The sequence below is a fragment of the Sinomonas sp. T428B genome, from assembly GCF_056780155.1.
This window is the reverse complement of sequence record NZ_JBRAZR010000001.1, coordinates 111,623-165,916: the sequence shown is the minus strand read 5'-3', so window position 1 is coordinate 165,916 and position 54,294 is coordinate 111,623. Positions and strand designations below refer to the sequence as shown.

General features: G+C 70.6%; 52 protein-coding genes and 1 pseudogene (2 of these 53 only partly in view). 26 read left to right on the top strand and 27 right to left on the bottom strand.

Translation table 11 applies throughout. The annotated features are described in order from the left end of the window. Nucleotides 1-468: the 5' portion of a DUF72 domain-containing protein gene (locus tag ACUYMY_RS00795; RefSeq protein ID WP_481701744.1), read on the bottom strand. The gene continues 258 nt to the left of window position 1, outside the view; only the first 468 of its 726 coding nucleotides appear in the window; it begins with the start codon at nucleotides 466-468; its stop codon lies off the left edge, out of view. An 85-nt stretch (nucleotides 469-553) separates the two neighbouring features. On the opposite strand from ACUYMY_RS00795, the gene ACUYMY_RS00790 reads away from it, so the two are divergent. Next, nucleotides 554-1,234 carry an HAD family hydrolase gene (locus ACUYMY_RS00790; RefSeq protein WP_481701743.1) on the top strand — a complete coding sequence of 227 codons (681 nt, stop codon included), beginning with the start codon at nucleotides 554-556 and terminating at the stop codon, nucleotides 1,232-1,234. Between the two features lie 144 nt (nucleotides 1,235-1,378). Next, complete coding sequence (locus tag ACUYMY_RS00785) at nucleotides 1,379-1,615, top strand: hypothetical protein (protein WP_481701742.1); 237 nt, start codon at nucleotides 1,379-1,381, stop codon at nucleotides 1,613-1,615. Between the two features lie 21 nt (nucleotides 1,616-1,636). On the opposite strand, the gene ACUYMY_RS00780 is transcribed toward ACUYMY_RS00785, so the two are convergent. Beyond that, nucleotides 1,637-2,671 carry an FUSC family protein gene (locus ACUYMY_RS00780; RefSeq protein WP_481701741.1) on the bottom strand — a complete coding sequence of 345 codons (1,035 nt, stop codon included), beginning with the start codon at nucleotides 2,669-2,671 and terminating at the stop codon, nucleotides 1,637-1,639. Between the two features lie 197 nt (nucleotides 2,672-2,868). Beyond that, nucleotides 2,869-4,200, bottom strand: a complete 1,332-nt coding sequence (locus ACUYMY_RS00775; protein WP_481701740.1) for an MFS transporter — start codon at nucleotides 4,198-4,200, stop codon at nucleotides 2,869-2,871. A 68-nt stretch (nucleotides 4,201-4,268) separates the two neighbouring features. On the opposite strand from ACUYMY_RS00775, the gene ACUYMY_RS00770 reads away from it, so the two are divergent. The 3 genes from ACUYMY_RS00770 to ACUYMY_RS00760 are packed head-to-tail and all read left to right on the top strand — an operon-like array spanning nucleotide 4,269 to nucleotide 6,414. Further along, nucleotides 4,269-4,853, top strand: a complete 585-nt coding sequence (locus tag ACUYMY_RS00770; protein WP_481701739.1) for a TetR/AcrR family transcriptional regulator — start codon at nucleotides 4,269-4,271, stop codon at nucleotides 4,851-4,853. Between the two features lie 29 nt (nucleotides 4,854-4,882). Beyond that, entirely contained in the window at nucleotides 4,883-5,827 is a 945-nt protein-coding gene (locus tag ACUYMY_RS00765; protein WP_481701738.1) for a 5'-3' exonuclease, read from the top strand. Beyond that, nucleotides 5,827-6,414, top strand: a complete 588-nt coding sequence (locus ACUYMY_RS00760) for a dihydrofolate reductase family protein (protein WP_481701737.1) — start codon at nucleotides 5,827-5,829, stop codon at nucleotides 6,412-6,414. The genes ACUYMY_RS00765 and ACUYMY_RS00760 overlap by 1 nt, the downstream gene beginning before the upstream one ends. Before the next feature lie 27 nt (nucleotides 6,415-6,441). On the opposite strand, the pseudogene ACUYMY_RS00755 reads toward ACUYMY_RS00760, so the two are convergent. Then, a pseudogene (locus tag ACUYMY_RS00755) lies at nucleotides 6,442-6,768 on the bottom strand (HNH endonuclease); the annotation flags it as partial. A gap of 565 nt (nucleotides 6,769-7,333) precedes the next feature. Between ACUYMY_RS00755 and ACUYMY_RS00750 the strand changes: the two are divergent. The 4 genes from ACUYMY_RS00750 (at nucleotide 7,334) to ACUYMY_RS00735 (ending at nucleotide 9,948) form a co-directional block, all read left to right on the top strand. Next, nucleotides 7,334-7,864 (top strand): hypothetical protein, encoded by a 531-nt coding sequence (locus ACUYMY_RS00750; protein ID WP_481701736.1) that lies wholly within the window; start codon nucleotides 7,334-7,336, stop codon nucleotides 7,862-7,864. 45 nt (nucleotides 7,865-7,909) lie between these two features. Next, nucleotides 7,910-8,890, top strand: a complete 981-nt coding sequence (locus ACUYMY_RS00745) for a threonine/serine dehydratase (RefSeq protein WP_481701735.1) — start codon at nucleotides 7,910-7,912, stop codon at nucleotides 8,888-8,890. 144 nt (nucleotides 8,891-9,034) lie between these two features. After that, entirely contained in the window at nucleotides 9,035-9,580 is a 546-nt protein-coding gene (locus tag ACUYMY_RS00740; protein ID WP_481701734.1) for a GAF domain-containing protein, read from the top strand. A 53-nt stretch (nucleotides 9,581-9,633) separates the two neighbouring features. After that, entirely contained in the window at nucleotides 9,634-9,948 is a 315-nt protein-coding gene (locus ACUYMY_RS00735) for a hypothetical protein (protein ID WP_481701733.1), read from the top strand. A 22-nt stretch (nucleotides 9,949-9,970) separates the two neighbouring features. Here ACUYMY_RS00735 and ACUYMY_RS00730 read toward each other — a convergent pair whose 3' ends face one another. The 4 genes from ACUYMY_RS00730 to ACUYMY_RS00715 all read right to left on the bottom strand — a co-directional run bounded on the left by ACUYMY_RS00730 (nucleotide 9,971) and on the right by ACUYMY_RS00715 (nucleotide 13,823). Continuing rightward, nucleotides 9,971-10,273, bottom strand: coding sequence for a hypothetical protein (locus tag ACUYMY_RS00730; protein WP_481701732.1), 303 nt, complete (start codon nucleotides 10,271-10,273; stop codon nucleotides 9,971-9,973). Between the two features lie 8 nt (nucleotides 10,274-10,281). Beyond that, nucleotides 10,282-10,998: a GAF and ANTAR domain-containing protein gene (locus ACUYMY_RS00725; RefSeq protein ID WP_481701731.1), complete on the bottom strand. Its 717-nt coding sequence runs from the start codon at nucleotides 10,996-10,998 to the stop codon at nucleotides 10,282-10,284. A 202-nt stretch (nucleotides 10,999-11,200) separates the two neighbouring features. Further along, entirely contained in the window at nucleotides 11,201-12,253 is a 1,053-nt protein-coding gene (locus ACUYMY_RS00720) for an asparaginase (RefSeq protein ID WP_481701730.1), read from the bottom strand. 82 nt (nucleotides 12,254-12,335) lie between these two features. After that, nucleotides 12,336-13,823, bottom strand: a complete 1,488-nt coding sequence (locus ACUYMY_RS00715) for an amino acid permease (protein WP_481701729.1) — start codon at nucleotides 13,821-13,823, stop codon at nucleotides 12,336-12,338. A 145-nt stretch (nucleotides 13,824-13,968) separates the two neighbouring features. On the opposite strand from ACUYMY_RS00715, the gene aspA reads away from it, so the two are divergent. The 3 genes from aspA to ACUYMY_RS00700 all read left to right on the top strand — a co-directional run bounded on the left by aspA (nucleotide 13,969) and on the right by ACUYMY_RS00700 (nucleotide 16,891). After that, nucleotides 13,969-15,450 (top strand): aspartate ammonia-lyase, encoded by a 1,482-nt coding sequence (gene aspA, locus ACUYMY_RS00710; protein ID WP_481701728.1) that lies wholly within the window; start codon nucleotides 13,969-13,971, stop codon nucleotides 15,448-15,450. Further along, a complete protein-coding gene (gene cuyB, locus ACUYMY_RS00705; RefSeq protein ID WP_481701727.1) occupies nucleotides 15,450-16,184 on the top strand; it encodes a cysteate racemase in 735 nt (244 codons plus the stop codon). Before aspA ends, cuyB begins: the two co-directional genes overlap by 1 nt. 65 nt (nucleotides 16,185-16,249) lie before the next feature. Then, nucleotides 16,250-16,891 carry a GntR family transcriptional regulator gene (locus ACUYMY_RS00700; protein WP_481701726.1) on the top strand — a complete coding sequence of 214 codons (642 nt, stop codon included), beginning with the start codon at nucleotides 16,250-16,252 and terminating at the stop codon, nucleotides 16,889-16,891. A 30-nt stretch (nucleotides 16,892-16,921) separates the two neighbouring features. Here ACUYMY_RS00700 and ACUYMY_RS00695 read toward each other — a convergent pair whose 3' ends face one another. The 3 genes from ACUYMY_RS00695 to hisC all read right to left on the bottom strand — a co-directional run bounded on the left by ACUYMY_RS00695 (nucleotide 16,922) and on the right by hisC (nucleotide 21,397). Continuing rightward, complete coding sequence (locus tag ACUYMY_RS00695) at nucleotides 16,922-18,436, bottom strand: SulP family inorganic anion transporter (protein ID WP_481701725.1); 1,515 nt, start codon at nucleotides 18,434-18,436, stop codon at nucleotides 16,922-16,924. Between the two features lie 169 nt (nucleotides 18,437-18,605). Continuing rightward, on the bottom strand, nucleotides 18,606-20,285 hold the full coding sequence (locus ACUYMY_RS00690) for a thiamine pyrophosphate-binding protein (protein WP_481701724.1): 1,680 nt from the start codon (nucleotides 20,283-20,285) through the stop codon (nucleotides 18,606-18,608). Between the two features lie 50 nt (nucleotides 20,286-20,335). Beyond that, on the bottom strand, nucleotides 20,336-21,397 hold the full coding sequence (hisC, locus tag ACUYMY_RS00685; RefSeq protein WP_481701723.1) for a histidinol-phosphate transaminase: 1,062 nt from the start codon (nucleotides 21,395-21,397) through the stop codon (nucleotides 20,336-20,338). Between the two features lie 146 nt (nucleotides 21,398-21,543). Between hisC and ACUYMY_RS00680 the strand changes: the two genes are divergently transcribed. Together ACUYMY_RS00680 and ACUYMY_RS00675 are read left to right on the top strand one after the other, a co-directional pair. Further along, entirely contained in the window at nucleotides 21,544-22,041 is a 498-nt protein-coding gene (locus tag ACUYMY_RS00680) for an Lrp/AsnC family transcriptional regulator (RefSeq protein ID WP_481701722.1), read from the top strand. A 206-nt stretch (nucleotides 22,042-22,247) separates the two neighbouring features. Then, on the top strand, nucleotides 22,248-23,651 hold the full coding sequence (locus ACUYMY_RS00675) for an amino acid permease (RefSeq protein ID WP_481701721.1): 1,404 nt from the start codon (nucleotides 22,248-22,250) through the stop codon (nucleotides 23,649-23,651). Between the two features lie 72 nt (nucleotides 23,652-23,723). Here ACUYMY_RS00675 and ACUYMY_RS00670 read toward each other — a convergent pair whose 3' ends face one another. Genes ACUYMY_RS00670 through ACUYMY_RS00655 form a run of 4 tightly spaced genes read right to left on the bottom strand, consistent with a single transcriptional unit; the run spans nucleotide 23,724 to nucleotide 27,782 of the window. Beyond that, entirely contained in the window at nucleotides 23,724-24,596 is an 873-nt protein-coding gene (locus tag ACUYMY_RS00670) for a MoaF C-terminal domain-containing protein (RefSeq protein ID WP_481701720.1), read from the bottom strand. Then, on the bottom strand, nucleotides 24,593-26,071 hold the full coding sequence (locus ACUYMY_RS00665; protein ID WP_481701719.1) for an APC family permease: 1,479 nt from the start codon (nucleotides 26,069-26,071) through the stop codon (nucleotides 24,593-24,595). The genes ACUYMY_RS00670 and ACUYMY_RS00665 overlap by 4 nt, the downstream gene beginning before the upstream one ends. A 60-nt stretch (nucleotides 26,072-26,131) precedes the next feature. Continuing rightward, nucleotides 26,132-27,433, bottom strand: a complete 1,302-nt coding sequence (locus tag ACUYMY_RS00660) for a flavin monoamine oxidase family protein (RefSeq protein WP_481701718.1) — start codon at nucleotides 27,431-27,433, stop codon at nucleotides 26,132-26,134. Nucleotides 27,434-27,446: 13 nt separating this feature from the next. Further along, the gene (locus tag ACUYMY_RS00655; protein WP_481701717.1) at nucleotides 27,447-27,782 is read right to left on the bottom strand and encodes a cupin domain-containing protein; all 336 of its coding nucleotides are present in this window, start codon (nucleotides 27,780-27,782) and stop codon (nucleotides 27,447-27,449) included. Between the two features lie 138 nt (nucleotides 27,783-27,920). Between ACUYMY_RS00655 and ACUYMY_RS00650 the strand changes: the two genes are divergently transcribed. Both ACUYMY_RS00650 and ACUYMY_RS00645 read left to right on the top strand, forming a co-directional pair. Further along, nucleotides 27,921-28,514 (top strand): TetR/AcrR family transcriptional regulator, encoded by a 594-nt coding sequence (locus tag ACUYMY_RS00650; RefSeq protein ID WP_481701716.1) that lies wholly within the window; start codon nucleotides 27,921-27,923, stop codon nucleotides 28,512-28,514. 88 nt (nucleotides 28,515-28,602) lie between these two features. Next, entirely contained in the window at nucleotides 28,603-30,018 is a 1,416-nt protein-coding gene (locus ACUYMY_RS00645) for an aldehyde dehydrogenase family protein (protein WP_481701715.1), read from the top strand. On the opposite strand, the gene ACUYMY_RS00640 is transcribed toward ACUYMY_RS00645, so the two are convergent. Beyond that, nucleotides 30,008-30,883, bottom strand: a complete 876-nt coding sequence (locus ACUYMY_RS00640) for an SDR family NAD(P)-dependent oxidoreductase (protein WP_481701714.1) — start codon at nucleotides 30,881-30,883, stop codon at nucleotides 30,008-30,010. The two genes, ACUYMY_RS00645 and ACUYMY_RS00640, sit on opposite strands and share 11 nt — an antisense overlap. A 277-nt stretch (nucleotides 30,884-31,160) precedes the next feature. Here ACUYMY_RS00640 and ACUYMY_RS00635 point away from each other — a divergent pair, with 277 nt between their 5' ends. After that, nucleotides 31,161-32,276 (top strand): LCP family protein, encoded by a 1,116-nt coding sequence (locus ACUYMY_RS00635; RefSeq protein ID WP_481701713.1) that lies wholly within the window; start codon nucleotides 31,161-31,163, stop codon nucleotides 32,274-32,276. A 277-nt stretch (nucleotides 32,277-32,553) separates the two neighbouring features. Here ACUYMY_RS00635 and dctA read toward each other — a convergent pair whose 3' ends face one another. Then, nucleotides 32,554-33,864, bottom strand: a complete 1,311-nt coding sequence (dctA, locus tag ACUYMY_RS00630; RefSeq protein WP_481701712.1) for a C4-dicarboxylate transporter DctA — start codon at nucleotides 33,862-33,864, stop codon at nucleotides 32,554-32,556. Between the two features lie 110 nt (nucleotides 33,865-33,974). Further along, nucleotides 33,975-34,604, bottom strand: coding sequence for a PrpF domain-containing protein (locus ACUYMY_RS00625; RefSeq protein ID WP_481701711.1), 630 nt, complete (start codon nucleotides 34,602-34,604; stop codon nucleotides 33,975-33,977). A gap of 127 nt (nucleotides 34,605-34,731) precedes the next feature. Between ACUYMY_RS00625 and ACUYMY_RS00620 the strand changes: the two genes are divergently transcribed. After that, nucleotides 34,732-35,691 carry a LysR family transcriptional regulator gene (locus tag ACUYMY_RS00620; protein ID WP_481701710.1) on the top strand — a complete coding sequence of 320 codons (960 nt, stop codon included), beginning with the start codon at nucleotides 34,732-34,734 and terminating at the stop codon, nucleotides 35,689-35,691. 304 nt (nucleotides 35,692-35,995) lie between these two features. Further along, nucleotides 35,996-36,232, top strand: a complete 237-nt coding sequence (locus ACUYMY_RS00615; RefSeq protein WP_481701709.1) for a hypothetical protein — start codon at nucleotides 35,996-35,998, stop codon at nucleotides 36,230-36,232. A 269-nt stretch (nucleotides 36,233-36,501) separates the two neighbouring features. On the opposite strand, the gene hxlA is transcribed toward ACUYMY_RS00615, so the two are convergent. Both hxlA and hxlB read right to left on the bottom strand, forming a co-directional pair. Further along, entirely contained in the window at nucleotides 36,502-37,125 is a 624-nt protein-coding gene (hxlA, locus tag ACUYMY_RS00610; protein ID WP_481701708.1) for a 3-hexulose-6-phosphate synthase, read from the bottom strand. 61 nt (nucleotides 37,126-37,186) lie between these two features. Beyond that, entirely contained in the window at nucleotides 37,187-37,798 is a 612-nt protein-coding gene (gene hxlB / locus ACUYMY_RS00605; protein WP_481704921.1) for a 6-phospho-3-hexuloisomerase, read from the bottom strand. Nucleotides 37,799-37,966: 168 nt separating this feature from the next. On the opposite strand from hxlB, the gene ACUYMY_RS00600 reads away from it, so the two are divergent. The 4 genes from ACUYMY_RS00600 to ACUYMY_RS00585 all read left to right on the top strand — a co-directional run bounded on the left by ACUYMY_RS00600 (nucleotide 37,967) and on the right by ACUYMY_RS00585 (nucleotide 43,141). Continuing rightward, nucleotides 37,967-39,322, top strand: a complete 1,356-nt coding sequence (locus ACUYMY_RS00600; protein ID WP_481701707.1) for a helix-turn-helix transcriptional regulator — start codon at nucleotides 37,967-37,969, stop codon at nucleotides 39,320-39,322. Next, complete coding sequence (locus tag ACUYMY_RS00595) at nucleotides 39,322-40,212, top strand: LysR family transcriptional regulator (RefSeq protein WP_481701706.1); 891 nt, start codon at nucleotides 39,322-39,324, stop codon at nucleotides 40,210-40,212. Before ACUYMY_RS00600 ends, ACUYMY_RS00595 begins: the two co-directional genes overlap by 1 nt. A gap of 143 nt (nucleotides 40,213-40,355) precedes the next feature. Beyond that, a complete protein-coding gene (locus ACUYMY_RS00590) occupies nucleotides 40,356-41,657 on the top strand; it encodes an aminotransferase family protein (protein WP_481701705.1) in 1,302 nt (433 codons plus the stop codon). Beyond that, nucleotides 41,654-43,141, top strand: a complete 1,488-nt coding sequence (locus tag ACUYMY_RS00585; RefSeq protein WP_481701704.1) for an NAD-dependent succinate-semialdehyde dehydrogenase — start codon at nucleotides 41,654-41,656, stop codon at nucleotides 43,139-43,141. Before ACUYMY_RS00590 ends, ACUYMY_RS00585 begins: the two co-directional genes overlap by 4 nt. An 85-nt stretch (nucleotides 43,142-43,226) precedes the next feature. On the opposite strand, the gene ACUYMY_RS00580 is transcribed toward ACUYMY_RS00585, so the two are convergent. From ACUYMY_RS00580 to ACUYMY_RS00565, 4 genes are all read right to left on the bottom strand, one after another. Then, complete coding sequence (locus ACUYMY_RS00580; RefSeq protein ID WP_481701703.1) at nucleotides 43,227-43,433, bottom strand: DUF4177 domain-containing protein; 207 nt, start codon at nucleotides 43,431-43,433, stop codon at nucleotides 43,227-43,229. Between the two features lie 115 nt (nucleotides 43,434-43,548). After that, entirely contained in the window at nucleotides 43,549-44,910 is a 1,362-nt protein-coding gene (locus ACUYMY_RS00575) for an amino acid permease (RefSeq protein ID WP_481704920.1), read from the bottom strand. 227 nt (nucleotides 44,911-45,137) lie between these two features. Next, nucleotides 45,138-45,908: an ABC transporter permease gene (locus tag ACUYMY_RS00570; protein WP_481701702.1), complete on the bottom strand. Its 771-nt coding sequence runs from the start codon at nucleotides 45,906-45,908 to the stop codon at nucleotides 45,138-45,140. Continuing rightward, nucleotides 45,905-46,663, bottom strand: coding sequence for an ABC transporter ATP-binding protein (locus ACUYMY_RS00565; RefSeq protein WP_481701701.1), 759 nt, complete (start codon nucleotides 46,661-46,663; stop codon nucleotides 45,905-45,907). The genes ACUYMY_RS00570 and ACUYMY_RS00565 overlap by 4 nt, the downstream gene beginning before the upstream one ends. Before the next feature lie 358 nt (nucleotides 46,664-47,021). Here ACUYMY_RS00565 and ACUYMY_RS00560 point away from each other — a divergent pair, with 358 nt between their 5' ends. Further along, nucleotides 47,022-47,816, top strand: a complete 795-nt coding sequence (locus ACUYMY_RS00560; RefSeq protein WP_481701700.1) for a nitrilase-related carbon-nitrogen hydrolase — start codon at nucleotides 47,022-47,024, stop codon at nucleotides 47,814-47,816. On the opposite strand, the gene ACUYMY_RS00555 is transcribed toward ACUYMY_RS00560, so the two are convergent. Both ACUYMY_RS00555 and alr read right to left on the bottom strand, forming a co-directional pair. Continuing rightward, nucleotides 47,795-49,399, bottom strand: coding sequence for a PucR family transcriptional regulator (locus ACUYMY_RS00555; protein ID WP_481701699.1), 1,605 nt, complete (start codon nucleotides 49,397-49,399; stop codon nucleotides 47,795-47,797). The two genes, ACUYMY_RS00560 and ACUYMY_RS00555, sit on opposite strands and share 22 nt — an antisense overlap. Next, nucleotides 49,389-50,591 carry an alanine racemase gene (gene alr, locus ACUYMY_RS00550; RefSeq protein WP_481701698.1) on the bottom strand — a complete coding sequence of 401 codons (1,203 nt, stop codon included), beginning with the start codon at nucleotides 50,589-50,591 and terminating at the stop codon, nucleotides 49,389-49,391. The genes ACUYMY_RS00555 and alr overlap by 11 nt, the downstream gene beginning before the upstream one ends. 90 nt (nucleotides 50,592-50,681) lie before the next feature. Between alr and ACUYMY_RS00545 the strand changes: the two genes are divergently transcribed. Then, on the top strand, nucleotides 50,682-52,208 hold the full coding sequence (locus tag ACUYMY_RS00545) for an APC family permease (protein ID WP_481701697.1): 1,527 nt from the start codon (nucleotides 50,682-50,684) through the stop codon (nucleotides 52,206-52,208). Next, nucleotides 52,205-53,902, top strand: coding sequence for a flavin monoamine oxidase family protein (locus ACUYMY_RS00540; RefSeq protein ID WP_481701696.1), 1,698 nt, complete (start codon nucleotides 52,205-52,207; stop codon nucleotides 53,900-53,902). The genes ACUYMY_RS00545 and ACUYMY_RS00540 overlap by 4 nt, the downstream gene beginning before the upstream one ends. 101 nt (nucleotides 53,903-54,003) lie before the next feature. Here the strand turns inward: ACUYMY_RS00540 and ACUYMY_RS00535 are convergent, their stop codons facing one another. Next, nucleotides 54,004-54,294 carry the 3' portion of a GlcG/HbpS family heme-binding protein gene (locus tag ACUYMY_RS00535; protein WP_481701695.1) on the bottom strand. It continues 111 nt past the right edge of the window, so the window shows 291 of its 402 coding nt (coding positions 112-402); the start codon falls outside the window, past its right edge; its stop codon occupies nucleotides 54,004-54,006.

Below are 54,294 nucleotides of genomic sequence, written 5' to 3'. Positions count from 1 at the left end.
GCCTTGCCGGTTCAGAATCCCGAAGACCTCGGGGACGTGCCAGCTCGGGTGGCGGAACTCGACGGCGGTCTGGATCCACGGCGGCAGGGAGCCGAGGAACCAGTCGAGCCGCGCGTCGTCCCGCTCGTGCAGGGGTGAGAGCTGGACGAGCAGGACGCCGCGGCGCGCGCCGAGCTCGTGCCACGAGTCCGCGATGCGCCCGGCCCAGGCCTCGGGGGCGTAGAGCCGCTTGGCGTGGGTGAGGCCGCGCGGGGCCTTGACGGACATGAGGAAGCCCTCGGGCAGGCGGCGCCGCCAGCTCGCGAACGCCGTGTTGCGCGGCCAGCGGTAGAAGCTCGCGTTGAGCTCGACCGTCCGGAAGGCCGCCGTGTAGTGGCCGAGCCGCTGCCACGGCGGCGTGCCCGGCGGGTACAGGACGTGCTCCCAGTGGTCGTAGCTCCAGCCCGACGTGCCGATGTGCCACCCCATGGCCTCAGGCTAGCGGCCACTGGCATAGGCTGGGCGGACCTCGACCCGATCCTGACCTGATCCGATCTTTGCAGGGAGGCGGCCCATGGCGGCGCTGCGCGGCATCCTCTTCGACGTGGACGGCACGCTCGTCGACTCGACCTACTTCCACACCCTCGCGTGGTGGCACGCCTTCCGCCGCTTCGGGCACGACGTGCGGATGAACTCGATCCACCGCTGCGTGGGCATGGGCGCGGACAAGCTCGTCGCGGAGCTCCTCGGGCCGGACCGCGACACCGACGAGGACGAGGGCATCGCCGACGCGCACGCCGCCGTCTTCTCGACCTACTGGCCGTATCTGCGCCGGTTCGATGGCGCGCGCGAGCTGCTCGTGGCGTGCAAGGAGGCGGGGCTCGCCGTCGTGCTCGCCTCGTCGGCGCGGGATCAGGACCTCGCCGTGCTGCGCGAGGCCGTCGGGGCGGACGACGCCGTCGACGCCGCCACGAGCGCGGCCGACGCCGAGGAGTCCAAGCCGGCCCCGGACATCCTCGTCGCGGCGCTCAAGGCCGGCGGGCTCGACGCCTCGGAGGTGCTCTACGTGGGCGACGCCGTCTGGGACGTCCAGGCCGCCACGGCCCTCGGCATCGACACCGTGGGCGTCACGACCGGCGGGTACAGCGGCGCCGAGCTCCTGGAGGCGGGCGTCGTCGAGGTCTACTCGACGCCGCGGGAGCTGCTCGACCGGCTCGACGAGAGCGCGATCGGCCGCCGCCTCGCCGACTCGTAGGGCTCACCCAGACGTGACCCCGCATCGTTGGGAGGTGACCCCGGATCGTTGGGAGGTGACCCCGCATCTTGGGCGGGGGCGGGGCGGGGCGGGGCGCGGGGCGCGTCGTCGTTTGCCGGGGGGCGCCGTGGGTAGTCAGCCGGCATGGCTACCTGTGACGTGTGCGGCAACGACTACGACAAAGCCTTCACCCTGACCCAGGGCGACCGCACCATGACCTTCGACAGCTTCGAATGCGCGATCCACGGCTTCGCCCCGAGCTGCGCCCACTGCGGCTGCAGGATCCTCGGGCACGGCGTCGAGTCGGGCCAGGGCATGTTCTGCTGCGCCCACTGCGCCGAGGCGACCGGCGTGAGCGGGCTCACCGACAGAGTGACCTGACCCTCCCCTGTGACCGGGGCGTCAGGGCGCCCCACGACGACGGCGGGAGGCCACTTCGAAGCCGATGCCGACGCCGAGCCCCACGAGCGCCCCGAGAACGGTCTGCACCCCACGGTCCACCGCCAGCTGGTGCCCGTCGCTGGCTGGATCGGCCAATGCCGTCATCGACAGGATGAGCGGGGTGAAGAACACGAGGGCCAGCGCGTAGTTCCTGCGCATGTAGGCCTCGGTGGGCAGCGCGAAGGCGACGACCGCCGCCAGCAGGAGCGCCGCCGGCTGCGGGACCGCGAGGAGCGGGACGGCCACGAGGACGCCCGCGCAGGTCCCGACAACACGGTGGATGCCGCGAACCCCCATGCCAGCGAGGCCGACGGCGGCAAGCGGCGTCACCGCCGAGGCCATGGCCCAGTAGGCATGCTCAGTTCCGGCGGACAGTCCCAGAAGGCCGGCCGCCGCCACCGCGGCAACGTGCCGCACGACGCCAGCCGCATGGGCCGGCCGCTCAACGGCGTGCGGGGATCCAGCTCCGTGGACCGCCTCCGGCGGAAGGGCCAGGCCGGCAAGGATCGCGACGGCCGCAGTCGCGGCGAAGGCGCCCAGCGCCACGGCGAGTCCGCCCTCGGGGTGCGCCGAGGCGCTTGCACCGAAGGCGAGGAGGGCGAAGAAGGGCCCCGGCGGCGTCGTGCGCGCCCATGCCGCGTAGAGGCATGCAAGAGCGCAGAAGGCAGCCTCCCACCCCACGAGCTGCCATGGATCCGTCCCCGCCGCCGCGAGCAGCGATCCCCCGAGCACGGCCGAGCCGACCAGGACGAGCGCGTGCGCCTCGGCGGCGGCGCGAGCGACGCGCCCGCCGGCGCCCCTGCCATACATGACGGGGAACGCGCCGAAAACGGCGAAGAGCGCGGCGTCCGGGCGCCCGGCGGCGGCGAGGGCCACCGCCGCAGCGGCCGTCGTCGCGCAGAAGCGCGCTCCCGCCGTGAGGTCGGACGGGTCCAGGCCCACGTGACCCAACGTCCGGATCACGTGCCCGAAGCGAGCGCGCACGCTGGCGGTCACGCGGCCCCTGACGGGCCGCACGTCAACGGGCAGCAACGGTCAATCTCTTGAGGCGGAGGCGCGCGTCATGGGAAGCCGTTCTGAAGGGGAAAGGGACCAGACTCAAATCTACAGGGACCGCCGCAGCGGAACCGCCGTCCTCGGCGCCCGGGTGAGGCGGACGACGACGGCGATCCGCCGCCGTCGTCCGCCTCACCTCAGTGCCCGTACCCCGCCGCCGTCTCGGTGAGGCTCTTGCCCTTCGTCTCGGGCGCGAGCCACTGGGACAGCGCGGCGCCCACGAAGGCCACCCCGGCGGCGATGAGCATCGTCGGGCCGGTGCCCAGGGCCTCCATCGATGCGGGCAGCAGGAACGTCCCCATCCCGGCCCCGACGCGGCTGACCGCGGCGGCGAAGCCCGTGCCGATGCCGCGGATCTCGGTCGGGAACACCTCGGTCGGGTAGACCCCGGTCAGCGTGTTGTACATGGTGTTGAAGTACGAGAAGACGAAGAACAGCACGAGCACGACGACGGGCGGCGCCCCCGCCCACAGCCCGATGACCGCGAGGATCACCGTGCAGAGCCACTGCGGCGGGACCGTCAGGATGCGGCGGCCGGCCTTGTCGATGAGCAGGACCGTGGTCACGGCACCCATGAGGGCCAGCGCCGAGAGCCCGACGCCGCCCGTGAGCCCGCCGCTGAGGCCGTAGCTGCCCAGCACGCTGTCCGCGAAGGTCGCGATCGCGAAGTACGGCGCGACGCCGCAGAACCAGAACATCGAGGTGAACAGCGTCGCCCGCCAGTACTGGTGCGAGAACAGCATCCGGAGCTTCCCTGGCTTGACGTCCTCGTGCTCGACGTCGGCGATGTCCGACTCGCTCTCGAAGTACCGGCGGGCCAGGATCCTCGCCTCGTCCCTCCGCCCGATGTTCCAGAGCCAGCGTGGCGACTCGGGCAGCCCGATCCGGCCAACGAGCAGGATGATGGCGATGATGGTGCTCGTGCCGAGGATGGTCCGCCAGCCCAGGTCGGTGAACTCGGTGAGCAGGTAGCCGACGATGAACGCGACCATGAAGCCCGTGTACCACGCGATGAGCGTCAGCCCGAGGAGCCTCCCGCGGAGGTGGGCGGGGGCGAATTCGGACATGAGCGGCCAGCCGACGGAGTATTCCGTGCCGATCGCGACGCCCATGAGGAACCGCACGAGGATCAGCTGGAGCGGGGAGTCGACGACGAACTGCAGCGCGGACGCGATGACGAACAGCGCCATGTCCGCCATGAACAGGGGCTTGCGGCCGAACTTGTCCCCGAGGTGCCCGCCGATGGGCGAGCCCAGGAGGATGCCGAGCAGGGCGGCCGCCGCCGTGAGGCCCTCCTCGAGCGGCGTGAGGCCCAGATCGTCGGTCAGCGTGGCCGTGACAGGGCCGATGATCCCGAGGATGTAGCCGTCCAGGAGCATCCCGCCGATCAGCACGGTGGTCAGCCTCACGAGGAAGCGCCGCTTGCCGCGCAGGGGCAGTTCGCCCTGCCGGACGTCCACGTGATCCATGTCACCTATGATGCGCCTCGGGCGGGGCAAGGTATCCTGCCCGTTCGACACCGCCCTAGGCTGTTGGGATGAGCACACCGACCACGGACTCCGGGGGCCGCGTCGACAGGCAGGGCCGCATCCTCGAGGCAGCGCTCGAGCTGCTCTCGCGGCACGGCATCTCGGGCGTCAACATCCGTGCGGTCGCGAAGGAGGCCGGCGTCTCCCTCGGGCTCGTCAACTACCACTACGAAGACAAGATGAGCCTCATCCGCGCGGCCCTGCACCGCATCGAGGAGGACGACCTTGCCCTCGTGGAGCCGGACATGTCGCTGGCCCCGGTGGCCCGCCTGCGCAAGGCCCTCCGGCGGATCGCCGATCCCGAGTTCCTCACTACGGAGTACCTGACCCTGCGCCTGCAGCTCTGGTCGCTCGCGCAGGCCAACGATGAGTTCCGGCAGATCAACGCGGCCGCCTGGGAGCGCTACCGGGACGGGCTCGCGGAGCTGATCAGCGCCGCGAGGCCCGCGCTGTCCTTCAACGAGTGCAGGAAGCGGGCGGCGGACATCATCGTCCTCCAGAACGGCCTGTGGCTCACGACGCTCCTCGGCCTCGACAAGGCGGCCATCCGGCGGAGCGTTGCCCGCAGCGAGGAGATCGCCCTAGCAGTGTAGGTTTCGGGAGCCGCGTGTCAGGATCGACTATGGCCGAGAGACTCATGCTGCTCGACACCGCCTCGCTGTACTTCCGCGCCTTCCACGGCGTGCCGGACTCGATCCGCCGGCCGGACGGGACGCCGGTCAACGCGGTCCGCGGCCTGCTCGACATGATCGCCCGGCTCACCGCCGAGTTCGGCGCAACCCAGCTCATCGCGTGCTGGGACGACGACTGGCGCCCGCGGTGGCGCGTCGACCTCCTCCCGACGTACAAGGCGCACCGGGTCGCGCGCGAGGTCCCCGCCGGGACCGACGTCGAGACCGTCCCGGACGCGCTCGAGGCGCAGGTCCCGCTCATCCGCCACGTGCTCGCGCTGGCGGGCATCGCTGTCGTCGGCGCGCCGCAGCACGAGGCCGATGACGTCGTCGGCACCTATGCGAGCCGCGCCGAGGTCCCCGTCGACGTCGTCACCGGCGACCGCGACCTCTTCCAGGTGGTCGACGACGCCCGCGGGGTCCGCGTCATCTACACCGCGCGCGGGATGAGGAACCTCGAGGTGGTGACCGACGCCGTCGTCGTGGGCAAGTACCGCGTGCTGCCCGAGCAGTACGCCGACTTCGCGACCCTGCGCGGCGACGCCTCCGACGGCCTGCCCGGCGTCGCCGGGATCGGCGAGAAGTCCGCCGCGACGCTGCTCGCGGAGCACGGCACGCTCGAGGGCCTGATCGAGGCGGCCGCTGACCCCGCCAGCGGGCTGCCCGGTCCCGTGCGCGCGAAGCTCGCCGCGGCGGCCGGCTACCTCGCGGTGGCACCCGCCGTCGTCAACGTGGTGCGGGACCTCGACCTGCCCACGCCCGAGGAGGCGGGCGCGCGGCTTGGCCCGGTCGACGGCGCGGCGCGGGCCGAGCTCGAGCGGCTCGCCACAGAGTGGAACCTGGGTGGCTCGGTGGGGCGGCTGCTCGCGGCGTTCGATGCGAAGGGAGAAAGCTGATGACGAAGATCATCGTGATGAACCACGTCACGCTCGACGGCGTGATGCAGGGACCCGGGACCCCGGATGAGGACACGCGGGACGGGTTCAGGGACGGCGGCTGGGCCGTGCCGCGCAGCGACGAGTCCATTCCCGCCGCGATGGGCGAGCGGATGGGCCGAGACCCCGCGTTCCTGTTCGGCCGGCGCACGTACGAGCAGCTGCTCGCGTCCTGGAACGCCCAGGGCGGCCCGTTCAAGCAGGCGCTCAACAGCACCCCGAAGTACGTCGCCTCCCGCGACGCCGGCGCGACCCTGAAGTGGCCGAACTCGACGCTCGTGCACGGCAACGGCGACGTCCCGGGCGCCGTGGCCGAGCTCAAGCGGGGCGCGGGCCGGAACCTCGTCATCATGGGCAGCGGCGAGCTGATCGGCTCCCTCCTCGCTGCGAACCTCATCGACGAGTACCTCCTGTTCATCCACCCGATCGTCCTGGGCCGCGGACGCCGGCTGTTCGCGGACGGTGCGCGGGCGTCGCTGCGGCTCCTCCGCAGCTCGGCGACGGACACCGGCGTGCTGATCACGGACTACGCGCGGGAGCGGGCGTAGGGCGCTAGGGCCCGGCGAGGCCGGGGCTCAGAACGGTGGCGGCGGGTCGGCGTGGGGGTAGGTGATGTAGCGCTTGCCCGAGGGGCCGGTCCATTCGAGGGTTCCGGGTGGGGCGCCTGGCTGATCGATTCCGGCCGGTTGGTCGTTCGTCCCGTCCGTCCCGGTCGAGGCTGCCTCGGTCTCGTCCTCGGTCCGGGTCTCCGCCGTTGCGCTCTCCCCGATGTGGCGGACGGTCCAGAGGCCGAGGGTCTTGAGGCGGTGGTGCTCGGGGCACAGGAGGGCGAGGTTGCCGACGTCGGTCTCCCCGCCCTGGGACCATTCGTGGGTGTGGTCGGCCTCGGTCGCGGCGGCTGGCTTGTCGCAGCCGGGGAAGCGGCAGGCGCGGCGAGCCGGCGGGCCGCCTCCGGGTCGATGGGCCCGTAGCCGAGGATCTCCCCCGGGGTGTCCGAGGCCCCGGCCAGGGTCGCGGCCGGCACGGTCACGACGAGCTCCATCCGCACGCCCCCGGCAGGGAGCCGCAGCGGGCCCAGGGCCTCGGGCGCATCGGCGCCATCGGTGGTCATGGTGTCAGGGCAGGGGTTCACCGCACCGGCGCCCGCGAGGGATTTGATGTCGGCGATGGTCCCGGTGCCGGTGAGGAGGTCGGTGAGGGCGTCGGCGCGGAGCTGGTTGACCTCCGCGCCTCGTCGGGGGTCGGCGGCGGCCGTGGCCTTCCGCAGGGCCAGGGGCTCGTCGGCGTAGTCCTCGGCCAGGCGCCGCAGCCGCCGCCCGAGGTTCGGGACGGTGGGGACCCGGTCGGGGTCCTGCGGGGCGGCGATCGGGGCCGCGGCGGCGACGAAGTCGGCCAGCCGGGACGCCGGGACCGGGATCGGCGTCGAGCACCACGGCGGCGCGGCGGCGGGTCAGCCGGCCGGCCTGCATGGCCTCGAACACCGGGGCGTACGCCGGGGCGGTCAGGGCCGGGGATTCCTCGACCATGGCCCGGGCGCTGCGCTGGGAGATCCTGAGCCGGGCGGCGATCTCGGACGCGGCCAGCCCCGGGGCCTCCAGCCGGGCGACGGCGGCCTCGGCCCCGGCGATGGAGTCGACCAGGGACGCCGCGTGCAGCACCCTGGCCCGCGGCATCGCGCCCAGGGCCGGGCTGGTCAGGGTGCACTCCATCAGGTCCGCGTCCGGGTCGAAGTCCGGCACGTCCCGGGCCAGGGCCGCCAGCCCCGCCTCGTCCCGGGCCTCCATCATCCGCTCGTACCCCGGCTCCCACGGGTCCATCCTGTCCGGGTCGACATACCGGGCCGGGTCCTCGTCCCACGGCGCCGGATCCGGCGGCACGGACGCCAGCCCCGCATCCGGATCCTCCCGGCCCGGCCCTTCGCCGAAGACGTCCTCCCCTCCCATGGACCAACCCTCGCACCCACCTCCGACAATTCTCGCCGGAGCAAAGGATGCTTGAATGCGTAGGAACGCCGCCGTCCCCTCAGCACATTCAGGAGCCCGCATGCATCCTCTGACCTACGCGGACGTCGAGGCCGCGACGGCGCGGATCGCCGGGCGGGTGCGCCCCGTCGTCGTCGTGCCGGGCGAGCCACCGACGGCGGAAACCGCGGCGGACGACGGCGAGCGCCAGTTCGCGCTCCATCTCGCCCTCGAGTTCATGCAGCACACGGGGACGTTCAAGGCCCGCGGCGCGCAGAACTTCATCCGGGCGCACCTCGACGCCGGCACCCTGCCCGAGGCGGGCATCACGATCGCCTCCGGCGGCAACGCGGGGCTCGCGTGCGCGTGGGCGGCCCGCGACCAGGGCATCACGGCCACGGTGTTCCTGCCGGCCAACGCCCCGCGGGTCAAGGTTGAGCGGCTCCGGAGGTACGGCGCGGACGTGCGGCTCACGGGGACGGAGTACGCCGAGGCGGTGGCCGCCTGCCAGGATTTCGCCGCGGCGACCGGCGCCCTGGCCTCCCACGCCTACGACCACCCGCTCGTCGCGGCGGGCGCCGGGACCCTGCTCGAGGAGGTCCGCGCCCAGGTGCCGGGACTCGACACGGTGATCGTCGCCGTCGGCGGCGGCGGGCTGTTCGCCGGCGTCGCCACGGCGGCACAGCAGCATGGGATCCGCACGATCGCCGTCGAGCCGGAGAACTGCCGGGCCCTCAATGCCGCCCTCGAGGCGGGCCGCACGGTGGACGTCGCCGTGGACTCCATCGCGGCGGACTCCCTCGGCGCCCGCCGCGCCTCGGAGATGGCGCTGCATGCCGCGCAGCACGGGCGGGTCCGCTCGGTCCTCGTCCCCGACGCCGAGATCGTCCGGGCGCGGCAGGCCCTGTGGGACGACCGCCGGCTCGCCGTCGAGCACGCCGCCGGCACGGCCCTGGCCGGGCTCCTGGGCCCCGGGGGCTATCGGCCCGAGCGCGGGGAGACCGTCTGCGTCGTCCTCTGCGGGGCGAACACGGACCCGAGCGACCTCGTGCAGGCGCCGTAGTCGGGCCAGAACCGAGAGGCCCGCCGCCACGTCCTCCGCCAAGCCGCCGGTTTCTGCTCCCGCCCCGCCGGGAAAAACCACCATGTAGTGGTGCTTGGGGCTACTCCACTCCCTGTCGGCGTGACGGACAAAGGCGGTACGGACGTGGACAAGCTGACGAGAACCCGGGCGGAGGGGTTCATGGATCTGATCCTGCAGAGCAAGGACCTGGCCGGATTCCTCCAACGGATCGCGGAGTACTGCGCGGGGGAGCTCTCGGGCCCGGACGAGGCGCACTGCAGCGTGACCGTGGAGCGCGAGCGCCGCAAGGCCACCTTGGCCAACAGCAGCGACGTCGCCGCCCGGATGGACGAAGTCCAGTACTCCTGCGGGGAGGGCCCCTGCCTGGACGCGCTCTTCACGGGGCAGGTCATCTACGTTCCCGACCTGCTCTCGGACCCGAGATACCCCCGGTACAAGAGGGCCATGGCCGAGACCGGGATCCGGTCCGTGCTCGGCGTCCCCATCCCGGTCGCCGTGGCCTCCCATGCCTGCGCGGCGCTGAACTGCTACGCCCCCGGCCCGGACGGCTTCCCCCCGGACCGCCGCGCCAAGGCCGAGGACTTGGCACGGCTCGCCGGGAGGTCCGTGCTCCTGGCCATCAGGGTCGCCAACCTGTCGGACCGGACGGCCCGGGAGCGGTCGGCCTAGGGCTTCCGGCCCGGCCCTTGTGCTCCCCTCCCGCGGGCTGCCAAGGTCTGGCCATGACCTTCTACATCGAGTACTCCGTCCCGGCCGAAGGCGGAGACGCGGACCTCCCGGTCAACGACGCCGAGCCCGGCGACTGGGTCCGGCTGACACAGGTGCCCGCCGAGCACGTGCACACCGCCGAGCTGCCGGTCAGGAGCGCCGTGTACGGCGCGAGCCTCGCCGAGGCCAAGGAGGCGGCCGAGGAGGTCATCTCCCACAGCCGCGCGACGCGGGCCGAGCTGTACGACGACGAGACAGACAGCCTCGACGCCGGCAGCGGCCGGCTCGTGGCGCGGTACTCGGAGGGCGGCGGCTGGTCGGATCAGTAGCGGCCGACGGCGCGCGGCCCGGTCAGACGTCGGGGTGATCGGGCCCCTCGGGGAGCTCCTCCCCCTCCATGGCATTGCTGTACGGCGCCCTCCGTGGCTGCGGCCGCTCGTCGATGAGCTCGTTCACCGCCTGGGCGATGAGGTCGCGCTGCATCGTCGGAAGGGGCAGGATGCCGTGGAGGTAGGCGTCGAGCTCGTACTCGCCAGCGGTGCCCGTCATGCTGAAGTACCGCAGCCACACGTCGCCGAGGCTCAGCCCGGACTCCTCGATGGCCTGGCGCGTGAGCTTCCACTGCCGGTGGGCGCCATTGGTGTGGGTGTCCATCCTGGCCCTCAGAGCACGGAACGCCCGGCGACGATGTCCTGGGCGACGGCGTGGAGGGCCCTCTGCTCAGCCCGCGAGAGGGAGACGATCCGGGCGAGGGCCTCCTCGGCCCCGACATGCTCCCGTTCCATCAGGATTCCCGTGGCCGTGTGGATCGCGTCGCGTTCCGCGAGGGCCTGGGACATCCGGGACGTGGCCCAGTGGGCGGCGTCCTTGGCCTGGGCGTTCGCGAGCATGATGCCCGCGGGCCGGGCCAGCATGGTCAGGAGACGGGCGCTGTGCTCGGTGAACGTCCGAGGCTCGCTTGAGTAGACCTTCATGGCCCCGATCGGCGTCCCGCCCACCCGCAGGGGCGTGCTGAGCGCCGAGCGCAGGCTCAGGCCAGAGACGGCCTGGGTCCAGTTGGGCCAGCGGCTCTCGCTCCCGATGTCCTCGATGACCTGCGTCCAGTTCTCGGCCCACGCGCTCAGGCACGGTCCCTGCCCCAGCTCGTACTGGAGCCGGTCGGCCTCGAGCACGACGTCGTCCGTCGCCCCCGCGCTGACCCTTCGCCCCCGCGCGTCGATCAGGGTCGCCCCGGCGCCGGACGATCCAGGGATGGCCTCCTTGGCCGCCTGCGCGAGGGACTGGACGGCGTCGTCGACCGACTCCTGCGTCAGCAGGAGGTCCGCGAGGCGCGCGGTCAGCCCCGCGAGCTCCTGCGCGAGCGGAAGATCTGGGGTCATCGCCGGCGCCTCCTTCCGGGGGTCGTGCAGGCCTGCCGGGTCACCCCCTACTCATGAAGCTACACCCGCTGCCCGCTGAAAGATCCGCGCCGTCGCGCGTCCTCAGCCCGCCTTCGCCGTGAGCAGCTCGTCCCAGTTCGTCGTCGCCCGCGGGGCCCTGCGGCCCGAGCCGGTGGCTCGGGCCGCAGGCTGCTGGCTTCTTCTATTCCGCGGTGGCCGTTCCGGCGGTCACCAACTGTCCCTCAGGCTCTTGTGGGGCGGTGGTGGAGATCTCGCCGGCAAGGTCGGTCAGGAGCCATTGTCCGATGTCAGCTCGATCGATGCCTTGGCTGAGGAGGAACAGGAGTTTCGTGTAGACGGCCTCCAGGGTCATGTCCGCGGTCCCGAGGGCCCCGGCCCTGTGGAGAAATGCTGCTGCGGCGTATTTGTCGAGGTCGACGCGGGCGTGGATGCATTGGCTCATGACGACGACCGGGGTGCCGTTCTCGGTCAGATTCCGGATGGCCTCTTCGAGCCCGGGCTCGTCGCCGGGGCCCTCACCGGCCCCGTATGCGCGGTAGATGACCGCATCTGGTGCGGGGCTGGTCATAGCACAGAACCGTTCGGCGCTCATGCCGGGGGCGGCGGTGATGACCACGACGTCATGGCGACTGTAGGGTTTGGGCCTGCTCCAGCCCCGGCCTGGGGTTCTGGCCAGTTCTTTCCGCCCGTCGGTCCAGCTCACTGCGGGGGTGTGGGGGCTGATGAAGCCGTGCATGTCGATGGCCGAGACCTTGGTTGCGCGCACTCCTGACATCAAATCCCCGTCGAAGAAGAGGGTCACTCCGGCGGAGAGGCCAGAGCTGGCGATGTCGAAGGCAGCCTGGATGTTGCCGGGGGCGTCGGTGCCGGGGATCCCGAAGGGGATCTGCGAGCCGGTGAACACCACAGGTTTGCCGAATCCCTCGAGGGCGTAGCTGACGGCGGCTGCAGAGTGCGCGAGAGTGTTGGTGCCGTGCAGCACGACGAAGCCGTCGAACTCGTCCCGGCGGGCGCGCAGGTGGTCGATGATCTGTTGCCAGTGCTCGGGGGTGATGTTGGATGAGTCGACCGGATCGAATGCGGCGAAGTCGAACTCGGGGTGCCTGCCATGGCGGGTGAGGGCCGCTGCCACGTGGGCTTCTACGTCCCCTCCGGTGTCGAAGCCGTGGGGGCCGGGGACCATTCCGAGGGTGCCGCCGGTGTAGATGAACTGGATTCTGGGTGGGGAGCTCATCGTTCTCCTAGTGTGCCTGGGGCCGGGTTCCGGCCCCGGAATCTGACGCTGTCGGGCGAGGCGGGGCTTTCGGCCCGGGGGTCTACAGTCCGGCCTCGTAAGGGTCCCCGACGGTCTTCCGGATGCGGCCGCGGATGCGGAACCAGTTGAGGGTGAGCAGGACGCAGATCCCGAGGAAGAGGAGTATAGTCGGCTGCCCGATGCCCTCGGCGAACCACATTCCGCCGATGACGGCGATGAGGAATGCCACGGTGATGAAGTTGACGTACGGTGCCCCGCGGAGCCGGTAGGCCGGGCGCTGGACCAGGCCCTGCTTGGCCCGCCGGACGAACATCCAGTGGCTGGCCATGATCGAGATCCAGGTGCCGACGATGCCGATGGCGGCCAAGTTCATAACGATGTCGAAGGCCCTTGTGGGCCACGCGTAGTTGATCAGAATGCCGATGAGGCCTAGGCCGGAGGTGAACAGGACACCGGCGTACGGGACGTTGTTCCGGTTCAGTCGGGTCGCGATCTTGGGCCCGCTGCCGGCCATGCCCATCGACCGCAGCGTGCGCCCGGTGGCGTAGAGGCCCCCGTTCATCGAGGACACGGCCGCCGTGATGACGACCAGGTTCATGATGGCGCCCGCGTTGGGGATGCCCAGCGCAGAGAAGAAGGTGACGAAGGGGGACTCGGAGCCGCTGTACGCGGTCCACGGCATGACCAGCGTCAGGAGGACCACGGAGCCGACGTAGAACAGGGCGATCCGCCAGAAGGTGGAGTTGACCGCCTTGGGGATGATCTTGTGCGCGTCCTTGGCCTCGCCAGCGGCGACTCCGACCATCTCCGTTCCGCCGAAGGCGAAGACGACGCCGAGGGTGAGGGTGATGGCAGGCAGCAGTCCGTTGGGGAAGAGACCGCCGTTGTCGGAGATCAGGGCTGGCCCCGGTGTGTGCCCGGCGATCTGCTGGCCGGTCAGGATGACCACGATGGCAACCACCATGAAAGTGACGATGGCGGCGATCTTGATCATCGCGAACCAGAACTCGGCCTCGCCGAAGAACTTAACGGCCAGCAGGTTCAGCGCGAGGACGAGCACGAGCGTGACGAGGGCGAGCAGCCACTGGGGCACGGACTGGAACACGGTCCAGTAGTGCAGGTACAGGGCTATGGCCGTCGTCTCGGCCATGATCGTGCAGCACCAGTCGATGAAGAACATCCATCCGGTGAAGTACGCGGCCTTCTCCCCGAGGAACTCCCGGGCATAGGAGACAAAGGCTCCCGATGAAGGTCGGTAGACGGCCATCTCGCCGAGGGCGCGCATCATGAAGAAGGTGATCAGGCCGCAGACCGCATAGACCAGGGCAAGGGACGGGCCGCCGATCTCAAGACGTCCGCCGGCCCCCAGGAACAGTCCGGTGCCGATCGAGCCGCCGATGGCGATCATGCGCACGTGTCGGGCCTTGAGGGAGCGCGAATAGCCCGCGTCGGCGGCGTCGATCATCTGGCCGGCGCCGCCGGCCCCATCCAATTCCGCTGCCACCGTGCCGGGGCCCGGCTCCACGGTCTTCTCAGAAGGAAGCTTCATCGCGACCTCCGCTTTTTTCCATCATCTTGCCTCCAGTATATTGCGTACTGCATGTGGAACACGGACAATCTAGGTGTGACGGACAGCACTGTCAAGCCGTGGGCGATTGACCTTGCGGGGGACAGTGGCGAAAGGGGACAGGAACATGAGCGGATTGATGGAGACGCGCATGGAGAAGGATCTGCTTGGCAGCCTTGCCGTGCCATCGGGGGCCTATTACGGGGTGCACACAGCCAGGGCCCACGAGAACTTCCGGGTCACGGACACCGCGATCTCGCAGTTCCCGGAACTGATCTCGGCGCTGGCCTGCGTCAAGCAGGCGGCCGCCCTGGCGAATGCCGACCTAGGGGTCCTGGACCCGGAGCTCGGCCGCGCCATCGTCCAGGCCTGTGTGGAGATCCGCCGCGGGGCCCTGCATGAGCAGTTCATCGTCGACCCCATCCAGGGCGGGGCGGGGACCTCAACGAACATGAACGCCAACGAGGTCGTCGCGAACCGGGCGCTGGAGATCCTCGGCCACCGCCGAGGCGACTACCGGATCCTGTCCCCTCTCGAGCATGTCAACCGGGGCCAGAGCACCAACGATGTCTATCCCACGGCCCTGCGGATCGCCACGGTCCTGGCGGCGGAGAGGCTTCTGGCGGACATGGACATCCTCCGGGCGTCGTTCGAGCGAAAGGCCGAGGAGTTCGGCTCGGTGGTCAAGATGGGCCGCACTCAGCTGCAGGACGCCGTCCCGATGATGCTGGGACAGGAGTTCTCCACCTATGCGGTCATGGTGGGCGAGGACCGGCAGCGGCTCCGGGACGCCATGGCGCTCCTGCATGAGATCAACCTCGGGGCCACCGCGATCGGCACCGGCATCACCGCGTCCCCCGGCTACGCGGAGGCGGCCTGCGCGCATCTGCGCCAGATCACCGGCCTGCCCCTCCAGACCGCACCCAACCTGATCGAGGCCACCCAGGACTGCGGCTCCTTCGTCCAGTTCTCCGGGGTCCTGAAGAGGATCGCGGTCAAGCTCTCCAAGGTCTGCAACGACCTGCGCCTGCTCTCGTCCGGGCCCCGCGCTGGCCTCTCCGAGATCAACCTGCCCCCGCGCCAGGCCGGGTCCAGCATCATGCCCGGCAAGGTGAACCCGGTCATCCCCGAGCTCGTGAACCAGGTCGCCTTCGAGGTCATCGGCAACGACCTCACCGTCACCATGGCGGCCGAAGCCGGACAGCTCCAGCTCAACGCCTTCGAACCCGTCATCGGCTACTCGATCCTCAAGACCTGCCGCCGACTCGGCGCGGCGGTGAAGACCCTCGCCGAGCTCTGCATCGACGGGATCACCGCCAACGAGGACTTCCTCCGCTCCCAGGTCGAGAACAGCATCGGAACGGTCACCGTCCTCAACCCCCACATCGGATATGAAGCCGCAACGGCCATCGCCAAAGAAGCGCTGACCACCGGGCGCACCGTTGCCTCCCTGGTCCTCGAGAAGGAGCTCCTCGACGCTGAGCAGCTGAAGGCGCTGCTGAGTCCGTCATCTCTGGCCGGCCCCCCGCGCGCCCTGGATCAGGACCCGGCGGGAGCAGACCACCAAGTGCCGCAGGCCGCGGCCGCCGCGGCTGGATCGGACAGTTGATGCACCAGCACGAACAGGTCATCGGCATCCTCGGCGGAATGGGCCCGGCCGCCACGGCGGACTTCTACACCAAGCTGGTCGGCCGCACGCGGGCCCGCCGGGACCAGGACCATCCCCGCACGGTCATCTGGTCCGACCCCACCATTCCTGACCGAACCCAGGCGCTCCTGGGCCGCGGCGAGGACCCCAGCCCGTGGATGATGCGCGGCCTCAGGCACTTGGAGGATGCCGGGGCCACCCTCATCGCCGTCCCCTGCAACACGGCGCATGCCTTCGTCCCAGCCCTCCAGGCCAGGATCAGCGTCCCGATCCTTCACATGATCGAGGAGACGGTCGAGCTCCTCGCGGTCCGGGGCATCTGCGCGGTTGGCCTGCTCGCCACAACGGGCACCTGCCGCACAGGCCTCTACCAGGGATTCGCCGATGCGCGAGGCCTGGACGTCCTCGTCCCCGATGTCGCCGCCCAGGAGAAGGTCATGGACGCGATCCTGCAGATCAAGGGCGGGAACACCTCACCGCAGGTCGGCCGCAGTCTGGCCCAAGCGGCGGCTGGGCTCCAGGCCCAGGGCGCGCAGGCAGTGATCGCCGGCTGCACCGAGATACCCCTGGCCCTCACCCAGCAGATGCTCCGGATGCCCCTCATCGATCCCACAGCGGTCCTGGCCGACGCCGCACTGCGGCAGGCCGGCTACCCCGTGGCTGCAGTCAGCCCGGAAACCATGGCAGCGCCGTGAGCGGAACCCAGTATCCAATGTATCGTGTGCACATGCCGCCCATCGATCGAGTAGACCGCCGCCTGATGAGCGACGAGGCATACGACCGGATCCGCGCCGCCATCATCACGGGCGATCTCGCCCCCGGGGAACGGGTCAAGGATGCGGAGCTGGCAGAGCGCATGGGCCTCAGCCGAACCCCGGTCCGCGAGGCGCTGTCCCGCCTCGCCGAGATGGGCCTGGTCGAGGCCAAGCCCGGGGTCTACACGCGCATCGCCACCCTGGACAAGGACGAGGTCGCCCGAACCCTGGCCGTCCTCAAGGCACTCGACGAGCTCGCCGTCCGCACCGGGACCCCCAACCTCACAGGCGACGACCTCACGCTCATGCGTCAGCTCAACGAGGAATTCGAGGCTGCCGTAGCCCGCAACGACGTCCAGGCGGCACTGGCCGCCGACGACCGATTCCACGGCATCCCCGTCGCAGCGGCCCGGAACCCTCTGATCGCACGCATCATGGACCAGCTCCACCCCCAGGTCCACCGCATCCTCTACCGGAAGTTCTCCACGCTCTACGGAGCGCAGAACACGGGGGGCCACCACCGCGAGCTCATCGAAATCCTCGCATCGGGTGACGCCGACGAGGCCGCGAGGCGTTCCGGCGCTCACTGGAGCGAGCTCGGGGGCCTCATCGACGAACTCTTCGCCAATGCCGAACTGACCGCCTGAGAAGACGCTGAGGCATGGGGCAAGAAGGCCTCAGGTGCCGGCGCCGAGCCTGCCCGCGAGCCGTTCGCGCATGGCGGTGCTGGCCTCGTTGAGGCCCACGATCTCCACGTGCTTGCTGTGGTGGCGGTACTTCTCGAGGATCGCGTCCACGGCGGCGATGGTCGAGGCGTCCCAGAGGTGGGAGGCGCTCAGGTCGATCACGACACTACGCGGATCGCGGGCGTACTCGAACTGCGTGTAGAGGTCGTTGGAGGAGGCGAAGAACAGCTCGCCCTCCACCGTGTAGGTCGCCGTCTCGCGCCCCTCGACCGTCGTGACGGCGCGTCGGACGGTGACGAAGTGGGCCACGCGGCGCGCGAAGAGGACCGTCGCGACGAGCACCCCGGCGCCGACGCCGGCGGCGAGATTGTGGGTGAGCACGACGACGATGACGGTCGCCGCCATGACGGTCGTCTCGCTCTTGGGCATGGCCCGAAGCGTCCTGGGGTGGATGCTGTGCCAGTCGAAGGTCGCGACGCAGACGAAGATCATCACGGCGACGAGGGCCGCCATCGGGATCACGGACACGAGCGGGCCGAGTGCGACGACGAGGAGGAGCAGGAAGACACCGGAGAGGAACGTCGAGAGCCGGGTCCGGGCGCCGGACGCCTTGACGTTGATCATCGTCTGGCCGATCATCGCGCAGCCCCCCATGCCGCCGAAGAAGCCCGTGACGATGTTCGCCACGCCCTGGCCCCAGGCCTCGCGGGACTTCTGCGAGCGCGTCTCGGTGATGTCGTCCACGAGCTTGGCCGTCATGAGCGACTCGAGCAGGCCGACGAACGCGACGGTCAGGGCGTAGGGGAAGATCACCTGCAGCGTCTCAAGGGTGAGGGGGACGTCCGGGACGAAAAGCTGTGGGAGGGAGTCGGGCAGCTCGCCCTTGCCGCCGACGGTCGGCACCGAGATGCCGGCCAGGACGGTGATGAGCGTGACGGCGACGATCGCCACGAGCGGTGCGGGCACCGCCGTCGTCAGCCTCGGGAGGCCGACGACGATGGCCAGCCCCAGCACGGTCAGCGGGTAGACGAGCCACGGGACGCCGATCAGCTCGGGCACCTGGGCCATGAAGACGAGGATCGCGAGGGCGTTGACGAAGCCGACCATGACCGAGCGCGGGATGAACCGCATGAGTCGCGCGACGCCCGCGAGGCCGAGGACGATCTGGAGAACGCCGGCGAGGATGATGGCCGCGATGAGGTAGTCGACGCCGTGGGACGTCACGAGCGGGGCGATCACGAGCGCGACGGCGCCGGTGGCGGCGGAGATCATCGCGGGACGGCCGCCCACGACGGCGATGGTCACGGCCATCGTGAACGAGGCGAACAGGCCGAGCCGCGGGTCGACGCCGGCGATGACCGAGAAGGCGATCGCCTCGGGGATCAGGGCCAGGCCCACCACGAGGCCGGCGAGCGCCTCGGTCTTGAGGCGCGACGGGGACCGGAATGCTCGCTGCAGCGACTGGGCCTCCTCGGGGCTTTCGGTCGTGGGGGCGGCGGAAGGCATGGGTCTCCAAGGGGTGCATCGAAAGGGGGATCCTTTAACTGTACGGGCCGCTAGCGGGACCTCCTGTGCTTGAGATGCCTCAGGTGATGGATGCAATAGGTGGCGACGCCCCAGATGACGAGCTCGGGGCGTCGCCCAGATGTCCCGGTATGCGCCCAGTCTCCCAGCGCTACCGGGAGGCTGGCTGCCCGGCGGCCGAGCGAGCCTTCGCCGCCGCCGCAAGGATCTCGGCCATGTAGGGGGCGCGGACGCTCTGGCTGATGCGGCAGTCGACGAGGTAGAGCCCCCTCGCGCCCCGGGCGATCCAGTCGGTGAGCGAGCTCAGGTCATCCAGCCTGCGGACTGTGCTCCCCTGGGCGCCCACGGCTGTCGCCAAGGCTGCGAAGTCGACCTCGCGGATCAGCATCGGGCCCCGGCTGAGGCCCTGGGAGCCGTACTGGTGGATTTCGGCGCCGTAGGCCGCATCGTTGAAGACGACGATGACGGCGCTGCGCGCCGTGCGGGCGATGGTCTCGAGATCGGCCATGCCCATGAGCAACCCCCCGTCCCCAGTGGTCAGCACGACGGTCCTGCCCTCGGGCGCTGCGGCGGAGGCTCCGACCACGCTGGCGAGCCCGAGGCCGATCGTCTGGTACGCGGTGCCGACCATGGCCAGGTCCTGGGGGCGCTGGATGTCCCAGTACATGGGGACCCAGCCGCTGAAGTGCCCGCCGTCCTGCACCACGATGCGGTCCGCCGGCAGCACCTCGTTCAAGGCCCGCGCGAGGGACCGCGGGTCGAGCCGGCCGTCCTCGGCGAGCTCGTCCCCGGCCTCGCGGGTCCGGGACTCTGCCAGGCGGGCCTCAGATGCGGAGCGCCACGTGGAACCGGGCTCCCGCTCGGGGACGAGGGCCGTCAGGGCGTTCGCCGCCTCGCTGGCATCGGCGCAGAGGAAGAGGTCGACGCGCGGATTCGTCGCCTCGGGCGCGATGTCGACCTGGATCAGTGTGGCCGAGTCGGCGACCAGATCCCCGAAGCGCATCGTGAACTGGTTGAGCCGCGCGCCCACGGCCAGAACGACGTCGGCGCCGGCCATTAGCTCTGCGGAGACCTCGGTCGCGAATCCCCCCGCGACCCCGAGATCACCGGCCTCGGTGGAGAACAGACCCTGGGCAAGGACCGTCCCCGCGGTGAGGGCCCCGATCCTCTCGGCTAGGACCTGCAGGGCCGACCCGGCGTCGGCAAGGTGGGCGCCGCGTCCGGCGAGGATCAGTGGACGCTCGGCGCCGGCGAGCAGCGCGGCGGCACGGCGGACGAGCCCGGCCTCGGGGGCTGTCCTGACGCGAGCCGGGAGGGGCGACGTGTCCACGCGCTCATCCGCGGCGTCCGCCGCCGCAAGGTCGTACGGGATCGAGAGCACGACGGCTGTGCGGTGCTCGACGGCGTGCTCGATTGCCCGGCGCGTGGTGGCGGCGGCCGAAGTGCGGGAGACGGTGAAGGTCGCCGCGCCCACAGCGGCAGCGACGCCCTCCTGGTCGATGTCCCAGGGGCGGGGTCCCGTGGTGGGGATGTCGCCCGCGACGAGGATCGCGGGGACCTCGGCCCGGTTCGCCTCGATCAGGCCGGTCAGGGCGTTGGTGTAGCCGGCGCCGTAGGTCGTGGTGGCGGCGGCGATCCGGCCGGACGTTCGGTAGTACGCATCGGCGGCAGCAACCGCGGCGCCCTCATGCCGGACGGCGGTGAACGGCAGGCCGAGACGCTCGGCCGCATCCAGGAAGTGGGCGTTTCCGTTGCCCATGACGCCGAAGACGTCCTGGACGTGCGGGAGAAGGGCCTGGACGACCCGTTCGGAGACTGTTGCTGAGACCACGTGGACTCCTCTGTGGTGGGGATGGCTGGGGAAGGGCTGTTGCGCGTGGATCAGGGCTGGGGGCGGAGCGTTTCGTCCGCGAGGACAGTGAGGACGCGGTCGTTGGACGCGGCGTCCGCGAGGGAGATCCTCACGCCGTCGCCGGGGTATCCGCGGACGAGGATGCCGGCCGCCGCGAAGGCTTCGACGAGGCGCTCCCGCGCTGGGTCCTCACTGCGCAGCCACAGGAAGTTGGCCTGGCTCTCGGGCACGTCCCATCCGGACCGCCGTAGGGCCGCGGTCAGGCGTTCCCGCTCCTGCACCACGTCTTTGGCCCGGGCGCGCATCTCGTGCTCGGCGTCGAGGGAGGAGATCGCCGCCTGCTGCGCCAGAGCGCTCACGGAGAAAGGGATGGCGGTCTTCCTCAGACCCTCGGCAAGGTGCGGCGCCGCCAGGGCGTAGCCGACCCGGAGGCCGGCGAGCCCGTAGGCCTTGCTGAACGTGCGAAGGACGCAGACGTTCGGATGCCTGCGGTAGAGGGCGAGGGAGTCGGGGCTGTCGGGGGCCGTGGCGTATTCGACGTAGGCCTCGTCGATCACGACCAGGACCTCGGGGGGAACCCCCTGGAGGAACTGCTCGAGCTCTGTGTGGGAGACCGGAACGCCGGTGGGATTGTTGGGCGTGCAGACGATGATGACACGGGTCCGTTCCGTGACGGCAGCGAGCATCGCGGGGAGGTCGTGGCCCTCGTCCTGGCGAAGCGGCACTGGCACAGCCCGTGCCCCCGCGAGTTTGACGAGGAGCGGGTAGGCCTCGAAGGAGCGCCACGCGAAGACCACCTCATCGTCCGGCCCGCAGAAGGCCGAGATGATCTGGCTCAGCACCCCCACGCTTCCCGGGCCCACCGCCACCTCGTCCGCCGAGGCGGACAGGTGGTCGGCCAGGCGCTCGCGCAGGGCGAGCGAACCCATGTCCGGGTAGCGGTTCAGCCGCTCGGCCGCCCCGACGACCTCGCGGAGGACGGAGGGCAGCGGATCATGGTGGCTCTCGTTGCTGGCCAGGGCAACCATGGCGTCGCCGGCTCCGCGGCGTCCCGGCACGTAGGCGGGGAGGGCGGAGACCGCAGGACGCATCGAGGGTCCTCGGGTGGAACGCGGCGTCGTCGGAGGCAGGGAGTCAACACTCATGCCAGCGATGCTCCCCACGAGGAGGACGTGAGCGCAAGACATGCGATTCAGCCTGGGATTTTTGCTGCAGACGAATTGCGTCTTGTGACAAAATGCCCAGCATGAACAAGCCCGTCATCGATGCCCTCGACGCAAGGATCCTCCTGGCCCTCGACGAGGACCCCACGGCCAGCGCCCTGGCCTTGGCGCGGACCCTCGGGGTCGCGCGGAACACCGTGCACGCGCGCCTCGGGCGGCTCGAGGGCGGCGGCATGCTCCAGCAGTTCAGCCGTCGCCTCGACCCGACCGCCCTCGGCTACACCCTCGTGGCGCTGGTCTCCATCTCGGTCACCCAGACCAAGGGCGACGCCGCCGACGCCGGCCTCTTCGCCATCCCCGAGGTCGTCGAGGTCCACTCGACCACCGGCGACGCCGATCTCGTCGCCAAGGTCCTCGCGAAGGACCCCGCCGACCTGCACCGGATCACGAGGGACATCCTGGCCGTTGAGGGCATCGAGCGCACGAGCACTGTCATCTCGCTCCTGGAGGTCATGCCCCTGCGCATGGAGGCCCTGCTCAAGAGGCTGGCGTCCGGGGAAGCGCAGCGCTGACTCAGCCGCGGGCCTCGCCATATCCGCGGGATCTGCCCCCAGAGCCCAGGGGGCAATCTGCGCAAGGTTCGGCGGATCCATTGGTCAGAAATTGGGCATACTGCCAGTCCCTGTGAGCTGCCTCACACTTCGCGCCGACCTTCCGTTATGGTCGCCAGCACCGCCCGCCGGACAGAGAGTGGGCCTGAAGGAAAACGAAGCTGGCAATGACATCTACACACACGCTTCTCCCCGCCGCGCCTCCTGCCGAGAGGCTCGAACGGGCCATGAAACCCCGGCAGCTCACGATGATGGCCCTCGGGAGCGCCATCGGCGCGGGGCTCTTCATCGGATCCGGCGCTGGCATCCAGGCCGCCGGGCCCGCCGTACTGATCTCGTACCTCGTGGCCGGGACGCTGGTCATCCTCGTGATGTGGGCCCTCGGAGAGATGGCCGCAGCCCAGCCGACCAGCGGGGCCTTCTCCGTCTACGCCGGCAAGGCCATGGGCCCCGTGGCCGGGGCCACCGTGGGCTGGCTGTGGTGGCTCCAGCTCGTCGTGGTCATCGCCGCGGAGGCCCTCGGTGCGGCAGGGCTGCTCGAGTCCCTCATCCCAGGGCTGCCCACGTGGCTCCTGGCGCTCGTGTTCATTGGAACGCTCGCCGCTGTGAACCTGACCCGGGTCCGGAACTTCGGCGCCTTCGAGTTCTGGTTCGCCCTGCTCAAGGTCGGCGCCATCGTTGCGTTCCTCGCGGTGGGGGCCGCGATCCTGAGCGGAGTCCTCCCCGGCGCGCCGCATCCCGCCCTCGCCAACTTCACCGAGTACGGCGGCTTCGCCCCCCAGGGGCTGGGCGGAATTGCCACCGGCCTGTTCGTCGTCGTCTTCGCCTTCGGCGGGACAGAGATCGTCGCAGTAGCCGCAGCCGAGACGGCGGACCCCCAGCGCAGCATCGCCGAGGCCGTGCGCACGGTCGTCTGGCGCATCCTCGTCTTCTACGTGGGCTCGCTGCTCGTGATCGCCGCCGTCGTCCCCTGGACCTCCCCCGCCCTGAAGAGCCCCTTCGCCGCGGTCCTCGACGCCGCGGGCATCCCCGGGGGCGCGGCCGTCATCACGCTCGTGGCGGTCGCTGCGCTCCTCTCGGCCCTGAACGCCAACCTCTACGGCGCCTCCCGGATGGTCTACTCCCTCGCCGAGAGGGGCGAGCCGCCGCGGTTCCTCCGATCGGTCTCGGGGCAGCAGGTGCCGGTCGCCGCAGTGGTCGCTTCGGTCGCCTTCGGACTCGTCGCCGTCGTCCTCGAGCTGTGCTTCCCGGGCCGCGTGCTCCCGAACCTGCTGAACTTCGTGGGATCGACATCCCTCGTCGTGTGGGGCTCGGCCCTGGTGTCGCAGCTCGTCCTGCGGCGCAGGGCGGACCACCGCGGCGAGAGCCAGCCGTTCCGTATGGCCGGATTCCCCTCCCTCACTGTCCTCGGGCTCGTGCTCCTGACCCTCACCGTCGGCGTCGGGCTCCTCGGCGACGAGAGCAGGCCCCAGATCCTCAGCACGTTCGCACTCGTCGTGCTCGTCGCCGCAGCGGCCTGGGCCGTGAGGCGCGCACGCGGCGAAAGTCGCCAGATCAGGTCCGGAGGGTGACGCACGACGGCGGCGGGCCGGGATCGCGTCCCGGCCCGCCGCCGTCGTGCGCTCGCCGCCCCAGGACACGCCCTAGGACAAGCTCCCCGGCCCTGGGCACGCCGCGTCGACGCCCGGCGCGAACCCGAGGTGCTGGGCGTAGGCCCCCATGGTGAGGTTGACGAGGTCGCCCGTGAGCTGGTCGAGGCCGAACTGGATGCCGACGGTCCGCATCGCCTCGAGGTCGATCAGCACCATCCCCTCGACGCCGACGTTCTTCTCGAGCCAGGAGAACAGGTACGTCTTCTCACGCAGCTTCCAGTAGGTGCAGGCGTCCGTGTCGCCGAGCCCGGCCTCGGCTCCGCCGACGCACAGCCAGGTGAAGAGGTGGCGGTTGAGGTAGAGGTGGTCGTAGACGTCGTCGCTGCTGTAGGCGTAGCGGAGGCGGTGGCCGATGAGCTCGTCGGTGGGCTCGTGCAGTGGACGGGCCCGCCCGCCGTCGGCCGTGGCGCCATCGGCCGCGACGCCGTCGAGCCGGCCCTGGAACCACTGCTGGCGGGCCCGGTGGGGGTTCGGCCCGAGCCCCAGCTCGCCGACGGCGCCCGTCGCGAGGCCGCTCATGAGGTCGAGGGCCATCGTCACGGCCGTGGGGTGGTCCGCCTCCTCGCGCAGGTAGTGCAGGAAGAACAGGCCGGGCCGCATTTCGAAGAGCTCGTACGAGGCCTCGCCCCGCTCCTCCCCCGCCGCTCCGGTGAGCGTCCAGACGAGCCGGTCCCCGGTGAAGGAGTGGGTCAGGACGCGCTCGCTGCCGGGGACGCCCACGGTGGCGCAGTGGAGGTCCAGCGTCTGCCCGGCCAGCGCGTCGCTGAGCGGCGGGCGGTACTCGTTGAAGCCCTCGACCATCTCGTTGAGGGACGTCCACGCGTCCTTGTCCCACGTGAAGGGGCGGTCGGCCTGGGTGGTCATGCGTGGTGTCCTTCCGGTGCGGTTGGGATGATCTCCGAGGCGCCGCGGCGCCGGGTCTCGAGGGCGATGCCCAGGATGAAGAAGAGGGGCACGACGGCGAGCAGGATCGCCGCCGCTGCCTGGTCCCCGCCGATGAGCTGGGTGAAGTTGGCGACGACCTGGGCGAGCAGGCCTGCCAGCAGCACCGCTGCCACGGCCGGCGCGACGAGCGTCTTCCACAGGCCACCCCCGCGGTGCCGGCGGAAGAAGACCACGACGGCGACCGAGGTGAGCACGTAGACCACGAGCAGCGCCGCGACCGAGAGCCCGGAGAACCAGGAGAACAGCGTGAGGACGGGATCGAGCCCGAGCGCCGCGAACGGCACCACGAGGACGACGGTCAGCGTGCTCTGCGCGATCGCCGCCCGCGAGGGGGCCAGGTGCCGGTTGGTCCGGGCCAGGACCGGCGGGAGCGAGCCGTGGAGCGCGAGCGAATGGAAGTAGCGGTTGACGCTGTTGTGCAGGGCCATGACGCTCGCGAGGATCGACGTCAGCAGCAGGACCTGTGCCGTGAGGCCGGCCCAGGGGCCGAGGGCAGCGACGAGGGCGCCGACGACGAACGACGTCGAGTCGCCCGACTCGAGCGACGCCACCGCCGCATCGGTGACCTGCCCCGCGCCGTAGAAGGTCACCACGGTCCACGAGATGAACGAGTACAGGACGGCGATGAGGCAGACGGAGAGGTACGTTGCGCGGGCAACCGTCTTCTTGGGGTTCTTGGCCTCCTGTGAGTAGATCGCTGTCGACTCGAAGCCGAACATCGAGGCGATGGCGAACATGAGCACCACGCCGGGGGCGCCGGCCGTGACGGCCGAGGGGCTGAAGCTCGCGGCGACGTCGAGCCCCTCGGGGCCGCCGCCGGAGGAGACGACCTTGAGGGCGAAGGCCAGCAGGATGGAGGTCTCGAGCGCGACGAGGACCGCGAGGACCTTCGCCCCGAGCTCGATGTTCCGCGTGCCCATGAAGTGCACGAATGCGACTGTGAGCAGGGTCGGGATCCACCACGGGATGTCGAGGCCGAGGCCCGCGAGCAGCGCGCTGCACGAGGCGCCGTACAGCCCGTACATCGCCGCCTGGATGGAGACGTAGGTGAGGATCGCGAGCCACGCCGCCGCTCCGCCGAGCCGGCGGCCGAAGCCTGCCCGGACGTAGGCGTAGAAGCCGCCGTGGGTCTCGACCCGGCGGCTCATCGCCACGAAGCCGACCGCGAAGAGCATGATGACGAGCCCGACGACGAGGTAGCCGCCCGGCGCCCCGGCACCGTTTCCGAGGGCGACGGCCAACGGCGTGGCCCCGACGACGCCGGTGAGCGGCGCCTGCGCGGAGAAGACGAAGAAGACGATGCCCAGGACGCCGATGGTCCCGGCGCGCAGGGCTGTGGGGTGCGTGGACGAGGCGTCGTTGCGCTCGTCGACGGCTTTCTCAAGACTGCTCATGGTGTGTCCTTGGTCCGGTGTTCGGTGATCCGGTGTGTTCCTTGATCGACACGGGCAGCGTCACTGCTGCCCGCGGAGCTGTTGGGTGATGGCGCGTGCGGCGGTGAAGCCGCTCTCGATCGCACCGTCGATGAAGCCGCCCCAGCCGTTGGCGTAGTCCGAGCCGGCCAGGTGGACGCGGCCCTCGGGCCGCTGGAGCTCCTCGAGGCTCTCGGTCAGGTAGCCGGTGCGGTGCATCGGCCAGGTCTGCCGGGCGAACTCGTCGGCGACCCAGTTGTGCCCCGTGACCTCGAGGACCTCGATGTCCGGGATCCAGCGGCGCAGGAGCTCCTGCGCCGCGGCGGCGTCCTCGACGTCGACGGCCTTGCCGTCCCGGCCGAAGGCGACGAGCGTGGTGCTGTCCTCGTCCAGGTACTCCGCCTGGACGAAGTTCAGGGCCCAGTCCTCGGGCCCCAGGGCGACGAAGCGCTCGTGGCGGCCCCTGACCCTGATCCACAGCTTCGCCCCGAGGCCGAGCTGGCCCTTGTCGGCGGCCTCGCGCTTGCCGGCCGAGAGCTCGGGCTCGAACCGGACGTCGTTGAGCACGTGGAGGGGCAACGTGACGACCACGGCCCGCGCGAGGTGCTCGGCGCCGTCGGCCGTCACGACGACGGCGCGCCCGCTCTCCTGCCGGATCTCGACGACGGCGGCGTTCAGCACGAGCTCGGCGCCCGAGTCCGCGAGCATCGCCGCGGCGAGGGCCGCCGTGCCGCCCTGGACTTTGTAGGTGGCGCAGGCCTCGAACATGAGCGGCCAGTCGTGGCACGCGGCCGAGGCCCAGCGGAGGGCCTGTGTCCACGCCGCGTCGTCGATCCGGCCGTTGAAATTGAGGGACCAGAAGCTGCGCATGAGCGTGCGCGAGCGGGAGTCGAGGCCGAGCTCGTCGATCTTGTCGGCGAGCGTCAGCTGGTCCGCGGCCTTGACCGCGGGGTTGCTCAGCGGCGCGTACGGGAGCGGGATGAGCTCCCGGGACGGCGCGAGGAGCTCGCGGTTGGGGGCGTCGAGGAAGCCCATGAGCTCGTCCGGTGAGCCCTCGAAGGAGGTGCCGCCGTCGTGCCAGTAGGCCTTCTCGAACTCCGCGCCGGCAACGACGCCGATCCCGTAGCGGGTGAGCTCGGCCCACACGTGCGGCTGGACCCAGTGGACCCACGTGCCGCCGAGCTCGAGGTTGCGGCCGAGGCCGGGCTCGAACCAGGTGCGGCCGGCGATGCGGCCGCGGGCCTCGAGGATCTTCACGGAGTGGCCGGCGCGGCTCAGCTCGCGCGCGGCCGTGAGGCCGGCGAATCCGGCGCCGACCACGAGGACGTCGGTCATGGTGGACATGGCGGGACCGCCCTCAGCTGTAGACGAAGAACTCGGTGGTGGGCTTCACGACGGTCCACCGCGTCTTCGCGCCCTTCGTGAAGGAGGCCATGCTGCCGTCGGTGAGGTCGAACGACTCCCCGCCGATGACCTCGATGCGCAGGTGGCCGCTGACGATGTAGAGCGTCTCGTCCTCGTGGATGACGAGGTCGAAGGTCTCGGGCGCCTCCTCGGGCGTGACGGTCCAGATGCCGGCCGCGAGGGCGGGCCGGCCGCCGTCGCCGTTCCGGCGGAGCCACTGCACGTGCCCCACCTCGAACGGCTCGGACAGGGAGGGGTCGGTCTGGGCGTGGAAGACGGGTGCGGACATGATGGTTCCTTCGCTGGGGATCGGGGGTCCGGCGCTGTGGCCGGCGTCACGTGGTTAAGACTCTGCACTTGCTTAGTCCTGCTGTCAATACTCTGCAGATGCAGAGATTTCAGGAGCGGCGGCGGTACGATCGCTTGCATGAGCGTGGGAGCAGTGAAGTACGGGGCAGGCCGGGAGGCGCTGATCAGGGCGGCCATCGACGTCGTGGCCGAGGAAGGCCTGGATGGCTTCAGCTACCGGAAGGTGGCGCAGCGGGCGGGGGTGAACAACACCCTGATCTCGCACCACTTCGGCTCGAAGGACCAGCTGCTCGAGGAGGCGACGATCTGGGCCGTCCAGCGCTCCCAGCAGCTCGCGGACCTGACGCTGGCCTCCGCCATCGACGCGAGGCTCGCCGACCTCGTGACCAAGATGGCCGTCGCGGACCCGAATCTACAGGTCTTCCAGTTCGCCATGATCCTCGCCGCCCGGCGCAGCCCCGAGCTCCAGCGCATCTCGAGCAACCTCTACGAGAGCTACATCGGGCTCATGCAGCGCGTCCTCGCCCAAGCCGGCCACCCGGACGACAGGCTCGCGGCCCGCGCGGTCTTCGCCGCCCTTGACGGACTGGTCCTGCAGCAGCTGACCATCTCCAACCCCGGGGAGATCCACGCTGCCATCGTCCGGCTGGGCGAGCTCCTGGCGCCGGCGCCGCGGGCGGCGCGGACCGAGGGAGCCGAGGCGGCCAGGTGATCTGCGCCATCTAAGCCCCTTGACCGCCCTCACTAAGCGAGTGCATAGTTGAGCAATTGCTTAGCCATGACTCGATGTGGAGGACATCATGGAAACGCTCAAGACCAGCCTGCTCGAAGCGATCGCCCCTGCCGACGACGCGCCGGGGCGCGAGATCCTCGACCCCGCCACGGGCGAGGTTGTCGGGATCGCCCCGGTGCACACGCTCGAGGACCTCGAGGCCGCGGTCTCCGCGGCCAAGGCAGCCCAGCCGGCGTGGGCCGCGGCGGGCCACGAGGCTCGGTCGGCCGCGCTGCTCGCCGCGGCAGACGCCGTCGAGCGCAACGCCGAGGAGCTCGCCCGGCTGCTCTCCCGCGAGCAGGGCAAGCCGCTCAACGGCCCGAACGCCCGCTTCGAGGTCGGGGCGTGCGCGGCGTGGCTGCGCGCGACCGCCGCGACCGCGCTCGAGCCCGAGGTCGTTGTGGACGACGGCGAGACCCGGGCCGAGCTGCACTACCGGCCGATCGGCGTCGTCGGCGCGATCGGGCCCTGGAACTGGCCCATGATGATCACCGTCTGGCAGATCGCCCCGGCGCTTCGCATGGGCAACGCCGTCGTCGTGAAGCCCTCCGGAATGACCCCGCTCTCGGTGCTGGCCCTCGTGAGGGTCCTCAACGAGGCCCTGCCAGAGGACGTCCTGCACGTCGTCTCGGCCGGCCGCGACGTCGGCGCCCGCCTTGCGGAGCACCCGGCGATCGGCAAGATCATGTTCACCGGCTCCACGCCCGCCGGCCAGGCCATCATCCGTTCCTCCGCCGGGACGGTGAAGCGGCTGACGCTCGAGCTCGGCGGCAACGACGCCGGCATCGTCCTGCCCGACGCCGACCCGAACGCCATCGCCGAGGGCCTCTTCTGGGGCGCGTTCATCAACACGGGCCAGACCTGCGCGGCCCTCAAGCGGCTCTACGTCCACGAGGACATCTACGACGCCGTGTGCGAGGCCCTGACGGAGTACGCCGCAGGGGTGCCCATGGGCGTCGGCCTCGACGAGGCGAGCCTGCTCGGCCCGCTCCAGAACCACTCGCAGTACGAGATCGTGGCCCGGCTCGTGCAGGCGGCGAAGGACTCCGGCGCACGTGTGCTGCTCGGCGGCAACCCGGACCCCGACGCCCCCGGCTTCTTCTACCCGACCACGCTCGTGGCGGACATCGACAACGACAACCCGCTCGTGGCCGAGGAGCAGTTCGGCCCGGCCCTTCCCATCGTCAGGTACGGCACGGTCGAGGAGGCCATCGAGAAGGCCAACGGCCTCGACGTCGGTCTGGGCGCCTCGGTCTGGTCGAGCGACAGGGCGAAGGCCCGGGAGGTTGCCGCGCGCCTCGAGGCGGGCACAGTCTGGATCAACGCCCATGGCGCCGTCCACCCGATGGTCCCCTTCGGCGGTGCCAAGCAGTCCGGCTACGGCCTCGAGTTCGGCGTCGAGGGCCTCAAGCACCTCGGCGTGCCGCAGGTCATCAACGGCTGACGCCCGGCCGGTCGGAACCGCCCGCGAGCCGCGCGCACTCCTCCCACAGCCGCCGTCGGGCGTCCGGGTCGGATCCCATGCCGGGCGTCTTGAGCTGCTTGCGCTTCATCCACAGCTTCCCCGTCGCCGCGCCGGCGTCGTCGGAGGTCGCGAGCCACACGGCGGTGTCCGCGCCCACCTCGGCCGGCTTGCCGAAGGTGTTCGTCACCCAGCGGAACGGCCCGCCGACGTCGCGCAGGAGGGTCGTGTCCTTGACCAGGCCCGGGTGGACGGCGTTGACGAGGACGCCCCGGTCCCGCAGGCGCTCGGCGAACTCCTGCGTGAGGAGGACGCGCGCGAGCATGGTCGGCGGCGTCGAGCGGAGGTAGCTGTACTCGCCCTTCGCGGTCTGCAGGTCGTCGAAGTCGAGCTTGGTCCTGCCGTACTTCGAGGCGATGTTCACGACCTTCGAGACCCGCCCTCCGGCGGCGGCCCGCGCGAGCGCGTCCGAGAGCAGCTCGGTGAGCAGGAAGTACGCCATGACGTTGGTCGCGAACGTCAGCTCGAGCCCCTCGGGCGTCACGTGGCGGTCCTTGCGGAACACGCCCGCGGCGTTGACGAGCACGTCGAGCCGGTCGCGGCGGGACAGGAACTCCCGGACGGCCGCTCGGATCGACGACTGCGACGAGAGGTCGCAGACGAGCAGCTCGAGCAGGGCCGAGGGCACGGCCGCGCGGATGTCCCGCATCGCGTCCTCGGCCCGGGCCTCAGAGCGCCCGACGACGGCGACGGTCGCCCCTGCGCGGGCCAGCCCGATCGCCACGGCCTTGCCGATGCCCCCGGTCGCCCCGGTCACGAGGGCCACCCGTCCGTCCATGGACCCCATGACTCAGCCTCCACTCGCTCGCCCGTGACGATCATGCGTGTCCTGCGCCGGCAGGGCAATGGGTGGACAGGGCGCACGACGGCGGGTGGGCCGGCAGCGCTCCCGGGCCGCCCGCCGTCGTGCGTGGGCAAGTAGCCGGGCCTGCGGGAATCAGGTACCGGGACCGGATGCGGGCGCGCCGCTGCGGTGGCACATTTGAAAAGCAACTGTTATGACTGAGGCTTTCCCCCAGCTGGGACGGGGTGCCGCGGCGTGTTCGGAAAGGACCGGTGAGCGCATGTCCCAGCACGCCTCCGCACTGCTCGACGGCCGGCTCGAGAGGCGGCGGACCCGGCGACGCCGCGCGCTCACGATGCTTGTCGCCCTCCTGGCCGTCCCCGTCCTCGCCCTCGTGGCCTTCGCCGGCTGCCTCGGATACGTGGGGAACAGCTTCGACCCCCAGACGCAGAAGATCGAGCAGGCCTTCCCCGACGAGTCCACCCGGCCCCCGGTGCAGCAGCCGAGCGGGGCGGCAGCCCCGGCCCCGGTGCAGGGCGCGGCGGACGACGGCGGTGCGCGGCCGGCGTCGTCCGGCGCCGCCGTGAACATCCTCCTGGTGGGCAGCGACGGCGACACCAACGGGCGGGCCGGCGCGGGCGAGGCGTCCGACCAGCGCTCCGACACGATGATGCTCGTGCACCTCCCCGCGGACCGGCGGAGCGCGTACATCGTCTCGGTGATGCGGGACCTGTGGGTGACGATTCCCGGGCTCGGGCAGGCGAAGGTCAATGCGGCCCTCGCCCACGGCGGTGTGCCGCTCCTCGTCCAGACGCTCGAGTCCCTGCTCGGGCAGAGGATCGACCACGTCGCGCTCGTGGACTTCGCCGGGTTCGAGGTGCTCACGGACGCGATCGGCGGGGTCACCCTGGACGTGCCGGTGCCGTTCACCTCGACCCTCCTGGAGGGCAAGCGCTTCGACGCCGGGACGCAGACGATGGACGGCAGGACGGCGCTCGCGTTCGTCCGCGAGCGCTACGCCTTCCCCGACGGCGACTACCAGCGCGTGCGCAACCAGCAGGCCTTCGTCAAGGCGGTGCTCCGCGAAGTCGCCCAGCCCGACGTGCTCGCCAACCCCGTGGCCCTGGCCAGGCTCGCGGACGGCTTCGCGCCGTACCTGGCCGTGGACCAGGGGCTCGACTCGCGCACCCTCGCGCAGCTGGCGTTCGAGCTGCGGGACGTCCAGTCCTCCGAGGTGGTCAGCTTCACGCTGCCGACCGGCGGGATTGGGACATCGGCGGACGGGCAGTCGATCGTGCTTCTGGACGCGGGGGCCACGAGCGCCCTCGCCGCGGCCATGGCCGGGGGCACGGTCCCGGACTTCGTCCGGCAGCACGGCCTGGAGGGCGGGAACTAGGCCGGCTTCTGGCCCCCCTCCCCCAGATGCGGGGTCACCTCCCAACGTTGCGGGGTCACCTCCCAACCTTGCGGGGTCACCTCCCAACCTTGCGGGGTCACCTCCCAACGTTGCGGGGTCATGCGGGGGGTCAGCCAGGGGACGGCGGCACGTGTGCCGCCGTCCCCTGGCTGTGATTAATGCTGACTCCCGCGCTGCGGGGGTGTGGTTCCCGGCGCCGCCTCACCCGACCTTCGGGGTGCGTGTTGCGAGCTGCGCGAGCCGGCGCCGGGAGGTTTCAGTGGGCGGGAACGGCCTCTGCCAGCGCCTTCTTTTCGGCCTCCGTGGGGACGAACCCGGAGCTCAGCTCGGCCTGGAGCGTCTGGGTGTCCAGGGCCTTCTCCCAGCGTGCGATCGCGATGCAGGAGACGATGTTGCAGATCGTGCTGGTCAGGGCGCGGGCCTCGCTCATGAAGCGGTCGATGCCGACGATGAGGGCCACGCCGGCGACGGGCAGGGTGGGCATGACGGCGAGGGTGGCGACGAGGGCGACGAAGCCGCTGCCCGTCACGCCGGCGGCACCCTTGGAGGTCAGCAGCATCATGCCGAGCATCAGGAGGATCTGCTCCCAGCTGAGCTGGATGTCGCAGGCCTGGGCGATGAACATCGAGGCGAGCGTGAGGTAGACGGCGGTGCCCGTGAGGTTGAAGGAGTAGCCGGTCGGGATGACGAGGCCGACGACGCCGCGGTCGCAGCCGATGCGCTCGAGCTTGGAGAGCAGGCGGGGGAGCACGGGCTCGCTCGAGGAGGTGGCCAGGACGATCAGGATCTCGTCCCGGAAGTAGCGCAGGACCTGCCAGAGGCTCACACCGGTCATCCGGGCGAGGACCCCGAGGCCCACGACGACGAAGACGATGCAGGCGGTGTAGAAGGCGAGGATGAGCATCCCCAGGTTGCCGATGGAGCTGGCACCGTACTTGCCGACGGTGAATGCCATCGCGCCGAACGCCCCGATCGGGGCCACCTTCATGAGGTAGCCGAAGACGACGAAGAGCACCTTGTTGAAGCTGTTGACGACGTTCAGGGCGACCTGGCCGGCCGGGCCGAGCTTGCTGAACGCGAAGCCGCACAGGAGCGCGATGAGGAGCACCGGCAGGACCTCGCCCTCGGCGAAGGCGCCGACGAAGGTGGTCGGGATGAGGCTCAGGAGGAAGTCCACCGGAGTGTTGATGTGGATCTGGCTCTGGTACTTCGCTGCGACTCCGGCGTCCAGATGGGTGGGGTCGACGTGCATGCCCGCCCCGGGCTGGAACAGGATGACTGCGGCGAGGCCGAGGGCCAGGGCCACAGCCGTGAGGGTGTAGAACAGCCCGAGCGAGCGCAGGAGGGTGGGGCCCACCTTCTTGGTGTCGGTCAGGGACGTGATGCCGCCGACAATCGTGCAGAAGACGATCGGCGCGATCATGAACTTCACGAGCTTCACGAAGGCATCGCCGAGCGGCTTCAGGTCCGCCCCGAGGGTTGGCCAGAGTGCGCCCCCGAGGATGCCGAGAGCCACGCCGATGAGGACCTGGACGTAGAGGTGTCCGAGGATGGATTTGATCTTCATTGAGCAACTTCCTGAGGTACCGCCCCGTCCCTCATGACAGGGGCTGGATGATGAGGGCTACGCCGTGTGGGCGAGGGGCCGCGCGACGTCGATGTCGGCGACGGCCGAGGTCAGGCCGATCGCGGGGTGGGGGGCGAGCATCGAAAGCATGCGCACCCGGAGGTCGTGGCTGTCCGCCGCGATCCTGGTGCCGTCCGACGCCGTGCAGTCGCCGGCGGGGGGGTCGTCTGGCCCCACGGGGCGTGGAAGGACAGGCCGACGGGCACGCCCGGGGCGCTGCTGCCCGGCACCGTCGCCCGGCCGGAGGTCGGGACGCGGCGGCCGGGCGTGGCGACCGATCCGGTCAGCACAGCCCCCGTGTTGAGGTTGCGCATCCGGACCCTCGTGGTGCCCTCCGCCGGGGCGACGATGCCCGACTGGACGGCGTACAGGGCGATGGCCGTGGCGCAGTTGCCGCAGTTGGAGCCCAGCTCCACGGTCGGGTCCCCGATCCCGACCTGCGCGAACAGGTAGTCGAGGTCGGAGGATTCACCGGGAGTCGGGGTGATGATCGCGGCCTTCGAGGTCGTCGACGTGCCGCCGCCGACGCCGTCGAGCTGGCGGGCGTCCGACGCCCCGAAGGCGTCCGCCAGCAGTCCGAGCATCTCCTCGTGCGTCCCAGCATGGCGGGCGACATCCCTGGCATCGAAGAGCCAGCACTTGCTCGTCCCGCCCCGGTACCAGTTGCCGCGGAGTAGCACGGTCGCCTCCCTTCACGTTCTGCGGTGTTGCGCCTCACAGCGCCTGCTCCCTCTACGATCCACGGGCAAAGGTTTCAGCACAATCACAGAAATGTTGAGGAGTATCTACTTTTGCTAAAGTGTCGGCATGGCCGATCTCGATCTCCGACGCCTGCACGTCCTGCGGGAAGTGGGCCGCCTGGGCTCCCTGACCTCTGCAGCCGCGGCCCTGTCCTTCACCACGTCCGCGGTCTCGCAGCAGATCGGCAAGCTCGAGCACGAGATGGGGGTAGCGCTCCTCGAGCGGCACCCCCGGGGGGTGGTCCTCACCGAGGCGGGCCGGTCGCTGCTGCGCTACGCCGACGAGATCGACCGCACGATCGAAGCCGCGCGCGCGGAGATGGACGAGTTCGCCGGCCTGCGCCGGGGCCAGCTGCGGATGGGAACCTTCCCCACCGTGGGGGCCTCTCTCATGCCCGAGGTCGTCCTCGCGTTCCGCGCGCGCCATCCCGAGGTGGCCGTGACGGTGGTGAGCGCGCGGCGCGACGGGCTCATCGAGCAGCTGAAGCGGCGGGACATCGAGCTGACACTGCTCTGGGACTACCCGTGGGAGCAGATCCACGACGAGGAGCTGGCCATCACGCCGCTCATGAATGATCCGACCGTGCTGCTCATACCCCGCGAGCATCCCCTCGCCAGCGGCCGGGCGGTCCGCGTCGACGCCCTCCGGGACCAGGAGTGGATCGTCCGCGACGAGCACCCCGTCGCGGACGTCCTCCGCCGCGTCTGCCGCGATGCCGGCTTCGAACCCCGTATCGCCTTCGCCGCGAACGACTACCAGGAGACGCAGGGCATGGTCGCGGCGGGCATCGGGATCGCGCTCGCGCCCCAGCTCGCGCTCAGCGCACTGCGCCCGGACATCGTCTCGGTGCCCCTCAGGGATTCCCCCACGCGCAGGATCCTCCTGGCCCACCTCGTCAACCGGCGCCTTAGCCCCGCCGGGCAGCAGGCGGCGGCGGTCTTCCGCTCGACGGCCCAGCGCGCGGAGGCCCGCATGGGGCAGCCGGTGACGGGCGGCGGCAGCGGGCGGCCCGAGGACGCCCCTTAACCCACGAAGGGGACGGCAGCCTCCGGGTGCCGTCCCCTTTCGCTGGTTGCGAGGAAAGTCCTGGGCAGGGGTCCGAATCAATGAAAGGTGACCCCGCAACGTTGGAACGTGACCCCGCAACGTTGAGAGGTGACAGGGACAGCGCGAGCCGGGCGACGGCGTCGTCCGCCCCCCGATCACGAGGCGTCGCACCTCATCTCGGCGTCACAGGCCCCCACCTCGGCGTCATGGACGCCGAGGTGGGGGCTGGCGTCGAGCGTCGAGCTCTCTGTACGCAAGGGGCGCCCCGCGGGACACTGCCCTCATGGACATCTCCCAGTGGTGGCCCCTCGTGGGCCAGGGGACGCGAGCGTGGCTCATCGCGCACAATGGCGAACGCCTGACGCCGCCGATCGTCGCCGACATCCTTTCGGCGACCGCCGACACCACGGACCCGGCGTGGTGGGACGGCGACGCGCCGGATGGCCCCCAGCTCACCGACCGGGCCGTCGACTGGATCGAGGCAGTCGCCAACGACGAGGAGCCGCCCGCGGACGCCTGACCCGGTGTACTTCGGCAGGCATGCGGGACAGACTGGGCGCAGCCGCGGGTGGCTCCCCCGCCCCCGGTGATCTACTCCTCCGGCGGGCCGGACAGCGCGGGGCGGGCGACGGCGTCGTCCGCCCCGATCTCGAGGGGCCGCAGCACCCACCTCGGCGGCACAGGCCCCCATTTCGGCCAAGCCTCGGACGCCCCTTAACCCACGAAGGGGACGGCAGCCTCCCGGGCGCCGTCCCCTTCGCTGGTTGCGAGGAAAGTCTTGGGCAGGGGTCAGATAATGGCCTCCTTGAGCTGGCGAGCGGCCTCGGCCGGGTCAGCGGCACCGTAGATCGAGCCACCGGCGACGGCGACGTCGGCGCCGGCGCGCTGGACCGAGGCGATGGTGGAGAGGTTCACGCCGCCGGCGACGGAGAACGGCACGCGGGCCTTCTCGCCAGCGGTCAGGAGGACGCTGAGGTCGTAGCCGGGCTTGGCCTGCTCGTCGAGACCGGCGTGGAACTCGACGAACTTGGCGCCGAGCTGGCGCACCTCCTGGGCGCGGGTGACCTTGTCCTCGACGCCGATGAGGTCGACGACGACACCCTTCTGGTGGGCGCGGGCGGCCTTGACCGCGCCGGCGATCGTGGAGTCGTCGGCGCTGCCGAGGACCGAGACGAGGTCGGCGCCCGCGTTGAAGGCAAGCTCAGCCTCGAGCTCGCCGGCGTCCATCGTCTTGAGGTCGGCGAAGACGACCTTCTCCGGGTGGGCCTGCTTGACGGCGGTGACGGCGGAGAGGCCCGCGTTCTTCACGAGCGGCGTGCCGAGCTCGATGATGTCGACGTGCTCGGCGACCTTCTCGGCGAGCGCGAGGGCCTCTTCGGTGGTCAGCACGTCCATGGCGACCTGGAGCTTCATATGTTCCTTCTCTCTGTTGCTGGGTGGGTGGGAGTGAAGTCTGGGATTGCTCGAGACGTGATTACTCGAGGTTGGCGTGGCGCAGCCACAGCTCCTCGGCCGGGGTGCCGTCGGCGCCCCACAGGCTCTGGAACACGGCCTCCGAGGCGAGCAGGAGGACCTGCTCGAACAGGCTGCCGGAGTACTGGCGGGAGACCGCGCCGCCGTGGTCGGTCTTGCGGGCGGCGGGGATGACGACGACGGCGTCGGCCCGCGCGGCGAGCGGCGACTCGGGGTCGGTCGTGTAGACCGCGATGTCGGCGCCCACGGCGGAGGCGGTGCTGGCCGCCTTGACGACGCCCGCCGTCGTGCCCGAGCCGGAGGCCGCGAGCAGGAGGTCCCCGGAGCGGATCGCGGGGGTCGTGGTGTCGCCCACGACGTGGACCTCGAGGCCGAGGTGCATGAGCCGCATCGCGGCCATGCGCAGCACGAGGCCGCTGCGGCCGGCGCCTGCGACGAAGACGCGCTCGGCGCGGCGCACGAGGGCCGCGAGCTCGGCGAGCTGGCGGCGGTCGAGCTCGCTCGCCGTGGCGCCGATCTCGGCCTGGATGAGGCTCAGGTTGCTGTGCACGGTGTCCGGCGCGATGGCCGTCCCGGCGAGGGAAACGTCCGCGTCGCTGCGGGAAACGTCGATGCTCACGCTCGCTCCTGTCTGTCTCTGGTGTCTGCCCGGGCCGGTTCCGCCCTGGCGGCTGTATCCAGCATCGCGGCCCAAACGGGCGGGGAAAGCTGCCATTCGGGGCAGTCCTTGCTGCCCGAATGGGTAGGCATGGTCGGGTGGGGCGGGCTAGTCTGGACTGCTATGACCGCTCTCGACGCCGAGGCCGCCATCGCGCCGGATGCACGCCTCCCTCGCCGCACCGACCGACTGGACCTCCTCGACGCCGCGGCCCGGCTCGCCGACGCCCCGCTGCTCGAGATCGCGGAGCGGCTCAGGGAGGCCCTCAAGCCCTACGTGCACTGCGGGGCGCTCGTGATCTTCACGGAGGACTGCACCGGACGGCCGCAGAAGAAGGCCGGCGCCGAGGACGTCATCTCGCGCGTGTCGATCGAGGAGCTGGACCGGATCCGGGACTCCCTGCCCGACTTGGAGCCGCACTGGGGCGAGGAGGAGGTCGCCGGCCGCACCCGGCCCGTGCTCGCGCTGCGCTCGAGCACGAACGCCCTGCTCGTCCTCACCGACCCGGCCCCCGCCCCCGAGTGGGACGAGGGGGCGGACCTGCCCGTCGTCGCGCGGCTGTGGCACCTCGCCGCGGTGCGGATCCGCGAGAAGGTGGCGGAAGCGCCGCCATCGTACCTGCGGGAGTCCCGCGCCGCGTCCGCCGAGCGGGCCCGGCTCACCGCGGAGCTCACCGACCAGCACTCCACGACGCTCGAGACGCTCCTGGCCGCGCTGCGCTCGACTGCGATGGACGACGGCGCCGCGCGCGCCACCGCAGTCGACCTCGCCGCCGCGGCGCTCGTGCGGCTGCGCAGCCTCGGCGAGCGGACTGCGGCGCTGCTCGAGGAGCCGGTGGCGAGCGCGTTCGCCCGCCTGCTCGAGGACCTGCGACCGCTCGTGCGGTTCAGCGGGATCGACGTCCAGTTCGTCGAGCCGCCCGCGGACGGGCGCGCGCTGCCCGGGGAGGTCGCGCACGCGGCCCGGGCGATCGTGCGGGCGCTCGTGCTCGCGATGGTCGAGCAGGACGACGTGAGCCGCGTCCGGACGCAGTGGGACTGCGACGGGACGAACCTGCTCATCAACGTGCGCGACGACGGCAAGGGCCAGCTCTCGCTCGACGCCGAGAGCCTGCGCCGCGTGCGGCAGCGCGTCGAGGCGCTCAACGGGCGGCTCACGATCGAGGTGATGTCCGGCTGGGGGGCCGACGTCGCCGTCGTCCTGCCGCTCGACGCGCCCGAGCCGCCCTCGGCCGAGGCCGCGGAGTGGGGGCTCGGCCCCCGCGAGGAGGAGGTGCTGCGGCTGCTCGCCGCCGGCCTGCGCAACCGGGCGATCGCGGCCGAGCTGCACGTCTCCGAGAACACCGTAAAGTTCCATTTGCGGAACGTGTTCCGGAAGCTCGGGGTGGCCTCGCGATCGGAGGCCGTGGCCCTGGCCGGGCAGGCCGGCCAGGCCTTCGGTCAGCGCGTCCGGCAGCAGAGCGCCAGAAAGCAGGCCTAATGCTGGACCTTCACCGCCTCACGCTGCTGAGGGAAGTCAAGCTGCACGGCAGCATGAGCGCCGCCGCCCGGGAACTCGGCTACAGCCATTCCGCGATTTCGCAGCAGCTCGGGGTGCTGGAAAAGGAAACCGGCGTGGCCCTTCTGGAGAAAGTCGGCCGTAACGTCAGGCTCACTCCGGCCGGCGAGGAGCTCGTGCGGAATACGGACGCGATCCTTGCGGCCATCGAGCGCGCGGAATCCGATTTGGCGACCGCGCACGAGCGGGCCCACGGCGTCGTGACCATCGCCGCCTTCGCATCGATCAGCCGCAGCGTCATGCCGACGGCGGTGGCGGAATTGGCCCGGAATTTCCCTGGCCTGGACGTTCGCCTCCGCCGCGAGGAGCCGGAAGTCGCCGTCATGCAGCTCATGTCGCGGCAGGTCGATGCCGTGGTGACTGACGCTTTTCCCGGCACCCAGGGCGCTCCCGACGGCGGTGTCCACACCACGGTGATCGGCCAGGACCCCGTTCGGGGGTATCTCCCTCACGGCGTGGCCTTCGACGATTTCGATCAGCTTCGCAGTGCGCGCTGGGTCCTGGAACCCCTGAGCGCGGCATCCGCCCAATGGGCCTTGCGAGTCTGCCGCGAACGGGGCATCGAGCCGAATGTCGCGCACTTCTCCTCCGACCTCCTCTTCCACCTCAGGATGGTCGAACAAGGCCTGGCCGCAGCGTTCCTGCCCGACATGGTCGTGCGGGAGGCGGGCAGCACGATCGAGCCGAGCTCCTGGCTGCCCGCGGACCAGCGGAGCATCCAGTACGTCGTGAGGAACGGATCGGAGAACAGCCCGGCACTCGTCGCGGTACGGGAGGCCATCGTCCACGCCTTCCAAGCGCGCAATATGTAAGCCTGCCTGACACATAGGTGTCATGAACGTTCGCTTGTCCTGACCGATAGGCCGAAGCTACGTTTGATACACGCCGGAATCCCTCGCACTCATGCGGTCGTTCCTGCGGTTCCTCAAGCGAGACCGGAAGGGAGCGAGCGCACATGTCCCTCGTAGACGTTTCGTCCGCGGCGACGCCTGGCCCACGCCTGCTGGACGGGCCGGCCCTGTGGCCGGCCCAGGCCCACACGCCGACAGTGCTGGGGCGCCAGCTCGTCGTCGAGCGCGGTGAGGGGTCCTATGTCTTCACTGCCGATGGGCGCCGGCTGTTCGACGGCACCGCGGGCCTCTGGCACGCCAACATCGGCCATGCGCATCCGGAGCTCGCCGAAGCCGCCTACGAGCAGATGAAGCGGCTCGAGACCTACCACATCTTCGCGCGCTTCACGAATGACAAGGCCCTGGCCCTCGGCGAGCGGCTTGCCCAGATCTCGCCGATCGACCGCCCGAAAGTGATCCTGAATTCCGGCGGTTCCGACGCCATCGATGTGGCCTGCAAGCTGGCCCGCCGCCATTGGCAGCGCGAGGGCAGGACCAGCAAGAAGGTCATCCTCAGCCGCGAGTTCGCCTACCACGGCCTCCACGCCTACGGCACGAGCATCGCCGGCCTCGACTTCAACCGCGAGGGCTACGGCACCGAGTCCCTCGTTCCGGAGACGGCCCGGGTGTCCTTCAACGACCCGCAGGATGTCGCGCGGGTCGTCGCAGAGGTGGGGCCCGAGAACATCGCGGCGATCGTCACCGAACCTGTCCAGGGCACGGGAGGCGTGAACCCGCCCACCCCCGGCTACCTCGAGGCCATCCAGAAGATCTGTCGCGAGAACGAGATCCTCCTGATCCTGGACGAAGTCATCACGGGCTTCGGCCGCCTCGGGACGATGTTCGCCGCCGAGCGCTACGGGATCGAACCGGACCTCGTGACCTTCGCCAAGGGCATCACCTCGGGCTACGCGCCGCTGGGCGGCGTCCTCGTCAGCCCCCGCGTGTGGGAGCCGTTCTACGTCGATTCGCCGGAGACGCCGATCTTCCGCCACGGGGCGACCTACGCGGGCCACGCCACCGCGGCGGCGGTGGCCCTGCGGCACCTGGACATCCTCGAGCGGGACCAGCTGATTCCCCGCGTCAAGGAACTCCAGACCGTGCTCGAGACGGAGTTCGCCCAGCTGGCCCAGCGGCAGCCGGCGGTCACCGACGCGCGGGTCGCCGGACTCCTGGGTGGCGTCACCCTCGCCGAGCACCTCAAGGCCGAACAGGTCTGCGACGACCTGATCGAGCTCGGGTACATCGCCCGGCCCCTGCGCGGCAACACCGTGCAGGTCAGCCCGCCCTTCATCATCAGCAACCACGAACTCTCGCTCTTTGTCACCGCACTCGAGCAGGCCATTACCGAAAGGGAAAATCGATGAGCCTCACCGCCACCACTGCTACGCCCCTCATCGCAGCGGACCCGGAGAGCGTCCGGCGCGCCGACGCCGTCATCCAGTCCATCAAGCTCCCCAGCGAGGGCATCGCGGTCCAGGACCCGGCCACCGCTGAGACCATCGCGCACATCCCCGACGCCGACGTCGAGGCAGCGCTCACGGCCGTCAGCACGGCGGACAAGGCCGGGGCCGAGTGGGCGAAGACCTCGCTGCGCCACCGCGCCGACATCCTGCGCGCCTGGTACGACAAGCTCGTCGAGCACTCCGAGGACCTCGCGCACCTCATCTCGCGCGAGATGGGCAAGCCGCTCGCCGAAGCCCGGGGCGAGGTCAAGTACGGCAACGACTTCGTGCGCTGGTACGCCGAGGAGGCGGTCCGCCCGGTCGGCAACTTCCGCGAGACGCCCGACGGCGGCGCGAACCTCCTGACGCGCCGCTCCCCCGTCGGCCTCGCGGTGCTCATCACGCCGTGGAACTTCCCCCTCGCCATGGCCACCCGGAAGATCGCACCGGCGCTGGCGGCCGGGTGCCCCGCGGTCATCAAGCCCGCGACCCTGACCCCGCTGACCACGTACTTTGCCGTGCAGCTCGCCGTCGAGGCCGGGGTGCCGGAGGAGCTCGTCCAGGTCGTCACCACGTCCAAGTCGGGGGACTTCAGCGAGGCCGTCCTCCGCGACCCGCGGGTGCGGAAGGTCTCCTTCACCGGGTCGACGCCGGTGGGTCGCCGGCTCCTCGAGCTCGCCTCCCAGAACGTGCTCCGCAGCTCGATGGAGCTCGGCGGCAACGCCCCGCTCATCGTCTTCAACGACGCCGACCTGGAGCGCGCCGTCGACGGGACGTTCGCCGCGAAGCTGCGCAACGGCGGGCAGTCGTGCATCGGTGCCAACCGCATCTACGTCCAGGACGGCATCGCGGATGAGTTCGTCGCCGCGCTCACCGAGCGCTTCGCCCAGATCAAGGTCGGGCACGGCCTCGGCACGGGCACGGGCCTCGGCGCGCTGATCGACGACCGGGCGGTGGCCGAGATGAAGGCCTACACCGAGAACGCCGTGAGCCTCGGTGCCGAGCTGCTGACCGGCGGCCACGGGTTCGACTCGCCGGGCAACTTCTTCGCCCCGACCGTCCTTGACCGGGTCTCGGGGGATTCCGACGTTGCCACGTCCGAGATCTTCGGGCCCATTGCCGCGATCCAGCGGTTCAGCTCGGAGGCCGAGGTCATCACCCGTGCGAACGCGACCGAGTTCGGCCTCGCCGGCTACGTGTTCACCGAGAACCTCGACCGCGCCTTCAACGTGGCCGACAGCCTCCAGACGGGCATCGTCGGCATCAACCAGGGCGTGCCCTCCAACGCTGCGGCCCCGTTCGGCGGCATCAAGCAGTCGGGCCTCGGCCGCGAAGGCAGCGCCGAGGGCCTCGAGGAATACGAGAACATCCGCTTCTACAACGTGGCCCGCCGCGCGACGGCGTAGCTGACCAGAAGCACACGCTGAGACCGGCGCCCGCCACGGGCGCCGGTCTCAGCGCGTCTAATTCCCACAGCAGGCGGTAGTGGGACTATCCGAGGCTCTCGAAGACCATCGTCGCCTGAATGCGGTCACCGCCACCGAGTCCCTTGCTCCCGCTGCTCGCGGTGGTAATGGTGTGAAGCCGATAGCCCTTCGCCGCCTGAGCGTTGATGGCATTCTCCAGTTCGGTCAGGTTGCCCGAACCGGTCCCCCACAGTTTCTCTTTGAGGATCACCTGCACGACGACGTAGCGCATGAAACGACTCCCTTCCATTGATGGTCAGTGGGAGCAAGGTAACGCAGGTCGGACAGTAGAAGACCGGCGCCCCACAGGGGCACCGGTCTCTTTCTCGGCGGTGTCTAGGTGATGCCTACTGGCGGCTATCGGCCAAAGCCGAGGATGGGATCGCGCCCTTCTGCTGCTGGAGAGCGAGGCGCTTGCGCACGACCGGCCAGAACAGGAGTAGGGCGCCGGCTGCGACGAAGCTCGTCCAGACCTGGGTCCGGCCGCTCTCCGTCAGCATCATGATGCCCACGATTCCCACCGCGCCCGCGATCAGGACGATGTTGAGCCACGGGAACAGCCACACCTTGAGCTTGAGGTTCGAGCGCTCCTCGGCGGTCATCCGGGCCCTCAGGCGCCACTGTGTGACGGCGATGAAGACGTACACGAAGAGCGCGACGAGGCCGGTCGAATTCATGATGAAGTCGTAGATTCCCGTGCTCGGCGCGATGAAGTTCACGAGGGTCGCGACGAGGCCGCCGATGGTCGAGGCGATCACGGCCAGGGCGGGAACACCGTACTTCGAGCGCTTCGCGACGGCCGCCGGCGCAAGGCCCTGCTCTGCGAGGGCGGCGAACATGCGCGACGCCGAGTACGTCCCCGAGTTGAGCACCGAGATGACCGCCGTGAAGATCACCAGGCCCATGATGACCTCGGCCCCGGGAACGCCGAACATCGAGAACAGGTGGGTGAACGGGGCGACGACGGACGGTTCGGGGAGCTGATTCCACGGGACCACCGTGACGATCACGAGGATCGCCCCGACGTAGAAGAGCATGACGCGCCAGATGACCGTATTCGCTGCCTGCCGGATGCCCTTCGCGGGGTTCTCCGACTCTGCGGCCGCCATGACGGCGATCTCCGTCCCGAAGTAGGAGAAGAGGACCAGCGCAATGCTGGAGAAGATCACGCCGACTCCGTTCGGCGCGAATCCCTCGTGCACCCAGAGGTTCGACACCGAGAAGGTGGCGTTGGGCCACAGGCCAAGAGCGAACAGCGCGCCGACGACGAGGAACACGACGATCGCGATGACCTTGATGCTCGCCAGCCAGAACTCGGTCTCCCCGAAGGTCCTCAGGGAAATGAGGTTGGTGCAGACGAAGATCGCGAGCAGGGCCAGCGAGCCCGCCCACGCAGGCAGCGCCGGAAACCAGCCGTGGAGCATGCCGCCGCCGACGACGGCTTCATAGGCGATGACCCCCACCCAGAAGTACCAGTACAGCCAGCCGACGACGTAGGCGGCCCAATTGCCCAGGCCCACGCGGGCGTACTCCATGAAGGATCCGACCGCGGGCCGGGCCGCTGCCATCTCGCCCAGCATGCGCATGGCCAGGAAGACCAAGAGTCCGCCTAGCGCATAGGAAACGATGGCTGCCGGGCCTGTAGCGCGGACGATGTTTGCCGAGCCGACGAAAAGGCTTGCACCGATGATTCCGCCGAGCGTGATCATGGTGACGTGACGGGTTCTCAGCTTTTTGGACAAGGGCTGCTCCTCACGGAAAGGTCTCCTCAGCAGGCGAAGTGCGCCGGCGGGTGAAGCAACCGTATAAGGGCGAAAAGGTAGAAAAAAGCGAAACTTCCTGACACAAATCGGTCAGCTTGTCTTACATATTGGGCTCCACAAAGCCGGGGAAAGGATCGTCTCGTCCTCCCCCAAAGGTTCCGCTGGCCGCAGCCCTACCGGTCGAGCTCGAGCCTGGACCAGGCCGCGACAGTGAGGGCTCCGAACGCGAGCGGGACCACGGCCACTAGGCCGAGCGTGCCGGCCGGCACGGCGTCGGGCTGGAGCGCCCAGAGCGCGGGGGCCGACCCAGGCCACCATTCCCCGACGCCGGCGACGATGGCGACCTGCGCGGTGACGACGAGCCCGACGGCGGTGCCGATGCCGGCCAGCAGCCCGCGCGAGAGAGTAGCGGCCCACGCGCAGGGCACGGCGAGGAGCGCCATGAGGAGGCACAGCGCTGCCTCGCGGGCGAGACCGAGGAGGGCGGCGCCGTCGGGCGCGCCGAAGCCCAGGGCGACGCCGACGAGGGCGAGCAATGCCACGGTGAGGAGCGTGACGAGAACGCACCAGGCCAGGGCGACGGCGAGCTTGGCGAGGGCGATCGACCGGCGTGGCACGGGGAGCGCGAACAGCCCCGATACCGTTCCCTCGAGGAACTCGCGGCCCACGATCCAGGTCATGCCGATGCCGAAGGCCAGGAGCACGCCGGCCGCCGTGATCTGCTCGGCGATCTCGATGAGCCCCTGCCAGCCCGTGCCGTGCACGAGCAGCGCGAGCTTCGCCGCCGCCACGATGCCGGAACCGTCCGAGCGGGCCAGCGCGAACGCCCCCGACAGGAGGGCGATGCCGGCAGCGACGAGGACCATGGTGGCCCGCAGTGTCCGGCTCGCGGCGGCCTTGCGCACCTCGACGGCGATGGCCGCACCGAGGAAGGGGAACTTCATGGCCGCTTCCCCTCGCCCGCCGCGAGGCGGCGCTCGTCGTCGTCATAGACGGCATCGAAGAAGGCCCGCTCGAGGCCGGCCTGCCCGGGCTCGAGGGTGCCGATGAGCCGGCCGGCGTTCAGCACAGAGATGCGGCCGGCGATGCGGGCCACCTCGTCCAGGTGATGGCTCGAGACGAGGACGCCGGAGCCGTCCCCGGCCCGGCGCAGGAGCGTTTCCCGGAGCAGGATGGTGCCGCGGGGATCGAGCGCATTGGTGGGCTCGTCGAGGACGATGAGCCGTGGGACGTGCAGGAGGACCGCCGCGAGCCCTAGCCGCTGGCGGTTGCCGAGGGACAGCGTCCGCGTGCGCCTGGCTGCGAGCGGCCCGAGCCCGAACTCGTCCAGCGCGGCGTCGACCAGGGCCGCGGCCCGGCGAACCCCGACGCCGTGGAGGCGAGCCGCGAGCATGAGGTTCTCCCGCACGTCCAGCTCGCCGTAGGCGAGCGGGCCGTCGATGAGGTGGCCGATCCCTGCCAGCCGCGCCGGCCCCGCTTGCGCCAGCGGCATCCCCTCGATCCTGACCTCGCCGGACTGGGGCCGGAGCATCCCGAGCGCGAGCCGCAGGAGCGTGGTCTTCCCCGCGCCGTTGAGGCCGACGAGCGCGTGGACCTGGCCGGGGGCGACGGCGAGATCGATCCCGTGAACGCCGTCCCCCGAGCGGAACATCCGGGTGACGCCCCGGAGCGCCAACCGCTCTGTCGCTGACTCCGTCATCGCACGACCAGCGCTTCCACGTCGATGACCGGGTCCACGCTCATGGCGGCTCCCTTCCTTGGTCGCAACACGTACGCCCAAGGCGGCGGCCACAGGCGTTCCGCACCGTGAGGTGCGGGCCGACCAGGCTTCCCGGCTCTCCGATCCACAGGGTACAAGCCGCCACCGGCCGGGGGAAGATCGGGGTGCTGGCCAGGGCTGCTCAGCCAGGTCCATGTGCAGAGCGTCCTCTTCTCATGCGCTCCGGGTCCAATCGTCCGCACCGGCAATGCCCGGTCGCTTCTACGCTCGTGTCAGGAGAAGGGGGCCCGCGTCGCGGACGCGGGCAGTCTGGATGACACGAGGGGACATGGTGCACATGCTGCTTTCCGTGATGCAGGCCAGCGCGACGGCGCTGGACGCCGAGAGGAATGTCGAGACCATCGACGCTGCAGCCGCCAAGGCCGCAGCGGAGGGGGCAGATCTCCTCCTCACGCCCGAGCTCTTCCCCGTGGGCTATGAGCCCCTCCGCATCCGCCGGGAGCTGGATCCGGCGGGGCTCCCGTCCATCCGTGCATCGCTGGCGGCCATCGCCGCGAACCACCGCGTCGGGCTTGTCTACAGCCTGCCCTCGGCCGCGCCGGACGGCGCGTGGCGGATCTCCTCGACCCTCCTCGACGCCGACGGCACCGTGCTGCTGGACTACTCCAAGGCCCACCTCTTCGGCGACGAGGAGCGCGCCGCGTTCGCGCCCGCGGACGCGGCTCCGGGCGTCGCCTCCATTGCGGGCGTGCGGGTGTCGATGCTGATCTGCTACGACGCCGAGTTCCCCGAGTCCGTGCGGGCGGCCGCCGTGCGCGGGGCCGAGCTCGTCCTCGTGCCTACGGCCCTGGCCGGGGACAACCTCGCTGTCACACGGGTCCTGATCCCGGCGCGGGCGCTGGAGAACCACGTCTACGTCGCCTACGCCAACCACTGCGGTGCCTTCTCGGGCGGCAGGCTGATCGGCGGGAGCGTCGTCGCAGCGCCGGATGGATCCGTGGCGGCAGAGGCCGGACCGTCAGCGGAGCTGCTCTTCGCGGAGGTCTCCACCCGGGCCGTCACGGACGCCCGCACGGCAGTCCCGTACCTGGACGACCGCCGGCCAGAGGCCTACGGCGCCTGGGGGGTCTGAAGCGCAGCGTCCGCGTACTGCAGCGCGAACCACAGCTCGGCCCGCGCCTGCGCCTGCCCCAGGTCCAGCTCGAGCAGGTCGGCCACGACGCCGATCTGGCGCCTCACGCTGTTCCGGTGCAGGCCGAGGGCCTTCGCCGTCGCGTCCCAGTTGCCGTTCTCGCTGAGCCAGCCTCGGAGCACCGCCAGGAGCGTGTCCCGGCGCCCGGGCTCGAGCGCGAGCAGCGGCGCGAGCAGCCTCGACGCGAGCATGGACCCGGCGACGGGACCGAGAAGTCCCGCCACCGTCCAGTTCTCCTCGTCCAGCCGGGCGCTGCGCCCGCTGGACTGCACTCGCGGGCGCAGGGCGCTCGCTCGCTGGTAGGCGTTGGGCAGGTCCGAGAGCTCGGTCTGGTCGCCCACCACGAGGCGCCAGCCCAGTCGCTCGACGTCGGCCAGCAGCGCGTCGTCGACCTTGAGCCGCGTGATGGCGGCAAAGCCGTACTCCGTGAGCTCGACCAGCTTCGTGTCGAAGATGCGCCGCCACTGCAGGACCTCGCGCACGGGGCTGTCGCCCGAGGGCCACTCCGGCGCGCCAGGCTTGATGCCCTGGACGACCCGCAGGGGTGCCGAGCGGCTCGAGGACGTGCTCTGCGCGAGGAGGTCCTTGAGCCCATTGAGGAGCCGCGTCCCACCGGTCGCGACGCTCTCGGGGTGGAGGAGCATCGTCGTCGCGAGCTGGCTGGGAGCGAGCGAGCCGCTTGTCCGCTGGCGGAACAGCAGCTCGAGGAGGCCGACGGCGGACGAGACCACGTTGTTCTGAGCGGGGGTCAAGGCAGCGTCGGAGCCTAGCACAAGCGCGCCGAGCGTGGCGTCCTTCGTGCTGCGTAGCGGGTGCCCCACGACCCTCGCCGATTCCGGTGCGTCGAAGCTGTCCGTCTCGACCCGCGGGCCGTGCCCCGACAGCAGCCGCTCCAGGAGCGGCGCGAGGGCCGCGGAGCCGACCCCCGCCTGCCCTCGTGCCCCCTGGCTCCGGGCCCGGATCCTGCCATCCGCGCCGAAGAGGATGGCCCAGACCGGGACGCGCTGCACGAGCACGGTCAGGAGCTCGTGCTCGGGCCGCCCCGAGAGGACGGCCCGCATGAGCTGCCGGTTCGCCTCGGCCAGCTCCCGGAAGACGCGGGCGCTGTCCGTCTCGAGCAGGCGGGAGAACTCGAGTCCGATCGCGGCGAAGGGAATCGACTCGGGGATCTCCAGCAGGGTCAGGTTCTGCCGGCGGCACGCTTCGACCACCTCGTCCGGCACGGCGTCGAAATGCGGCTGGAGCCCGAACCCCAGGGCCCGGACGCCGGCATCGACGAGCCTCCGAGCATAGGCGTCCGGGCTCTCCTCCGCGCCGCCGCCCAGGAACGGGAGGCCCGTGGTGAGGATCAGCTCGCCCTCGACGAGATAGGGCGTCGGGTCCACGAGCTCGCTCGGCTCGACCCAGCGCAGCGGCTCGGGGCCGGTTCCGCCGTCGTGGAGGACGCGGAGCCCCGGCGGGAGCTTCGCGAGGAACTGGTCGAGGGTGACGAAGCTCAGGGCATCGGCCGTCTCAGGCGACATGTCCGGGCTCCTGGTAGTCCGGGCACTCGTAGGCACGGGGCAGACGCGGGGCGATGCGGTTGATGATCTCGTCGCCGTGGCTGCCGATGGCGGCGCCCCATTCGTCGGCGCTCGCTGCGCCCGTTGCCGGGTCGCCGAAGAGCACCGCCGTGTCGCCCACGGCCGGGCCGTCCCCGCTCGGGCCGAGATCGACCATGAACTGGTCCATGCAGACCTTGCCGATCACGGGGACCCTCCGTCCGCCGATCAGGACGACGTTCCTTCCGCTGATCCCCTGGGGGATCCCGTCCGCATAGCCGAGGGGGATCAGTCCCAGGAGGCGCGGCTCGTGGGTGATGGCCCGATGCTCGTAGCTCACTCCCGTGCCCGCCGGGACCTTCTTGACCATTACGATCGGCGCCGTGACCGTCAGCGCGGGCCTGAGGCCGTGCTCGGCCGGGTCCAGGTGGTCTGCAGGGGACAGGCCGTAGATGGCCAGTCCGGCTCGCACCATGTCGAAGTCGAACTCCCGGCGCTCGAGGATGTTCGCCGAGCTCGAGACGTGCCTCAGCTCGGGCTCGAGCCCCGCGTCCCTGGCCGCCTGCACGGCGGCCTCGAAGCCGGCGACGGCGGCCGCGTTCCCCGGGTGGGCGGGGATGTCCGCCCACGCGAGGTGCGTCCACAGGCCGCGCACCCTCAGCGTCCCCTCGAGCTCGGCCTGGCGGGCGCGGGCCACGAGCTCGGGCCAGTCCTCGGCGCGGGCACCGCCACGGCTGAGGCCACTGTCGAGTTCGAGGTGCACGACGGCGGGACGCCCCAGAGCGCGGGCGACGCCGGCGGTGACCTCGAGCTGGTGGACGCTGCCGATCGAGAGGTCGATATCGTATTCCACGGCCTCGCGGATCGCCGCGCTCGTCTGGGTTGCCAGATAGAGCCACGACAGCACCGGGGCGACGATCCCCGCCCGCCGGAGCGCGATCGCCTCGGTGAGCTGTGCGGTCCCGAGCCAGTCGGCGCCCGCCGCAAGCGCTGTCCGGGCAACCTCCACGAGTCCGTGCCCGTACGCGTTGCCCTTGACGACTGCCATGAAATGCGGGGCCCGCGTGAGGCTCCGCAGGGCCTTTACGTTGTCTGAGATCGCAGACAGATCAACGCTGACCTGTCCGTCCAAGCTCCGTCCGGCCGGGCTTTCCTGAAGTGCAATGTGTCCCATGAGGGATGACTATAGGGCATTTTGCACCCCCATGAGACATGCCTCACAACCCTAGGCTGGGGTGCGGTGAACCCGGACTATTCAGAAGGGATGTCAATGAAGACAACGCCTCCACCCACCAGACCACCCCTGAGGGCGAGCGGTTCGCGGCCCTCGCTCGGCGCGCAGCTGCTGCGCCGCAAGCCCCTCTCCCAGATGATCAGCGACGCCGACGGCGGCGGCGGACCGCGGCTCGTGCGCAGCTTCGGCGTCCTCCAGCTGACCATGATCAGCGTGGGAGCCACGCTCGGCACCGGCATCCTCGTGATCCTCGGGGAATCCGTCCCGATCGCGGGGCCGGCCGTGTGGATCTCGTTCGTGATCGCCGGGCTTGCGGCACTCCTCTCGGCGGTCTCCTACGCGGAGATGGCCGGCCTCGTGCCGGTGTCCGGCTCGAGCTACTCGTACGCCTACGCGACGCTCGGCGAGGGCATCGCGTGGGTCTGCGGCTGGTGCCTCGTCCTCGAGTACGCGGTCTCGGTCGCCGCCGTCGCCGTCGGTGCCGGGCAGTACGTCAACGAGACCCTGGCCGCCTTCGGCCAGTCGCTCCCCGACGCCATCTCGCAGCCGCCGGGCGACGGCGGCGTCCTCAACGCCCCCGCCGTGGTGATCGTCCTGCTGGCCATGGCCCTGCTCGTCCGCGGGGCTCGCGAGAGCGCGTGGGCCAACACGGCGATCGTCGTCGTCAAGGTCGCCATCCTGCTCTTCTTCTGCGCCGTGGCCTTCACGGCCTTCCACGCCGGCAACTTCGAGCCGCTCTTCCCGATGGGCGCCGCCGGGGTCTCGGCCGCCGCCTCGCGCGTCTTCTTCTCCTACATCGGCTTCGACGCCGCCTCGACCGCCGGCGAGGAGGCCCGGGACCCGAAGCGTGACCTTCCGCGGGCCATCATGCTCTCCATGGCGATCGTGACGGGCCTCTACGTCCTGGTCGCCGTGGCGGCGATCGGTGCCCGCGATTGGCTGTGGTTCGAGGGCACGGAAGCCGCACTCGTCCAGATCCTCGAGGAGATCACCCATCAGCCGTGGATCGCCCTCGTGTTCGCCGCGGGCTCCGTCCTCGCGATCGCGTCGATCGTGCTGACCGTCCTCTACGGGCAGACTCGGATCCTCCTCTCCATGTCCCGCGACGGCCTCGTGCCCGGCGTCTTCGGGAGGGTCTCGCCCCGCACGGGCACCCCGGTGGCGGGAACGCTCATCGTCGGCATCGCCGTCGCCATCACCGCCGGCATCGTGCCGCTCGGGGCGCTGGCCGACGCGACCAGCATCGGCACCCTCTTCGCCTTCGCCCTCGTCAACGTCTCCGTCATCTACCTCCGCCGCCGCCGGCCCGACCTCCCCCGCTCGTTCCGGGTGCCGCTCTACCCGCTCACCCCCGTGCTCGGCTCCCTCATGTGCGCGTATCTCATGGCGAACCTCGGGGCGGACACCTGGCTCGTCTTCGGCGCATGGATGGCGGTCGGGGCCGGCCTCTACCTGGGCTACGGCCGCCGCCGTTCGCTTGTCGCCTCCCTCAGCGATGAGGACTACACCCTGGCCCTCCGTGAGGAGCGCCCCGAACCAGTGAAGGTTGACGCATGACCACCGCCGCAGCATTGAACCCCGACGTCATCACCGTGACGGAGCCCGAGGCTCCGCTCACGATGCTGAACCCGGACTTTCCGTTCAGCTACGACGAATTCCTCGCGCACCCGGGCGGCCTCGGGTCGGTTCCGCCGGAGCTCCACGGCACCGAGGTCGCGGTGATCGGCGCCGGCCTGTCCGGCCTCGTGGCCGCATATGAGCTCATGAAGCTCGGGCTGAGGCCCGTGGTCTACGAGGCCGACCAGATCGGCGGCCGCCTGCGCACGGCCCGCTTCCCCTCCTCGCCGGGGGTCACGGCCGATCTCGGCGGCATGCGGTTCCCGGCGTCCGGGAGGGCCTTCTACCACTACGTCGATCTCCTGGGGCTCGAGACGAGGGAGTTCCCCAACCCGCTCGCCCCCGCCACGTCGAGCACGGTGATCGAGCTCGCCGGAACGAAGCACTATGCCGAGACGCCGGCGGACCTGCCGCACTTCTTCCGGGAGGTGGCCGAGGCGTGGAGGGCCGCGGTCGACGACGGCGCGCGCTTCTCCGAGATGCAGGCCGCCCTCCGGGCGCGGGACGTGGCGCGGATCAAGGAGATCTGGAACGAGCTGCTCCCGACCATGGACGAGCAGACGTTCTATGGCTTCATCGCCTCGAGCGACGCCTTCCGCAAGGCCGGGTTCGCCCACCGGGAGGCCTTCGGTCAGGTTGGCTTCGGCACCGGGGGCTGGGACACCGACTTCCCGAACTCGATCCTCGAGATCCTCCGCGTCGTCTACACGGACGCGGACGACCATCACCGCCTCATCGTGGGCGGCGCCCAGCGCCTGCCCGAAGCGCTGTGGCACCACGCGCCGTCGTCCATGGCCCACTGGCCCCGCGGGACCTCCTTGGCGTCGCTGCATGACGGGTCCCCGCGCGGGGCGGTGGCCCGGATCGGCAGGGCCGCCGAGGGGGACCTGGTGGTCCGCGAGCGCTGGGGGCGCGAGGCGTCCTTCCCCGCGGTCGTCACGACGTGCCAGTCGTGGCTGCTCTCGACCCGCATCGACACCGAGGAGACCCTGTTCGCGCCGGAGCTGTGGACCGCGATCGAGAAGTCGCACTACATGCAGTCGTCGAAGACGTTCGTCATGGTGGACCGCCCCTTCTGGAAGGACCGCGACCCGGAGACCGGCCGCGAGGCGCTGTCGATGACGCTGACCGACAGGCTCAATCGCGCCGTGTACCTCTTGGACGACGGCCCGGACCGGCCCGCCGTCATCCTGCTGTCCTACACGTGGAACGACGACGCCCTCAAGTGGCTCGCGCTCGACGCCGACGAGCGCACGCGCCTCATGCTCCACTCGCTCAAGCAGATCTACCCGGACGTGGACATCGCCGCCCACATCATCGGCCGGCCCATCACGGTCTCGTGGGAGGCGGACCCGAACTTCATGGGAGCGTTCAAGGCCAACCTGCCCGGCCACTACCGCTACCAGCAGCGGCTCTTCACCCACTTCAAGCAGGACCATCTGCCCCAGGGCCAGCGCGGCATCTTCCTCGCGGGCGACGACGTATCCTTCACCGCCGGCTGGGCCGAGGGCGCCGTGACCACGGGACTCAACGCCGTGTGGGGCGTCATGAGGCACCTCGGCGGCTCCTCGGCGCCAGGCAACCCGGGGCCGGGTGACCTGCTGGATGAGCTCGGCCCGATCAGCCTCGACTGACGTTCGAGGCGCGACGCCGCAAGGGCCATGGGGGGAGGCATGCGAGAGGGTCTTGGCGCGGAGGCGCCAGGACCCTCTCGGTGTGCGTGATCAGCGCCTGCCTAGAATGCGGCTGCTCCGGCTTCGGCGACGGTCTGGTCCTGTTCTCCCGACCCGCCGCTGACCCCGATGGCTCCGACGACCTGTCCATCGCGGGTCAGGGGGATCCCTCCGGCGAAGATCATGATCCGGCCCTGGTTGCTCGCGTGGATGCCGTAGAACTGGTTGCCCGGCTGGGAGTTGTCCCCCAGGTCCTTGGTCTGGATATTGAAGGCCCTGGAGGTGAAGGCCTTGTTGATCGAGATGTCGACGCTGCCGATCCACGCGCCATCCATGCGGGCGTGGGAGACGAG

Bases quoted from the DNA above. Each gene is read 5' to 3' on its own strand.
- ACUYMY_RS00790 (WP_481701743.1), top strand. From the start codon at position 554: ATGGCGGCGCTGCGCGGCATCCTCTTCGACGTGGACGGCACGCTCGTC.
- ACUYMY_RS00785 (WP_481701742.1), top strand. From the start codon at position 1,379: ATGGCTACCTGTGACGTGTGCGGCAACGACTACGACAAAGCCTTCACC.
- ACUYMY_RS00775 (WP_481701740.1), bottom strand. From the start codon at position 4,200: ATGGATCACGTGGACGTCCGGCAGGGCGAACTGCCCCTGCGCGGCAAG.
- ACUYMY_RS00770 (WP_481701739.1), top strand. From the start codon at position 4,269: ATGAGCACACCGACCACGGACTCCGGGGGCCGCGTCGACAGGCAGGGC.
- ACUYMY_RS00765 (WP_481701738.1), top strand. From the start codon at position 4,883: ATGGCCGAGAGACTCATGCTGCTCGACACCGCCTCGCTGTACTTCCGC.
- ACUYMY_RS00760 (WP_481701737.1), top strand. From the start codon at position 5,827: ATGACGAAGATCATCGTGATGAACCACGTCACGCTCGACGGCGTGATG.
- ACUYMY_RS00750 (WP_481701736.1), top strand. From the start codon at position 7,334: ATGGCCTCGAACACCGGGGCGTACGCCGGGGCGGTCAGGGCCGGGGAT.
- ACUYMY_RS00745 (WP_481701735.1), top strand. From the start codon at position 7,910: ATGCATCCTCTGACCTACGCGGACGTCGAGGCCGCGACGGCGCGGATC.
- ACUYMY_RS00735 (WP_481701733.1), top strand. From the start codon at position 9,634: ATGACCTTCTACATCGAGTACTCCGTCCCGGCCGAAGGCGGAGACGCG.
- ACUYMY_RS00730 (WP_481701732.1), bottom strand. From the start codon at position 10,273: ATGGACACCCACACCAATGGCGCCCACCGGCAGTGGAAGCTCACGCGC.
- ACUYMY_RS00725 (WP_481701731.1), bottom strand. From the start codon at position 10,998: ATGACCCCAGATCTTCCGCTCGCGCAGGAGCTCGCGGGGCTGACCGCG.
- ACUYMY_RS00720 (WP_481701730.1), bottom strand. From the start codon at position 12,253: ATGAGCTCCCCACCCAGAATCCAGTTCATCTACACCGGCGGCACCCTC.
- ACUYMY_RS00715 (WP_481701729.1), bottom strand. From the start codon at position 13,823: ATGAAGCTTCCTTCTGAGAAGACCGTGGAGCCGGGCCCCGGCACGGTG.
- aspA (WP_481701728.1), top strand. From the start codon at position 13,969: ATGAGCGGATTGATGGAGACGCGCATGGAGAAGGATCTGCTTGGCAGC.
- cuyB (WP_481701727.1), top strand. From the start codon at position 15,450: ATGCACCAGCACGAACAGGTCATCGGCATCCTCGGCGGAATGGGCCCG.
- ACUYMY_RS00700 (WP_481701726.1), top strand. From the start codon at position 16,250: ATGAGCGACGAGGCATACGACCGGATCCGCGCCGCCATCATCACGGGC.
- ACUYMY_RS00695 (WP_481701725.1), bottom strand. From the start codon at position 18,436: ATGCCTTCCGCCGCCCCCACGACCGAAAGCCCCGAGGAGGCCCAGTCG.
- hisC (WP_481701723.1), bottom strand. From the start codon at position 21,397: ATGCGTCCTGCGGTCTCCGCCCTCCCCGCCTACGTGCCGGGACGCCGC.
- ACUYMY_RS00680 (WP_481701722.1), top strand. From the start codon at position 21,544: ATGCCCAGCATGAACAAGCCCGTCATCGATGCCCTCGACGCAAGGATC.
- ACUYMY_RS00675 (WP_481701721.1), top strand. From the start codon at position 22,248: ATGACATCTACACACACGCTTCTCCCCGCCGCGCCTCCTGCCGAGAGG.
- ACUYMY_RS00670 (WP_481701720.1), bottom strand. From the start codon at position 24,596: ATGACCACCCAGGCCGACCGCCCCTTCACGTGGGACAAGGACGCGTGG.
- ACUYMY_RS00665 (WP_481701719.1), bottom strand. From the start codon at position 26,071: ATGAGCAGTCTTGAGAAAGCCGTCGACGAGCGCAACGACGCCTCGTCC.
- ACUYMY_RS00660 (WP_481701718.1), bottom strand. From the start codon at position 27,433: ATGTCCACCATGACCGACGTCCTCGTGGTCGGCGCCGGATTCGCCGGC.
- ACUYMY_RS00655 (WP_481701717.1), bottom strand. From the start codon at position 27,782: ATGTCCGCACCCGTCTTCCACGCCCAGACCGACCCCTCCCTGTCCGAG.
- ACUYMY_RS00650 (WP_481701716.1), top strand. From the start codon at position 27,921: ATGAGCGTGGGAGCAGTGAAGTACGGGGCAGGCCGGGAGGCGCTGATC.
- ACUYMY_RS00645 (WP_481701715.1), top strand. From the start codon at position 28,603: ATGGAAACGCTCAAGACCAGCCTGCTCGAAGCGATCGCCCCTGCCGAC.
- ACUYMY_RS00640 (WP_481701714.1), bottom strand. From the start codon at position 30,883: ATGGGGTCCATGGACGGACGGGTGGCCCTCGTGACCGGGGCGACCGGG.
- ACUYMY_RS00635 (WP_481701713.1), top strand. From the start codon at position 31,161: ATGTCCCAGCACGCCTCCGCACTGCTCGACGGCCGGCTCGAGAGGCGG.
- dctA (WP_481701712.1), bottom strand. From the start codon at position 33,864: ATGAAGATCAAATCCATCCTCGGACACCTCTACGTCCAGGTCCTCATC.
- ACUYMY_RS00620 (WP_481701710.1), top strand. From the start codon at position 34,732: ATGGCCGATCTCGATCTCCGACGCCTGCACGTCCTGCGGGAAGTGGGC.
- ACUYMY_RS00615 (WP_481701709.1), top strand. From the start codon at position 35,996: ATGGACATCTCCCAGTGGTGGCCCCTCGTGGGCCAGGGGACGCGAGCG.
- hxlA (WP_481701708.1), bottom strand. From the start codon at position 37,125: ATGAAGCTCCAGGTCGCCATGGACGTGCTGACCACCGAAGAGGCCCTC.
- ACUYMY_RS00600 (WP_481701707.1), top strand. From the start codon at position 37,967: ATGACCGCTCTCGACGCCGAGGCCGCCATCGCGCCGGATGCACGCCTC.
- ACUYMY_RS00595 (WP_481701706.1), top strand. From the start codon at position 39,322: ATGCTGGACCTTCACCGCCTCACGCTGCTGAGGGAAGTCAAGCTGCAC.
- ACUYMY_RS00590 (WP_481701705.1), top strand. From the start codon at position 40,356: ATGTCCCTCGTAGACGTTTCGTCCGCGGCGACGCCTGGCCCACGCCTG.
- ACUYMY_RS00585 (WP_481701704.1), top strand. From the start codon at position 41,654: ATGAGCCTCACCGCCACCACTGCTACGCCCCTCATCGCAGCGGACCCG.
- ACUYMY_RS00580 (WP_481701703.1), bottom strand. From the start codon at position 43,433: ATGCGCTACGTCGTCGTGCAGGTGATCCTCAAAGAGAAACTGTGGGGG.
- ACUYMY_RS00575 (WP_481704920.1), bottom strand. From the start codon at position 44,910: ATGATCACGCTCGGCGGAATCATCGGTGCAAGCCTTTTCGTCGGCTCG.
- ACUYMY_RS00570 (WP_481701702.1), bottom strand. From the start codon at position 45,908: ATGAAGTTCCCCTTCCTCGGTGCGGCCATCGCCGTCGAGGTGCGCAAG.
- ACUYMY_RS00565 (WP_481701701.1), bottom strand. From the start codon at position 46,663: ATGACGGAGTCAGCGACAGAGCGGTTGGCGCTCCGGGGCGTCACCCGG.
- ACUYMY_RS00560 (WP_481701700.1), top strand. From the start codon at position 47,022: ATGCTGCTTTCCGTGATGCAGGCCAGCGCGACGGCGCTGGACGCCGAG.
- ACUYMY_RS00555 (WP_481701699.1), bottom strand. From the start codon at position 49,399: ATGTCGCCTGAGACGGCCGATGCCCTGAGCTTCGTCACCCTCGACCAG.
- alr (WP_481701698.1), bottom strand. From the start codon at position 50,591: ATGGGACACATTGCACTTCAGGAAAGCCCGGCCGGACGGAGCTTGGAC.
- ACUYMY_RS00545 (WP_481701697.1), top strand. From the start codon at position 50,682: ATGTCAATGAAGACAACGCCTCCACCCACCAGACCACCCCTGAGGGCG.
- ACUYMY_RS00540 (WP_481701696.1), top strand. From the start codon at position 52,205: ATGACCACCGCCGCAGCATTGAACCCCGACGTCATCACCGTGACGGAG.